Annotated in this window: 52 protein-coding genes and 1 pseudogene; 27 read left to right on the top strand and 26 right to left on the bottom strand. The window is 61.3% G+C overall.

What is annotated here, in order from left to right; translation table 11 throughout:
• Positions 1-43: 43 nt before the first annotated feature.
• Positions 44-1,915: a DUF4012 domain-containing protein gene (locus AC5RTT_RS04440; RefSeq protein WP_494144174.1), complete on the bottom strand. Its 1,872-nt coding sequence runs from the start codon at positions 1,913-1,915 to the stop codon at positions 44-46.
• A gap of 48 nt (positions 1,916-1,963) precedes the next feature.
• Positions 1,964-3,388 carry a sugar transferase gene (locus AC5RTT_RS04435; RefSeq protein WP_494144173.1) on the bottom strand — a complete coding sequence of 475 codons (1,425 nt, stop codon included), beginning with the start codon at positions 3,386-3,388 and terminating at the stop codon, positions 1,964-1,966.
• Positions 3,389-3,721: 333 nt separating this feature from the next.
• On the opposite strand from AC5RTT_RS04435, the gene AC5RTT_RS04430 reads away from it, so the two are divergent.
• The 7 genes from AC5RTT_RS04430 to AC5RTT_RS04400 all read left to right on the top strand — a co-directional run bounded on the left by AC5RTT_RS04430 (position 3,722) and on the right by AC5RTT_RS04400 (position 10,640).
• Complete coding sequence (locus tag AC5RTT_RS04430; RefSeq protein ID WP_494144172.1) at positions 3,722-4,843, top strand: glycosyltransferase; 1,122 nt, start codon at positions 3,722-3,724, stop codon at positions 4,841-4,843.
• Positions 4,840-5,505, top strand: a complete 666-nt coding sequence (locus AC5RTT_RS04425; protein ID WP_494144171.1) for an acyltransferase — start codon at positions 4,840-4,842, stop codon at positions 5,503-5,505. The genes AC5RTT_RS04430 and AC5RTT_RS04425 overlap by 4 nt, the downstream gene beginning before the upstream one ends.
• Before the next feature lie 8 nt (positions 5,506-5,513).
• Positions 5,514-6,653, top strand: a complete 1,140-nt coding sequence (locus AC5RTT_RS04420; protein WP_494144170.1) for a glycosyltransferase — start codon at positions 5,514-5,516, stop codon at positions 6,651-6,653.
• Entirely contained in the window at positions 6,646-7,710 is a 1,065-nt protein-coding gene (locus AC5RTT_RS04415; RefSeq protein WP_494144169.1) for a glycosyltransferase family 4 protein, read from the top strand. Before AC5RTT_RS04420 ends, AC5RTT_RS04415 begins: the two co-directional genes overlap by 8 nt.
• A gap of 16 nt (positions 7,711-7,726) precedes the next feature.
• Positions 7,727-8,257, top strand: coding sequence for an acyltransferase (locus tag AC5RTT_RS04410; protein ID WP_494144168.1), 531 nt, complete (start codon positions 7,727-7,729; stop codon positions 8,255-8,257).
• 36 nt (positions 8,258-8,293) lie between these two features.
• Positions 8,294-9,394: a polysaccharide pyruvyl transferase family protein gene (locus AC5RTT_RS04405; protein ID WP_494144167.1), complete on the top strand. Its 1,101-nt coding sequence runs from the start codon at positions 8,294-8,296 to the stop codon at positions 9,392-9,394.
• Between the two features lie 112 nt (positions 9,395-9,506).
• The gene (locus tag AC5RTT_RS04400) at positions 9,507-10,640 is read left to right on the top strand and encodes a Coenzyme F420 hydrogenase/dehydrogenase, beta subunit C-terminal domain (RefSeq protein WP_494144198.1); all 1,134 of its coding nucleotides are present in this window, start codon (positions 9,507-9,509) and stop codon (positions 10,638-10,640) included.
• A 1,370-nt stretch (positions 10,641-12,010) separates the two neighbouring features.
• Here the strand turns inward: AC5RTT_RS04400 and AC5RTT_RS04395 are convergent.
• The 3 genes and pseudogenes from AC5RTT_RS04395 to AC5RTT_RS04385 form a co-directional block, all read right to left on the bottom strand.
• Positions 12,011-12,238 (bottom strand): hypothetical protein, encoded by a 228-nt coding sequence (locus AC5RTT_RS04395; RefSeq protein WP_494144166.1) that lies wholly within the window; start codon positions 12,236-12,238, stop codon positions 12,011-12,013.
• Positions 12,235-13,528, bottom strand: a pseudogene (locus tag AC5RTT_RS04390) (ISL3 family transposase). The gene AC5RTT_RS04395 and the pseudogene AC5RTT_RS04390 overlap by 4 nt, the downstream one beginning before the upstream one ends.
• Before the next feature lie 285 nt (positions 13,529-13,813).
• Complete coding sequence (locus AC5RTT_RS04385; protein ID WP_494144197.1) at positions 13,814-14,260, bottom strand: transposase; 447 nt, start codon at positions 14,258-14,260, stop codon at positions 13,814-13,816.
• Positions 14,261-14,580: 320 nt separating this feature from the next.
• On the opposite strand from AC5RTT_RS04385, the gene AC5RTT_RS04380 reads away from it, so the two are divergent.
• Positions 14,581-14,766, top strand: a complete 186-nt coding sequence (locus tag AC5RTT_RS04380) for a hypothetical protein (protein WP_494144165.1) — start codon at positions 14,581-14,583, stop codon at positions 14,764-14,766.
• A 242-nt stretch (positions 14,767-15,008) separates the two neighbouring features.
• Here the strand turns inward: AC5RTT_RS04380 and AC5RTT_RS04375 are convergent, their stop codons facing one another.
• The 4 genes from AC5RTT_RS04375 to AC5RTT_RS04360 form a co-directional block, all read right to left on the bottom strand.
• Entirely contained in the window at positions 15,009-16,121 is a 1,113-nt protein-coding gene (locus tag AC5RTT_RS04375) for an O-antigen ligase family protein (RefSeq protein WP_494144164.1), read from the bottom strand.
• 294 nt (positions 16,122-16,415) lie between these two features.
• The gene (locus AC5RTT_RS04370) at positions 16,416-17,300 is read right to left on the bottom strand and encodes a glycosyltransferase family protein (RefSeq protein WP_494144163.1); all 885 of its coding nucleotides are present in this window, start codon (positions 17,298-17,300) and stop codon (positions 16,416-16,418) included.
• Positions 17,297-17,824, bottom strand: a complete 528-nt coding sequence (locus AC5RTT_RS04365; RefSeq protein ID WP_494144162.1) for a CatB-related O-acetyltransferase — start codon at positions 17,822-17,824, stop codon at positions 17,297-17,299. The genes AC5RTT_RS04370 and AC5RTT_RS04365 overlap by 4 nt, the downstream gene beginning before the upstream one ends.
• A 163-nt stretch (positions 17,825-17,987) precedes the next feature.
• A complete protein-coding gene (locus AC5RTT_RS04360) occupies positions 17,988-19,502 on the bottom strand; it encodes a tyrosine-protein kinase domain-containing protein (RefSeq protein ID WP_494144161.1) in 1,515 nt (504 codons plus the stop codon).
• Positions 19,503-20,187: 685 nt separating this feature from the next.
• Between AC5RTT_RS04360 and AC5RTT_RS04355 the strand changes: the two genes are divergently transcribed.
• A complete protein-coding gene (locus AC5RTT_RS04355; RefSeq protein WP_494144160.1) occupies positions 20,188-20,727 on the top strand; it encodes an acyltransferase in 540 nt (179 codons plus the stop codon).
• A gap of 1,118 nt (positions 20,728-21,845) precedes the next feature.
• A complete protein-coding gene (locus tag AC5RTT_RS04350; RefSeq protein WP_494144159.1) occupies positions 21,846-23,174 on the top strand; it encodes a MinD/ParA family ATP-binding protein in 1,329 nt (442 codons plus the stop codon).
• Between the two features lie 170 nt (positions 23,175-23,344).
• Here the strand turns inward: AC5RTT_RS04350 and AC5RTT_RS04345 are convergent, their stop codons facing one another.
• Positions 23,345-24,688, bottom strand: a complete 1,344-nt coding sequence (locus AC5RTT_RS04345; RefSeq protein WP_494144158.1) for a glycosyl hydrolase family 28-related protein — start codon at positions 24,686-24,688, stop codon at positions 23,345-23,347.
• A 488-nt stretch (positions 24,689-25,176) separates the two neighbouring features.
• On the opposite strand from AC5RTT_RS04345, the gene AC5RTT_RS04340 reads away from it, so the two are divergent.
• From AC5RTT_RS04340 to AC5RTT_RS04330, 3 genes are read left to right on the top strand one after another with little or no spacing between them, the layout of a single operon-like run.
• Entirely contained in the window at positions 25,177-25,713 is a 537-nt protein-coding gene (locus tag AC5RTT_RS04340; protein ID WP_494144157.1) for an acyltransferase, read from the top strand.
• Positions 25,710-26,507 (top strand): sialate O-acetylesterase, encoded by a 798-nt coding sequence (locus AC5RTT_RS04335; protein WP_494144156.1) that lies wholly within the window; start codon positions 25,710-25,712, stop codon positions 26,505-26,507. Before AC5RTT_RS04340 ends, AC5RTT_RS04335 begins: the two co-directional genes overlap by 4 nt.
• 45 nt (positions 26,508-26,552) lie before the next feature.
• Complete coding sequence (locus AC5RTT_RS04330) at positions 26,553-27,314, top strand: SGNH/GDSL hydrolase family protein (RefSeq protein ID WP_494144155.1); 762 nt, start codon at positions 26,553-26,555, stop codon at positions 27,312-27,314.
• A 310-nt stretch (positions 27,315-27,624) separates the two neighbouring features.
• On the opposite strand, the gene AC5RTT_RS04325 is transcribed toward AC5RTT_RS04330, so the two are convergent.
• The gene (locus tag AC5RTT_RS04325; protein WP_494144154.1) at positions 27,625-28,089 is read right to left on the bottom strand and encodes an Lrp/AsnC family transcriptional regulator; all 465 of its coding nucleotides are present in this window, start codon (positions 28,087-28,089) and stop codon (positions 27,625-27,627) included.
• A 161-nt stretch (positions 28,090-28,250) separates the two neighbouring features.
• Between AC5RTT_RS04325 and AC5RTT_RS04320 the strand changes: the two genes are divergently transcribed.
• The 3 genes from AC5RTT_RS04320 to AC5RTT_RS04310 are packed head-to-tail and all read left to right on the top strand — an operon-like array spanning position 28,251 to position 32,138.
• A complete protein-coding gene (locus AC5RTT_RS04320) occupies positions 28,251-29,504 on the top strand; it encodes a thiamine pyrophosphate-dependent dehydrogenase E1 component subunit alpha (protein ID WP_494144153.1) in 1,254 nt (417 codons plus the stop codon).
• Positions 29,501-30,613, top strand: coding sequence for an alpha-ketoacid dehydrogenase subunit beta (locus tag AC5RTT_RS04315; protein WP_494144152.1), 1,113 nt, complete (start codon positions 29,501-29,503; stop codon positions 30,611-30,613). The genes AC5RTT_RS04320 and AC5RTT_RS04315 overlap by 4 nt, the downstream gene beginning before the upstream one ends.
• 4 nt (positions 30,614-30,617) lie before the next feature.
• On the top strand, positions 30,618-32,138 hold the full coding sequence (locus AC5RTT_RS04310; RefSeq protein ID WP_494144151.1) for a dihydrolipoamide acetyltransferase family protein: 1,521 nt from the start codon (positions 30,618-30,620) through the stop codon (positions 32,136-32,138).
• Between the two features lie 243 nt (positions 32,139-32,381).
• On the opposite strand, the gene AC5RTT_RS04305 is transcribed toward AC5RTT_RS04310, so the two are convergent.
• Entirely contained in the window at positions 32,382-32,603 is a 222-nt protein-coding gene (locus tag AC5RTT_RS04305) for a hypothetical protein (protein ID WP_494144150.1), read from the bottom strand.
• Positions 32,604-33,142: 539 nt separating this feature from the next.
• Between AC5RTT_RS04305 and AC5RTT_RS04300 the strand changes: the two genes are divergently transcribed.
• Positions 33,143-33,685 carry a hypothetical protein gene (locus AC5RTT_RS04300; protein WP_494144149.1) on the top strand — a complete coding sequence of 181 codons (543 nt, stop codon included), beginning with the start codon at positions 33,143-33,145 and terminating at the stop codon, positions 33,683-33,685.
• Positions 33,686-33,822: 137 nt separating this feature from the next.
• Complete coding sequence (locus tag AC5RTT_RS04295) at positions 33,823-34,173, top strand: helix-turn-helix transcriptional regulator (RefSeq protein ID WP_494144148.1); 351 nt, start codon at positions 33,823-33,825, stop codon at positions 34,171-34,173.
• On the opposite strand, the gene AC5RTT_RS04290 is transcribed toward AC5RTT_RS04295, so the two are convergent.
• Positions 34,170-34,472 carry a P-II family nitrogen regulator gene (locus AC5RTT_RS04290; RefSeq protein ID WP_494144147.1) on the bottom strand — a complete coding sequence of 101 codons (303 nt, stop codon included), beginning with the start codon at positions 34,470-34,472 and terminating at the stop codon, positions 34,170-34,172. The two genes, AC5RTT_RS04295 and AC5RTT_RS04290, sit on opposite strands and share 4 nt — an antisense overlap.
• A 4-nt stretch (positions 34,473-34,476) precedes the next feature.
• On the bottom strand, positions 34,477-35,421 hold the full coding sequence (locus AC5RTT_RS04285; RefSeq protein ID WP_494144146.1) for a sodium-dependent bicarbonate transport family permease: 945 nt from the start codon (positions 35,419-35,421) through the stop codon (positions 34,477-34,479).
• Positions 35,422-35,851: 430 nt separating this feature from the next.
• Between AC5RTT_RS04285 and AC5RTT_RS04280 the strand changes: the two genes are divergently transcribed.
• Together AC5RTT_RS04280 and AC5RTT_RS04275 are read left to right on the top strand one after the other, a co-directional pair.
• Entirely contained in the window at positions 35,852-37,051 is a 1,200-nt protein-coding gene (locus AC5RTT_RS04280; protein WP_494144145.1) for a beta-propeller fold lactonase family protein, read from the top strand.
• Between the two features lie 439 nt (positions 37,052-37,490).
• Complete coding sequence (locus AC5RTT_RS04275; RefSeq protein ID WP_494144144.1) at positions 37,491-38,258, top strand: class I SAM-dependent methyltransferase; 768 nt, start codon at positions 37,491-37,493, stop codon at positions 38,256-38,258.
• Between the two features lie 21 nt (positions 38,259-38,279).
• Here the strand turns inward: AC5RTT_RS04275 and AC5RTT_RS04270 are convergent, their stop codons facing one another.
• From AC5RTT_RS04270 to AC5RTT_RS04245, 6 genes are all read right to left on the bottom strand, one after another.
• Positions 38,280-39,008 carry a hemerythrin domain-containing protein gene (locus AC5RTT_RS04270; protein ID WP_494144143.1) on the bottom strand — a complete coding sequence of 243 codons (729 nt, stop codon included), beginning with the start codon at positions 39,006-39,008 and terminating at the stop codon, positions 38,280-38,282.
• Positions 39,009-39,188: 180 nt separating this feature from the next.
• Complete coding sequence (locus AC5RTT_RS04265) at positions 39,189-39,563, bottom strand: hypothetical protein (protein ID WP_494144142.1); 375 nt, start codon at positions 39,561-39,563, stop codon at positions 39,189-39,191.
• Between the two features lie 20 nt (positions 39,564-39,583).
• Positions 39,584-41,182, bottom strand: a complete 1,599-nt coding sequence (locus AC5RTT_RS04260) for a radical SAM protein (protein WP_494144141.1) — start codon at positions 41,180-41,182, stop codon at positions 39,584-39,586.
• Positions 41,179-41,538: a hypothetical protein gene (locus AC5RTT_RS04255; RefSeq protein WP_494144140.1), complete on the bottom strand. Its 360-nt coding sequence runs from the start codon at positions 41,536-41,538 to the stop codon at positions 41,179-41,181. Before AC5RTT_RS04255 ends, AC5RTT_RS04260 begins: the two co-directional genes overlap by 4 nt.
• A gap of 34 nt (positions 41,539-41,572) precedes the next feature.
• Entirely contained in the window at positions 41,573-41,896 is a 324-nt protein-coding gene (locus AC5RTT_RS04250) for a hypothetical protein (RefSeq protein ID WP_494144139.1), read from the bottom strand.
• The gene (locus AC5RTT_RS04245; protein ID WP_494144138.1) at positions 41,893-42,651 is read right to left on the bottom strand and encodes a prolipoprotein diacylglyceryl transferase; all 759 of its coding nucleotides are present in this window, start codon (positions 42,649-42,651) and stop codon (positions 41,893-41,895) included. Before AC5RTT_RS04245 ends, AC5RTT_RS04250 begins: the two co-directional genes overlap by 4 nt.
• Positions 42,652-42,863: 212 nt before the next feature.
• On the opposite strand from AC5RTT_RS04245, the gene AC5RTT_RS04240 reads away from it, so the two are divergent.
• Positions 42,864-44,048, top strand: a complete 1,185-nt coding sequence (locus AC5RTT_RS04240; RefSeq protein WP_494144137.1) for a glycoside hydrolase family 16 protein — start codon at positions 42,864-42,866, stop codon at positions 44,046-44,048.
• Between the two features lie 358 nt (positions 44,049-44,406).
• Complete coding sequence (locus AC5RTT_RS04235) at positions 44,407-46,386, top strand: CBM96 family carbohydrate-binding protein (protein ID WP_494144136.1); 1,980 nt, start codon at positions 44,407-44,409, stop codon at positions 46,384-46,386.
• A gap of 70 nt (positions 46,387-46,456) precedes the next feature.
• Here AC5RTT_RS04235 and AC5RTT_RS04230 read toward each other — a convergent pair whose 3' ends face one another.
• The gene (locus tag AC5RTT_RS04230; RefSeq protein WP_494144135.1) at positions 46,457-46,741 is read right to left on the bottom strand and encodes a hypothetical protein; all 285 of its coding nucleotides are present in this window, start codon (positions 46,739-46,741) and stop codon (positions 46,457-46,459) included.
• A gap of 201 nt (positions 46,742-46,942) precedes the next feature.
• Here AC5RTT_RS04230 and AC5RTT_RS04225 point away from each other — a divergent pair, with 201 nt between their 5' ends.
• Positions 46,943-47,758 carry an MBL fold metallo-hydrolase gene (locus AC5RTT_RS04225; RefSeq protein ID WP_494144134.1) on the top strand — a complete coding sequence of 272 codons (816 nt, stop codon included), beginning with the start codon at positions 46,943-46,945 and terminating at the stop codon, positions 47,756-47,758.
• Here the strand turns inward: AC5RTT_RS04225 and AC5RTT_RS04220 are convergent.
• The 3 genes from AC5RTT_RS04220 to AC5RTT_RS04210 all read right to left on the bottom strand — a co-directional run bounded on the left by AC5RTT_RS04220 (position 47,724) and on the right by AC5RTT_RS04210 (position 50,614).
• Entirely contained in the window at positions 47,724-47,969 is a 246-nt protein-coding gene (locus tag AC5RTT_RS04220; RefSeq protein WP_494144133.1) for a three-helix bundle dimerization domain-containing protein, read from the bottom strand. The two genes, AC5RTT_RS04225 and AC5RTT_RS04220, sit on opposite strands and share 35 nt — an antisense overlap.
• Positions 47,970-48,210: 241 nt before the next feature.
• A complete protein-coding gene (locus tag AC5RTT_RS04215) occupies positions 48,211-50,235 on the bottom strand; it encodes a DUF8189 domain-containing protein (protein WP_494144132.1) in 2,025 nt (674 codons plus the stop codon).
• The gene (locus AC5RTT_RS04210) at positions 50,228-50,614 is read right to left on the bottom strand and encodes a hypothetical protein (protein WP_494144131.1); all 387 of its coding nucleotides are present in this window, start codon (positions 50,612-50,614) and stop codon (positions 50,228-50,230) included. The genes AC5RTT_RS04215 and AC5RTT_RS04210 overlap by 8 nt, the downstream gene beginning before the upstream one ends.
• A 135-nt stretch (positions 50,615-50,749) precedes the next feature.
• Here AC5RTT_RS04210 and AC5RTT_RS04205 point away from each other — a divergent pair, with 135 nt between their 5' ends.
• A complete protein-coding gene (locus AC5RTT_RS04205; RefSeq protein WP_494144196.1) occupies positions 50,750-51,601 on the top strand; it encodes an SGNH/GDSL hydrolase family protein in 852 nt (283 codons plus the stop codon).
• 117 nt (positions 51,602-51,718) lie between these two features.
• The gene (locus AC5RTT_RS04200; protein ID WP_494144130.1) at positions 51,719-52,930 is read left to right on the top strand and encodes an acyltransferase family protein; all 1,212 of its coding nucleotides are present in this window, start codon (positions 51,719-51,721) and stop codon (positions 52,928-52,930) included.
• Between the two features lie 8 nt (positions 52,931-52,938).
• Here AC5RTT_RS04200 and AC5RTT_RS04195 read toward each other — a convergent pair whose 3' ends face one another.
• Positions 52,939-53,733 (bottom strand): methyltransferase domain-containing protein, encoded by a 795-nt coding sequence (locus AC5RTT_RS04195; protein WP_494144129.1) that lies wholly within the window; start codon positions 53,731-53,733, stop codon positions 52,939-52,941.
• Positions 53,730-54,296 carry an OsmC family protein gene (locus AC5RTT_RS04190; protein WP_494144128.1) on the bottom strand — a complete coding sequence of 189 codons (567 nt, stop codon included), beginning with the start codon at positions 54,294-54,296 and terminating at the stop codon, positions 53,730-53,732. The genes AC5RTT_RS04195 and AC5RTT_RS04190 overlap by 4 nt, the downstream gene beginning before the upstream one ends.
• Before the next feature lie 130 nt (positions 54,297-54,426).
• Here AC5RTT_RS04190 and AC5RTT_RS04185 point away from each other — a divergent pair, with 130 nt between their 5' ends.
• Positions 54,427-55,155 (top strand): ArsR/SmtB family transcription factor, encoded by a 729-nt coding sequence (locus AC5RTT_RS04185; RefSeq protein ID WP_494144127.1) that lies wholly within the window; start codon positions 54,427-54,429, stop codon positions 55,153-55,155.
• Positions 55,124-56,482, top strand: coding sequence for an MBL fold metallo-hydrolase (locus AC5RTT_RS04180; protein ID WP_494144126.1), 1,359 nt, complete (start codon positions 55,124-55,126; stop codon positions 56,480-56,482). The genes AC5RTT_RS04185 and AC5RTT_RS04180 overlap by 32 nt, the downstream gene beginning before the upstream one ends.
• Positions 56,483-56,729 lie beyond the last annotated feature (247 nt).

Genomic DNA, 56,729 nt, shown 5'->3' with positions numbered 1-56,729 from the left:
TCAATCCAGTCGGTTTACATAGTGTTAACGGCATGTCCACATTTTAAGTGCATGTCGCTTTTGCCGTGTCGAGCTTCACGTCTTTTACAGGCTGCACGGTGGGCGTGACAAACAAGTCAGGTTCTGCGTGCTGCACTATTTTGCCGAATGTGAATTCTACGGTCTTGCTCTCTCCCGGTGCGAGTTGTACAGCCAAGATGCCCACAGGGCGATTGCTGTGCAGGTGGGGTGCAAAGCCCGTCCGCTGGCCGTTCACTGTGGCCGTTTCCACATTTGCCTGAGCGGGGCCGTACGCGATGATGTTTGTCTGAACCGAACCTGGTGGAACTCCGAAGAGACCATCACCTGTCACGTATGGGGGCAAAATGGCAGCGGCATCTGCAGGAGCGGTGTTGGTGCTGGTTATTCGAACGCTCGTCTCTTCGTATCCGTCCCTCGGGCATTCTTTCACCAACTGCACCGTGCGCTTTACGTAGTAGTCCATCTTGGCGCCTGTTCCGTCGTTGAAGTACACGCCAAATTGGGCGGAGGGAACGCTGGGGCCAGATATGGCGCCACTCAGTGGGTATTTAGCAACTGCCGTTTGCTCCTCGCTTCTGGCCGACCAAACTAGAAGCCTTCCTTCCGAGGTCGCCTTGCCCATGGCCGTGAAAAGCCCGGCTGCATCCGCTTGTCCGCTTGATAGCGATGAGAAAATTTCCTGTGCCACTCCAGCAAAATACATATCCTGCAATTCGGGTTCTTCAATCTTGGAATAAACATCCGACAGCAGTGTTGGTACAACGTTGGCGGTACTTAGCGTGGTGGGCAACCCAATGTCTGAAAACGCCTTTACATCGGGGTTGCCGAGGTTCAGCGGGCCAGTAGCCTCCAGAAGGTATGCAAGCGCTACTGGGTCTATTGAGACGACCCCGTCTACTGATTGGCCGGTCTTCCGTTCCCACATGGCCCTTGCGCTAGCCGCAGCTGTCGGGAAGTCAGGCGTAAGGTTTACGTCTTGCATGAACTTTCCCATTCGCGCGGAATAGATTTGCTGCTGAGAAGCTTCAATTGGCAGCGGTGGCGTCATCACTCCTAGCTCCCCCGCGCTACTCTGAGCTCCAAGAGTGAGCTTTCCCCCATCAAAGTTGAGAATTGCCAACGCTCCAGGAATCCCGCCGGAAGCCCGGGTTTCTGCATTGTTCTGGATCATCAGTAGGTAGTTTCGCGGTTCTTCCGAACCGAGCATGGCGGGAAGCAACGTTGAAGCATCTGCAGCCGCATCCAATGCCCCCGTCACTTCTCGCAGTTCGCCCTTTGCTTGATTCAGAGGCTCCGCGACTTGTGGCAATAGCTTGCTATCGTCGATCTGATCAAGACGGTCAGCCGAGAGTCGAACAGCCTGAGCTGAGGATGCCACCGATGGTGCTGCTGCATTGATGGGATTTAGGTCAGATCCGTCAGCGCTGGGAAGCATGGACTCCCAATCGAGTACGTTGAAAACCTGGACGAGGGGCTTGAGTCCCAGGTTGGCGACATCGTCCGCGGCGCGTGCAACCTCAGACACTGCACTGAAGTTCTGACCTGCACCCGGCAGCGATGAAGCTAAGGTCCAGATTGGACTTTCTGCTGATTGCCTGGCAGCAGTTGTGTGACTGCGGAGCTGTTCTACCACCGCGGCGGCCTCGGTGGGCCTATTTTCGGCAATTTCAGACTTGAGGGAAGGTACCAGGAGAGCGACCGCCTCCAAATCTGATTTGATCGCCGAAGCTGTTGCACCGAGCCAAGCAGCAGAGGCCAACCCCATTGTCAGCGCGCCTGCAGTTACTCCACCGACGATTACGAGGCGACGACGTCGAACGTTTCTATCCCGATCTTTTTGGCTATTCCTGCGCATGATGCCTCTGCTCTCGTCGTCCACGACCGGATGAATCACTGGTTATTCCTTCCCCAACGCGGCAGCAATTAGTGCGCCCCACGCGAATCAGTAAGCACCGGTACTCTGGAATACTGCTCTGCCCGTCTTCAGCAGTATCACTACGTCACCAGCCAGAGACCAGTTTTCGACGTAGTACAAGTCGAGCCGGACGGAGTCTTGCCATGACAGATTAGAGCGTCCGCTGACTTGCCACAGGCCCGTCAGTCCTGGCTTAACGAGAAGCCTGCGCCGAACGTCCCTTTCGTACCCTTCAACCTCTTTAGGCAGTGGAGGACGGGGCCCAACGAGGCTCATGGAGCCGGCGAGCACATTGAAGAGTTGTGGGAGTTCATCGAGGCTGAATTTCCTTAGAAGTCGGCCAACTGGCGTAATTCTGGGATCGTTTCGAATCTTGAACAAAAGGCCACTGCCTTCGTTCCGATGCGCGAGGTCCGCCAGTCTCTTCTCAGCGTCCACAACCATTGAGCGGAATTTCAGCATGTGGAACTGCCTGCCCTCAATGCCAACACGCTTTTGCTTGAAGAGTATCGGCCCCGGGCTCGTCAGCTTAATACCCAGCGAGATACAAAGCATCAAGGGAAGCGAGAGAACGATGAGAAACAGTGAAGCGCAAATGTCAAACAGTCTTTTGGCTACACGTTGACCGCCTTCCAATGTTGGTGTCGTCACATGTATAAGCGGAAGGCCCGCGACTTGCTGCGTGTGTATGCGCGGCCCGGCGATGTCCGTTAGAGCCGGTGCCATGATCAGCCCGACGTTCCGCGACGCCAATGCCCAGCCTAAGTGGCGCAGGGTCTGAGGATGTAGTTGCACGCCAGCGGAGACTGCAACAGCATCTGCCTGACATTCGTCGATGGCCTCCAGTATCGAATCTGTCTGGCTTTTATGGCCGAGAACAGGGAGGCCAGACTGCGCTTCAACCGTGATTGTCTCGTCAGTCCCTGGCATGTAGGCAGCAATAGGAAGGTATCCGGCGTGTTTTGCGTCTACGAGCGTGGAGGCTAGGTGGGCAACCGCGCCGGGCCCACCAAGCAACAGTAATCGCGACATGCTTTCGCCGCCCTGGCGGGTAACGTTCAGGTGCTGCCGGAGTAGCCAACGTGCCATGAGAAGGCCGGTCAGACCGACTGGCAGTGCGATGCCGACGTATCCGCGGGCGGTATCAATGCGGAGGACATAGGAGAAAATTGCTACAAGGCCGAAGAGCCAAAGGGAGGCGGCCGCTACACGTTTGTACTCATCCGGCCCGGAACCAAGAATCCGACTTTGTCGACTATTCCAAGCGCCTAGCATCAGCCACCAAGCCACACACAGGGCAACGGACAACCACACATACCCTGCTTCAAATGCTGGATTTGTTGCGTCTGCTTCGAAGCCAAACCGAATGACATAGGCTCCTGCAACGGCCCAAACCACAACGAAAGCATCAACAAACCGCAATGTCCGCGACGTTCGTTTACGCCAATCCACTAACGCCCCCAGAACTGTTCTTGATCGCTCTTCGCGAGATCCCCGAGGACAGATTACAGCCGGAGGGCGGCGCATCCGCAATGCAATGACGAGCCACGTGAGGGATACGACGAGGTTCGAGAGCCAGTCGCGTGCGTGGGGGACTTTCTGACACAATGCGATGTATCACCGGGCATCGTGGCACCTGGACGGAGCATGTAGTTCGGTTGCGAGGCGCTTTCTCCGATCGCTGGGCACTGACTCCTCAGCCTCAAAGAACAGCGGCATCTGAATGATAATCTCGTTTGCGGCTCGTACAGAAGCCTTTGGAAGCTTTAAAAATGGGGGTTTTCCGTGGATCGAACAGTCGCGGTTATTGGAACACGGGGCTATCCGAGTTTTTATGGCGGATTCGAAACCGCTGTTAGGAAGCTGGCGCCCTACTTGGCAGATCAGTTGTGGAACGTGACTGTATACGGCCGTTCTGCTGATCTGGAGCAGCATTCGGACAGGGATCCTCGTGTCAACGTCGTCACGACCCGAGGAGTGGAAAACAAGTCGCTTAGCACTCTGTCCTATGGTTTGACGGCCTGTTTGCATGCTGCTTGGAAGAAGCCGGATGTCGCCCTTGTTATGAACGTGGCTAATGGGTTCTGGTTGCCGCTCCTTCGCCTTCGGGGTGTCCCCACGATCGTGAACGTCGATGGAATCGAATGGGAACGGGCTAAGTGGGGCAAGCTGGCAAAGTTCACATTCAAAGTTGGCGCTCGAATGACCGCCCGCTTTGGAACTGTTTTGATCGCTGACTCAAAGGAGATTGGCCGCAGGTGGCAAGACGAGTTCGGTCGCACCTGCGTCTTTGTTCCCTACGGAGGTGAAGCGGGATCGAATCATTCCTTGGTAGATGACCTCCAGCCTGAACGATATGTTCTCGTGGTTGCCCGGTTTGTTCCGGAAAACACGATTCCGGAATTCATATCGGCGGCAAAGAACCTCGCCCGTGATTACCAAATAGTGATCGTTGGATCGTCCGGCTACGGGGGTCCTTTGGAAGAGGAGGTTCGAGCGCTAGCAGCCGAGAACGCCAATGTTCGGTGGCTCGGTCACGTCTCGGACGATCAGCGTTTGCTCGCGCTGTGGCGAAACTGCGGGGCATACTTCCACGGGCACAGCGTGGGGGGGACGAATCCAGCTTTGGTCCAGGCCATGGCCAACGGCGCCCCAGTTGTAGCCCGCGACACTGTCTATAACCGCGAGGTCCTAGGCGACGAAGCAGCGTTCTGTACCCCGGAAGCAGGCGACATAGAGACCGCCGTTCGCCGAGTTATGGATTCTCCTTCTGAACAAGAACGCCTCACCAACATCTCACTAGAACGTGTCCAGCAGGGATACACCTGGGAGGCAGTATGCGCTGCTTACGACCGAGAACTTCGCAATCAAGCACAAGCAACCAACTTTGAGGTGGCCACCAAATGAGGATGGGGCGTTTTCAGGGGCTGCCCGAGAAGGCGAACGCAGTTGCAACTGCGCAACTTCTGACAAAAGTTGCTCCGATGCTACTTCGTGGTGCAGCTATTAGGCCTTTGCTGCGCAACTCGAGCGGGCCGCTGTATATAGGACGTGGAGCGCGCCTTAGGAATCCCCAACTAATCTCGCATTCGGGACGCCTAGTAGTCGAAGACTTTGCAGAGGTACAAGGCTTGGCCCTTAACGGCCTTAACTTCGGTCATGAAGTGTCAATCGGGCGCGGGGTTCAAATTCGTCCGAGTAGCTACTACGGGGGGGAAGTCGGAGTAGGACTTTGGGTGGGTGACCGATCCAGCTTTGGTTCAGGTTGCTTCATCGGTTGTTCAGGTGAGATCAGAATTGGTGCTGATGTCATGCTTGGGCCTGGGGTAAGGCTGTTTTCTGAGAACCATGAATTCGCCAGTACCGAAAAAACCATAAAATCTCAGGGAGTCCTCCGATCCTTCCTCCACATAGAGAGTGATGCGTGGGTGGGTAGCGGCGCTACCATTACGGCTGGCGTGACAGTTGGCTCAGGCGCGGTTATCGCTGCTGGCAGCGTAGTGACACGGGATGTTCCCGCGGGCGCTGTTGTGGCCGGTGTACCAGCCAGAGTGATTCGGACAAGGTGACCAGGGGCATGGAGTCCTCCGCGCTGCGTACAATGTTTGTCCACTCATCAAACGAGATGTACGGCGCGGATAGGATTCTGCTTGAGATAATTCAATCGCTTCCGGAGAAGGACCAGGTTGGAGTACTTGTCCATCTGCCGGACGATTTGCCATCGCCTGAAGGTGCACTCGGTACTCACCTCGACGGTTTAGGCGTCCAAACTCGTGTTAGCTCACTGCCGGTGCTTCGGAGACGCTGCCTTTCTGTGCGAGGTGCCCTGCCACTCATGGGACGAATGTTGAGCACCTTTCGTCAGATTCGCCGGCACAGGCCGGACGTCGTGTATTGCACCACTTCAGCCATGATCTTTTGCGTGCCGCTTGCCCGATTAGCGGGCGTCAAGCATGTGGTTCTGCATGTACAAGAAATATGGTCCCGTCGCGAAGCCGTCGTACTGGGGATTTTCGCTCGCCTCGCGACTCAGATCTATTGCATCTCAAAAGCGTCCCTACAGGCCGTAACCAGCAAACCAGCTCGGGCTCGTGCAGTTTTACTCGTCAATGCCCACAGAGACTCAGGTCGTGACTTACGACCTGTCCCAGAAAATGGACCGGTCAGGTACGTCGTAGCCAGTCGCTGGAATTCTTGGAAGGGGCATTCCACGCTTTTGGAAGCATGGAATGGCGCAGGTTGCCCAGGTGAATTGGTGATTCTGGGAGGACCGCCTCCTGTCGGGACAGCCGTTGACGTCCCGCAGCTGGTTTCGAACTTAGAAAATCCTCAGTCCGTTCGGGTTGTTGGCGAAGTAGACGATATCGAGCCATTTATTGATGATGCCCACTTCTTAGTTTTGCCTTCTGACAGTCCTGAACCCTTCGGCCTTGTTCTTCTTGAGGCTTTCGCTCGAGGCCGCGGGGTCATCGCCAGTCGCGCGGGCGGAGTGGTCGATATTGTTGAGGAGGGACGCAACGGTTGCCTTTATAGCATTGGCAGCGTTGAAGAACTTCGTGATGTTTTCAAGTCCGTTGACAAGCGCTTGGCGATAGAAATGGGTGCGAATGCCAGACAAAGATATGAAGCAACGTATTCTATCGCTGCCTATTCCTCCCGCTTCCTAGGACTATGGCAAACCACTACAAATAATGCCGATACGAGGACTAATGGTTAAGGCAAATATTGTCTACTGGTATGGTCTGCAAGATATGCCAAGAGACGGTGGGGGACTTCGTGCCCTGGCATGGTATGAGGCGTTGACTGAACTCGGATTTGAAACTCAACTTTGCCCCCTTCGGGTTGCGCCAGTAGCAAATGAGCGAGACGGATGGCTCCGCAGCATCAAGAAGCGGTTGATACCGATGCCCCTGAAATCGGCGCTCCCAGAGGTACCGGAAGCGGACATTAACGTTGTTACGGTTCCGGCGGTGTTCGACTCTGCTGCATCAACTGTTGATACCAGTACTCTAATATTCGACTGGATGGATCTATGGAGCGTGAACTCACGTACCATGGGCAGATCCTCGTGGATGTCCCGACCTGGGGGAGTAATCCAGAGCGCATACTGGATTACTCAGGAGCGGCGCCTTGTCAGACGACCAGCGGCCAATGTCTATGCAGGTTACGCAGACAAAGTTAAGGGGACGCAAGATGGTTCTGCTCCGGGGTACTGGGTTCCGACTCCGATTACGGCGACCCGCTGCGACCATCCCAAGAATGCAGCAACAAACCTCCCAAACCTCCGTGCAGGGTTTATTGCTAATTTTGCATATCCACCAAATGTCATGTCGCTTCGCGAATTCTTCAAGAAATATGGCGCGTTGTTCGCGGATCGGGGTATAGAAATAGTTGTGGCAGGCTTCGGATCAGAAGCTGTAAAAAGTTGGGGTGTGGATGCGACGGTTCTCGGACGCATCGACTCTCTGCCAGAGTTTTATCAGAACATTGATGCCGCTATAGTTCCTATCGACCACGGAGGCGGGATCAAGGCAAAGGCAGTCGAGGCGATTGCTCACGGTGTACCAGTATTTGGCACGCCCCATGTCGCCAGCGGGTTCAGCCCGGAGTGGGGGGCCTACATCGGCGATATTCATTCACTGTTAGCGGATTCGCCCACCATCCCGCCTGTACCTAAGCCGGCAATTTTTGAGAAACAGTTCAGTCAAGCCGCGTTCAACCAAGCGGTGAAGAACGTACTTTCGGGAATCGGTCGAATAGAGCTGCCGGCTTGAGAACAAAGGAATTGTGATGCGCCTTTACTTGCAAGGGTTGAAGCTTTGGATCGGGTTTATCATCGGCCGGGTTCCGAATCATGCCTTTCGAATTGCGGTATACAAGCACTTTTTGGGTATGCAGTTAGGGTCAAAGTCGGTCGTCCATTGGCGACTAGCTTTTTTTGCGCCGAAGGGAATCCGGATCGGCCATAATTCCATAGTAGGAAATGACTGCTTTCTAGACGGCCGACTTGGTCTGGAAATCGGGAACAACGTCAATATTGGCGGTCACGTTCAGATATTCACCGTAGGTCATGATCCAAATAGTCCCACTTTCGGCACGAAGGGTGGTGTAGTTCGAATCGCAGATAAGGCGTACATCGCGAGCCGGGCCACTATCTTGCCCAACGTTGAAATCGGCGAAGGAGCAGTCGTGGCTGCAGGAGCGGTGGTTTCCAAGGACGTGGCTCCATACACGATCGTGGGGGGCGTACCGGCGAGCGTCATAGGACAGAGGTCTCGTGACCTTAGATACCAGCTCGACTTTCACATGCCCTTCCAGTAAATAACGAAGAATCAGAAGAAGAGAGAAGAATCAACTTTGGCTGTCAAACGTGCGCTGGTTTTGTGGGCTGATGAGTCCTCGAGCAATTTGGGGGTTCGGGTGCTTGCTGAAGGGGCCGAGTCTTTGGCCAAGCGAGCTTGGGGGGAGGACGTTGAAGTCGACTTCCAGAGTTTTGAGGTCGGACCACTTGGGACACAACTGTCGGGCAAAGTCGTTCTCAAAGGCCTTGTGACTGGTAGTAAGAACCTCCGCGCGGAAATGGCCCGCTATGACGCCGTAATCGACACCGGCGCAGGTGATAGTTTCACTGACATTTACGGTCCTAAACGACTGACGATTATGACGTACGCTCGCTTCGTAGCAAAGCAATCGAATCTTCCCGTTATCTTCGCTCCTCAAACTATCGGACCCTTCAAGACGGTCTGGGGGCGCCAAATGGCTCGCAATTCGCTGAAAGCGGCCCACACCGTAATGGCTAGGGACAGCACTAGCATGGATTTTTCGAATCAGCTCGGGTTCCCGGCCGATTGTCTAGCCACGGACGTGGCTTTCGCCCTGGATCAACCGGAACTGCCAAGCCCCGGCTCTGGAGCCGACATCGCTCTAAACGTCTCGGGGCTTTTGTGGAATAGCAATGTGCACCTACATAGAGACAAATATCGCTCCCTGACTCGTGACATAATCGAGCGTCTGCTCGCCAACGGGAGGCGTGTTACGCTCCTGGCTCATGTTTTGGATAACCCATCTATTGACAACGATACGTCGGTCATCAGGGAGCTAGCATCGGAGTTCAGTGGGCGGGTGGACCTATATATACCGGGTGACCTTAAGCAAGCAAGGTCGTTTATTGCTGCGTCCAACGTGGTTGTTGGGGCAAGGATGCATGCGTGCCTCAATGCGCTGTCCGTTGGTGTCCCCGCCATTCCCTTGGCTTACTCCCGGAAGTTTGCCCCGCTGCTCGATGATATCGGGTGGCCTCATACACTTGACCTTCGGAGTGAATCTGAAATCGTGGACAGGGTCATTGAACTCGCAGCGACCGACGAGTTAAGGAAGCAGGCAGCGCTGGTACGCCAGCAGGCTGAGGCTCGGCTGCAGGCCGCCGTGGAGCACCTAAGCAGTCAGGTGACCGTCTAACGTGGCAACATCGACGAACTCGAAGGAATTCGACAGTCTGGTTCGAAAGGTTGTAGACAACGGGAACTGTTCCGGGTGTGGCATTTGTTCTCTGATTGATCCCGGGGTATCGATGGAACTAGACGAAGCCGGCTTCAATCGGCCGGTCCGGCGTCTTCCGTTGACTGTTTTGAGTGACGCAGAAGCGGCTAGACACCTTGCCCTAAGTTGCCCAGGGACTCTGGTTAGTCGTCCCAACCACGCCGAGCAGACTGCCTCCGACCCAGCACTTGGTCGGTCCGTCTCAAGTTGGCAAGCATGGGCAGCCGACCCTGAAACTCGTTTCCGCGGCAGTAGCGGAGGGGTCCTCACGGCCCTTGCGCGTTGGGCTGTTGAATCGGGTCAGTCCTCTCGCGTCGTAGGGGCAGGAGGGGACTTGAACGATCCGAGGCAGAGCGTGCCGGTGGAACTGGTTCTCGGCTCAGACTTTCTTCGGCAGTCGGGATCCAGGTACGCACCAGTTTCCGTCGCAGGACAATCAATGGCCGTTGATCCATCGTCAGTGGTGGTGGGTAAACCCTGCGAGGTATCCGGCCTTCGTCAACTGCTGAACGCTCGCGCACAAGAAGACAAGCCACTGATATTCTCTTTCTTCTGCGCAGGTGTACCTAGTCAGAAAGCAACCGATCGTCTGTTGACGGAACTGGGCATTCCCGAGGGTTCCCCCCTCCGAACGATGAGGTATCGGGGACACGGTTGGCCCGGTAACTTCCATGCAGAGACTGTCGATGGTATCGAGGCTTCTACGGGCTATGACGAATCCTGGGGTAAGCAACTAGGACCATCGATGCAGTGGAGGTGCAAAGTCTGTCCAGACGGCGTGGGGGAAAGCGCCGATCTTGTTGCCGGTGATTACTGGAAAACTGACGCGAAAGGCTACCCAGTGTTTGCCGATTCAGAGGGTATAAGCGCTTTGATCGCCAGGACCAAGCGTGGCCATGAATTCATACTCTCCGCCATCGCGAACGGCATTATCGGCGCCGAACCTCTAGAGCTCCGGCATATCAGTTCTGTGCAGCCTTACCAAGTAGAGCGCCGCGCGACGCTTTGGGCTCGCTTGGCCGGCCGTCGCTTGGCTGGTTGGAAAACACCGAGTTATCAGGGGTTTGGACTTCTTCGCCAGGCTTTACGTAGCCCAATTCGGTCTCTCCGTTATGCATATGGGTCATACCGACGCTCCAATCGCCACCACAGTCCGAGTAAATGAGTCATATCGCGTTAGACGACCTCGGATGAGAGCGATCATACATTTGGCGGGCAATGTGGCCCCTGTCTTCACTGGACTCGTTACCGCCCCATTGACTGCACGTGCATTAGGGCCAGAGTCTCGTGGTGAGCTAGCTATCGTGCTCTTGGTTTCCGTTTTGATCGGACTAGTTGGAGCTTTCGGTCTAGGACCTTTGGCTCGGCAGGCTGTCTCGGAAGAAATTGGTCAGGCTCATGGCTGGAGTCGCCGAGGCCAGAGAATTACGGTGTTAAGCGCCGGCGTGGCAGCAGGCTTGGGGCTGATTGTTGGCTTGGGACTAAGACTTGCCCTGCTGGAAACGGTTGCAACCGCGATTTTTTTTGCTTTAGCTGGCATGAGTGCGAGCAAGTCAATTGACGCTAATATATTGATTGTCGGGGGACGAACAAAGCATTTCGGAATAGCTAATTTGACGGCGTCTGGAGTCATTTGCGCTGGAATCGCTAGCACGTTCTTGATAGGCTGGCTCAGCTTGTCGGTCGTTATCGCGCTGAATGCAACTGCTCTAATCATTCAAATGCTTTATATATCCATTCAGCGTCAACGCTTCTTGAGTCTTATTGGGCCTTCTGAGTTGAAGAAGGAGTCCTTTCGGATGCTTGCGAAGCGCGCGTGGCGGGCTTGGCGGTCTCAACTAGTGGAAGCTACTCTTCTACGTTCGGACAGCCTTTTATTCATTACTCAAGCCTCTGTCAGTGTAGTGGGCTATTATACGGTGGTGGCCCTCATCCCTCAAATGTTGTATCAAGTCTTCTTGACCTTGATTCAGCACTCGTATGCAACAGCGCCACGTCTTCGTATTCGTCAGAGAACTACTGTCTTATGGCAGTTCTGCACTTTGGTCAGTCTGCCCTTAACCGCGCTGAGTGCCGGAGCCGGAATGCTCCTCATACCCGTGCTTTTTGGTGCGGAGTTCATACCGTCATTGGGGCTTCTCGGACCTGCGTGCTGTATGGCCGTGTGCGTAGCAGGCCTGGCGCCTGTTTTGCAGCACTTCGCAGTGTCACCAACGGGCGACGCATGGTTTCCCCTGGTATGTATTACAGTCGTGGCTTCGGGGTGGGCTATTGGAGCGAGTCTAGGTTCATCTTCGGGAGTCGTTGCAATGGCAGCTGGCTTTGCGGCAGTGAGCTGTGTTTACGTGTACCTACTCAGCGGAATGCGAGCATTTCGAGTTACGTTTGGTGCCTTTTCACGCCTTTACGGCGGGGACCGTCAAAGCTGAAGACAGGTCGCCCCGATGGAGGCTTATCGTCAACTGCCTCGCGATAAGTTCCTCCTTCTATCCAACTAGCTGCTAAAGAGGTACCACTAAGAGCGGCTCTTCGCATTTAGGCATGGTTGAGAGTGTTCTTTCGGTAGGGTCGGTGGCCACCGGCGGCGAGTAGGCATCTGTCTGTAATTGGTGAAGTTGCGGATGCCGCGGGCGATGCGGCAGGTGGTTCGATGACGTTGATCGCTTCGGCGGGGTGGTTGGAGACGCCGGAGGTGTAGAAGTAGGCCAGGGTTGGTGGCTCTTCACGGTTCGTGGTGAACGTTCTGCCGTGAGGGATGTTCATGCCGCTGTTCTGGCGGCACTGCGCAACAGGATACGCGTTTTGTAGTTGTGCGCGTTTGTGAATCCCCGGCCAGTCCTCTTTATGTGCTTGATCGCGGTGTTGTTGGCTTCCACTTTCGCGGTTGTCGCACCGGTGACGATGAGGACTTCGATCTCTTTCCACCACCGACAGACCGTGCGCCAGAGCCGGTTGGTGTCGGGCTGCGCGGCCCGCTCGACCAGGACCTGCAGCCGGTTTTTCGCGGCGGCAGCGTCCGCAAGAGAACCGGTGGCCAGCAGGGTCCGGAGCTGTTCTTTGACCAGCCACGCGGCCTGCAGTTTCTCGGTGGCATCGTCGGTCGCGAACACGGTGCTGAGCCTGTCTCGTGCCCGGTCCGAGAGCGTGTCACCGGCGCGCAGGAGCAGCCTCCGGTTGGCCCAGACCGGGTCGATGGACCGGCCTCGCCGGCCATGCACCTGCTGGGTGAGGCGCTGCCGGACTTCGGTGAGCATGTCGTTGCCGAGCTTGAGCAGGTGGAACGCGTCGACTGAAACAGCGGTGCGCGGCAGCCACATCCGCAGGGCCTTGCGGAACGCCGCTGACGGGTCGATGGCAACGACCTGCACCCCCAGGCGCCACTGAAGCGGACGGGCGAACAGCCACTCCCCGACACCCTCATTGTCACGGCCGTCCACAATGCCAAGGACTTGTCCGGTGTCCAGATCGACGATGGTGGTCATCCAGGGTTCGTAGCGTTTCCAGGCCTTGGTGGCCGGGTCGCGGAAGAACCGCACGGACCGGTAGCGGTGTTCATCGATGCCGAGCATCCGCGGTGCTAGGGCGTCGACGTCGGGCAGGGTCAGCGCCGCGGAATTCCAGGGCAGGCTGCACGAGCCACCACGAGACCCCAAATGAAGAGGCGGCGTCGGCGGCGGCGGCCCTGCCGGATCCGATCACGGCGGCCACCAGTGCCTCACGGAGTCGGCGGGTGGACCGTGCCCGGAGCGGGACCTGGGTTGTTTCCTCGGCGAAGGTCTGGCGCGGGCACAGGTACTCGTCGCAGAAGAATCTCCGCTTTGCCCAGACAACTTCGACCGGACCGGCGACAGGGGTGTCACGCAGGCGTTGTGGCCGGCGGGAATGCACTCGACTGCTGATCACGCCGCACAATGGACAGCCGGCCTCGGCGGTGGCCACGACGCAGATCCGCCGCTGACCGAAGGCAAGGACCTCAGTATCGGTGACGCGGTAGTCGGGCAGGTTGAAAATGGCGGTGGCAGCATCGGGGCGCGGGGAAGTAGGCTCGATCAAGGCTTGTAGCCCCTGACTTGATGAATGCGTAGAGAACATCCATCACAGCAGGGCTACGAGCCCTTCAGCTTTCAAGACACGGGACCTGTTTCACCATCAACCACGAAGAGCCGGGTTGGGGCCTTCCATTGCTTGAGTGTCCGACCAAGGCAGGCGACTTTCGGGATTGGGCAGGTCGGGAACGAGGAAATCACTTCGGTCACGAGGTCCCGTCCACGGGCCGGAGGGCCGTGGTAGATGTTGCGGAGCTTTTGATAGCACTGCCAGGCGAGGATGACTTCCTGGTCAGGCTCCCTCACGGCGAGTTTCGTGTCGAGCCTGGCAGTCTGTACGTTGGTGAGGTGTTTGGCTCCGATCTGCAGTGGCGTGGATCCCGTAGAGCGGGTCGCCCTTACAGCCGCGGTGTCCGAGGGTGTCCTGCTGGACCCAGCGCCGGACCTCGTTCACCATGGCCGATCCGAGTTTGACGACGTGAAAAGCGTCCAGGACGGTGATGGCTTCGGGCAGCTCATAACGAATCGCGTGGTCGTAGCCTCGGAACGGGTCCGGCGCGGCGGTCTGGATCCCCGCGGTGGGCGCAGGGCCGCGTGTTTTGAGCCAGTCTGTGTAGGCCTTACCGGACCGGCCCGGAACGAGGGCCAGCAACCGTGCGTGCACCACGTGTTTCTCGGCACGGGTATGGTCTTCTAGCCCGGTGACGTCCCGGTGCCGGGCGGACCGGTGTGGGACCAGACACGCTCATCCACGCCGAGCGCGTCCACACTTTCCAGCCTGCCGGCCGCTGAGATCCGCCCGGGGGCCTCAACTCTTCACCGCGTCCCAGACCGCGTGCCAGGAGATGTCAAGCTGGTGGGCCAAAGCTGAGACCGAGGTATGGAAAATATTGCAGCGCATCCGCTGCCCAGACCGCAGCGCGGGCAGTGAGTTACGCTTTCGACCCGGCCAACGCATCATCCTCGGTGAACGTCGTTCCCGGGCAGTCACGGTCCGGGCAGCGCCAGACACGCTTGGCCCACAACAGCATCACGCGCTTGCCCAAACAAGGAATGTCATTGAATCTGGACCCGCGGGCGCCCATGGCCAACGGCAACGACTCCGCCGCCTGGACAACCGGTGAGGTCCTCGCCGGTCTCGACGGCCAGGATCAGACCCCTTCCGGTCGCCGTGACCGAACTGACGTGAATGCCCTCGACACCGAGCAGCGCGCCGGGCGTGTGCACCAGCGGCCATCGGAATAGGACATAGAGATATTCATGTCAGAGTCTCTTTGTTATTGGTTTGCTTGGTCGCTACCAATTCAAAGAGGTCCTGGCCTCATTCCCCCCGCACCACGCCACACAGCAAACAGCCACAACTGGCGTCAGCCCAGCCGGCCCTAACCACACTCATCTTCGAAAGGACCTCGGAGCTCAACGCAAGACCTATGGGATTCCACGGGCAGCAGATCCGAGCAGCACTTCAGGGCATATTACGGCCGATACTACCCTTGCGGGTGAAAACGTTCGGGGGAGACTAATGGAGCGCGGTCGTTTTGTGTGTCAGCGTTTCGTGCTGTTCCAATCGTGAGACCGATGACCAGCATCCATATGGTCCCAAGCCCGACCCAAGAGTGCAACGCTAAATAGAAACCCGATATCGTTATGATAAGCCCGGACTGTCCTATAGAAGAGGTCAGATTCTTTTGTCCCAACTGGCTGATGAGCAGTCCCATTATGGCAAGCAGGCCGATCCATCCAAAATCGAATACCGCAAGAGCTAGCTCCGAGTCGACGGTTTTTGCAATGTCCAACGTTCCAAAGTAGCTCGACAGCAAATAGACTCCCTGGGGCAAGCCCTCGATTCCCCAACCCCATGGCTTTTCCATCAATGACTGCGCCGCAAAGGCATATAGCGCAGTTCGATACTCAGCGCTGGCATCTATTGCACTCGAACTAGATAGTTGGTCAGAACCACTAGCGAAAAGCATTCCCAAGAATGCGGAAGTCAGGATAGATATAACCGTAAACCGAGCAAAACGTGAAGCGCCGACTCCAAGAATCCCGAGCCTACTGAAAGCGATAAGGAGTAACCAGGCCACTAAGATGATGAGCGCACCGCGGCTGTTTGTTGAGATGACGCCAGCTACCAGCACCAAATAGGTCAGGTATCTCAAAGCTGGTCGCCTCAGCGCGGATCCGACAAAAGGAATTGCCGCGAGTAGCAAGACGGATAAGACCAATGGATGTTCGGCAAACACAATGCTACGGATGCTACCGTCGCGGACAAGACGATCGGAATTTTCATATGAGCCCGCAACCAAGAATGCGCCACGTACCCGCTCGGCTACAGCCAGTACAGCCATAGCGAAACTGATCAATACGTATATACGGGCATACTTCACAAGCTCATGGGATTTGGCAAGGAAAAATCCTAAGACGCCGACGATCGGAAATAGCAAGATATAGCGGAACAGGGGATCTGTTGATTGGGGCGTTACGAATGCCTGGCTAATGAAGAATGCGACAATACATATAAGGAGCATAGAACAGACCAAGGCCTTTTCTCGACCCGCTAAGGAACTATGCTTCTTTGCCATCAAGACGAAGAGCAGCACGACTGCGCATGCCAAGATCATTACTCTGACGGGCGCTGTCGTTTGTATGTATCCGGCACAGTAGGCCAGGAGGACAATGGCCGCGACGCACGAACTAAGTAGCCAGCCGGGCAGCCATATGAGGACGACCCATGCGCAAATAAAAAGAGCAGCTACTGCATATAACCCAAGTGACATTAGGCGCCGGGTTCCTTCGAGTTCAGTGGAATGAAACTACTAAGCATCCGGTGTTCTAGGCCATACATCTCTTGTGTGGAACTGGTCCCGGCTGCTGATAGAGGAAATCTCTGGCCATCAGGGTAACTGGGGCCGCAAGGATTCCTTTTCCAAGGCGCTGATGATCCTCTCAGCATCCAAACAAGCTGAGCGACTCTCCACTGCCTTTTGCCGGACTGCCCGCCGGGGGTGTAGTGACATGATCAGCTGCCGAAGGTAGACGTCGAGGAGCACTACGGCGTTTCTTGGGAATGGCATGTAGCGTCTGGCCAGCAAGACGCGGTTCCTTATTGCGAGATGACGGCTAGGCCCGTTGGCAGTTTGTTCCACAGTTGCGTTTCGGTCCACAATGACCGGGATTCTATATCTGCGGCATAATTCACCGAGAGCTACGTCTTCCATATACATAAAGAATTCTTCGGGGATGCCGCGAAGCTTTTTCCACGTGTCGAGTTGCATAAGAAGTGCGGCGCCGTCGACCCATTTCGCCGGGCGGCGTCCATGCGTTTTCTGACTGATGTCATGCTTTGGATACAGGAATGGAAATGAATAGGAACCGCCATTAGACCAAGTGATCTCGTTGCCCTTTTCATCCATCGTTACCAGTCGGGGCGCAACAATGTAGCCGTTAGGGTAGTCACCAGCAGTGGTCAGTAAAGATGCCAGAGCTTTCTGGCGAAATATGGTTTCATGAGTGCAAATCAGAACTTCTTTGGCTGAAGGTATGGCATCCGCCACATAGCGAACACCATGGTTGACGCCTCCAGCGTAGCCTCGGTTTTGTCCGTCACTTAGCACCGTAACCTCATCGAACTGATCAGGATCTAGTGATGCAGAGTTGTCAACGATAACGATCTGCCCAGCAGCCAGGTGCTCTCGCAAGTTCTGGACGGTTCTGCGTAGAGTCTCAGGACTTTTGTAGTGCACGATTACAGCGACCACGGAAGAATAGTTTGTACTCACTTGGTGGGCATCCTCGTGTTTAGGTTGGCAATCGCTTCGAGAGCTTGCTTGGGTTCGAGCCCCCAGAACTTGATTCCAGTGACATCATTCTGACGAGCGTCCGGGAACCGGGTCTTAATTATCTTGGCAGGATTTCCGCCAACAACGACGAATGCTGGAACGTCCTTGGTGACGACACTCCCTGCGCCAATTACTGCTCCTGTCCCAATGCTGGTACAGCCTGGGAGGATCGTGACATTAGCACCAATCCAAACGTCATGGCCGATCTCACACGAGCTCCGTTCGACGTCATCGCCTGCGTGCACTAGTCCGAGAGCCGGATTGTAGAACAGGGGGTGAAGTGCCGTGTCGTGCAACGGATGCGCCGCACCAAACCGACGCACATTGGGTCCTATTGATACGTAGTTGCCAATATTCGTATATTGATCGGCATGACCGATGGTGAGCAGGGACCCGTAACTGTATTTACCAACTTTTACACCGTGGTAGTTCTCAAGGATTTCCCGGAGCGTCATGGAGTACATATCTCCGCCCTCTGCTCTTGTCACCCACCCTAGTAGGCGATTTTTGAACGGTACCTGAGGATAGAAACGAGAAAAAAATTTGCCCAAGGTCGAACGGTGCATTGAGTGCGGTTGCCTCACGGTTCTCCAAGGCAGGGAAATTTTCGGTGGACTCTTAGCTGCTTCACTTGCCACGGGTACTAGCCCCGACTTGCCCGGAAGGGTAGACAGCCGGCATGCGGCCGGAAGACTGCTCATCTACGTGACCGCCGTCACCCGCTGATGAGAGACTGGGTGAAACATGTGTCTGCCTACTGGATGAGTTCACTACTTCGCTTTTTTCATGGCCTTCTTTGTAGCTGTAGTAGGTGTACGAGTACGCATCAGGGCCCTTGACTGGCAACCTGTTCAGAACCACGCCAAGAATGTTTGAACCCACCATCTCCAACGCCGCGAGTGACTTGACGAGATCTGGCTGACGGATCTTTTGGGAACCGATTACTAGGACAACTCCACCCACGTGTTGCGACAGTACGGCTGCGTCCGTAACCGGCAGTAGCGGCGGCGCATCAATTATGACGGTGTCGAAAGCCTCTTCCAATGTACCGATGAGGACTTTCATCTCCCTGGAGCCCAGAAGCTCACTTGGGTTAGGCGGTATCGCGCCTGAGGTTAGAACGTACAAATTATCTTCGCCCCACTGCTGGAGTAGATCCTCAACTTCAGCTGCACCTATGAGTGCTGTCGTGAGACCTGCGTTGCGGTCCATTCCTAGGTATTCATTCACCATCGGGCGTCTGAGGTCTGCATCAACAAGGCAGACTGTTTGGCCTGCCTGGGCGACAGCGATCGCCAAGTTAGTCGCAGTGGTGCTCTTTCCTTCGCCCGGCAATGAGGACGTGACGAGAATCGTCTTGGCATGGCTGGCGATATTGGCAAACTGCAAATTCGTGCGCAACTGCCTAAAGGACTCCGCGCGGGGACTTTGCGGAGCAGTTTGGGTGAGCAGGGGATGTTTTGATGCATCTTGGTCGAATGCGATGCCTCCAAGAAGCGGAGACTCTGTGACGCGGCGCAGGTCTGCTTCCCCGCGAATCCGATTGTCCAGGCTAGTTCTCAAAATTGTGGCTGCGACCCCGATCGCGAGCCCGGCGACGAGCCCTATAAGGAGGTTCATCCTGGTATTTGGGGCTGATGGAACGGTCGGTGCCGTTGCTGGTTTTATAATCGACAGCCCAACGGGAGAGGTCCCGCCGTTCTTGGGGCGTTCCAGTGAGTCGATCGAACTAATAAGGCTATTGGACACCGCCTGAGCTATAGCCGCCGCCTGTACCGCTGACGCATCGGACACAGAGATATTAATGAGGACGGTGTTTACCTCGGTACTGGCCCTTACCCGAGGGGCGAGTTGCTCTGGGGTAATGGATAATCCGAGTGCATCGATTGCTGGCTGCAAAACCAGCGGCGAGCCCACTGTCTTCACATAGGACTGCACTCGGGCTTGACTGAAGGTGTTTCCTTGCTGGAGTTCAAGAACAGAACCCGAACTCTGGATTGCAACGAATAGCTGAGTTTCGGCTGTATAGACAGGGGCGGCAAGTACGGACGCTCCGCCTCCCAAAAGAAGACCCGCCAGCGTCGACGCTGTGATCGTAACCCAGTGGCGCCTCAAAAGGCGCAGGTATTCGCGTAAATCCAAACCGGGATCCCCCTGTGTCGAAATCCGAGGACAGCTTGCTGGCCTACCATCGGAACGGCAATTTTGTACGGTTACACCAATCGTACCCGTCGTTTGTTTCGAGTCCGGACTCGCCTTAACAACCCCTTCATCGGGCGGAAGTAGTTGCCCCGCTAGCTCAACACCTGCTTTCGGGATCAGCCAACGCACAATGTTCAGTCCCCTGAGAGCGGTATCTATAAGCAGCGGTAGTAGAAAGATGACGAGCAGTTTGAGGATGGGCAGGGTAGCACCCTGTCCCCAGTCCAATATCTGGCTGGGGCCCTCGCGTAACCGAGGGACTAAGCGTTCGCACGATCGGAATGCCGAATCCGATGCCTTCCTGGCCTCCGTGAGGCCCGCGAGTGGCGGCTGCACTTCGCCAAACAGTGTGACTGACTTGGCAGCCCCTTCATGGCTTCATCTAATTTGGGTGGAGGGTCTATTCGCCGGGGACTGTTGTGGCCCTCGTTGCCGAAGTCTCTGAACTCATCAAGTCGTCGGACACGACCGCAGAACGTCCGGCTGTGTCGCTTTCCCACTTCATGTCTGCATCGTCCAATGCACCTCGCCTAAGTGCAGGCCGAGCGAATTAGCATTGAGTGAACAGCGACTTCGCCAGTAGGCTCTACCGTGGCTGTAGCCAGAGGAGCCATACCATTGGGGCATGAACCTACTTAGGCGGCTATGGCCCGGGGCTTTCCGAGACGTCGTACTCAACTCCCTATTTGCTTCCACGTTGTTTCCAGCGCCTTTACGTTGGCGGGCCCTTCGGAGTTACGGCATGAAAGTCGGGCGGTGCTACGTGTCTCCTGGCGTTTGGTTTGGAAGCAGCCGGATAGCGATAGGCGAGGGAACCTTTATCAATTATGGTTGTTTTTTCAACACTTCTGCTTCCATCTCCGTAGGCGCCCGCTGTGACATCGGGATGCAAGTGACTTTCGCAACCAGCTCTCACCGGATAGGAACTGAAGCTAGGAGGGCTGGTCCCGCAACCGCGGCCCCAATCGTTGTTGGCGATGGCGCCTGGATTGGTGCCCGAGTAGTTATTCTTGGGGGAGTAAAAATCGGAACGGGGGCTGTGATAGCGGCCGGCGCTGTGGTCACGAACGATTGCGAGGCAAATAGCCTTTACGCGGGAGTGCCCGCTAGAAAAATCAAAAGCTTGGGTTCCTCGCGGCCAGACGAGGTGACTAGCAGGCTATAGTCGTTCGGTAAAGGAATGCGCGGGAGCCCCGGGCAGCAATCGTCGGATGGCTTGTCTCGCGGCCAGGAATCATGTGAAGCCTGGCGTAATCTGTTTCTCGATGCCACGTCTTGGTGATTGTTCTTCCTCATAGTCGGTTGAGAACGCCTACCCAAAGGATCGGACGGATGTCCATCGCATATGTCCGCATTCCGATGCCGACAGAAAGCCCGTCCTCCTGGTTACGGCACGCCCTGCAGCTGCCAATTCGTCTGAACTGCCTCTGACATCACGACCGAGCCGTCCGCCACGCGTAAGAGGACGAGGTAGTTTGAATCGACGCCAGGCAATCCCAATGATGCCGAACGGACCTGGTGGCCGCACTGGGTAATCAGGCGCCTTCGGGAAACCCTCACAATCACTAAGGCTGCTGGCCTTCAGTATGGGCAGCCGTTAACCGGAGTACGCAATGGAGTTTTCCATATAGCGCTCTCGCTATTCATCAGGTTCTGGACTGCTAAGTGTGATTTGTCTTTTGAGGAACCCGGCCGCAAAAGTTTGGTTCTCGCGTAATGTGCGGTGTGACTTGAATAGCGCCGTGAGCTGTGCAAGCAACTGGGAAGTATCCTTATTGCCTAGTGCTGGCGCAGAAGTGATCGGAAGATAGCGAAAAGGCGGCAAGCGTTTCCTGCGGGCAGGCTACGCACGCTTGTCAAACCCCTTCCGTGACGGGTAGCGTCCCAAGAGATCTGACATAGGGGATCACTGCTCGCCAACGGAGGTTTGTTGTGGCTTTGTCCGAGTTTGCTCTGGCGCTAGGTGCGCTGCTGGGCACACTGCTGGTTCCTTTTGCCGTCCTTCACCACATTTTACGGCTGAAGCGCCGCGCTATCCGGGCCACCGCTCCGGTCACACCACGAGATAACGGCCGTTAACCATGCCCTACGTAGATATCAACCCAAACAAAGGCCGTCCCAAATGGCAAGGCTACGCTGTTCTGGCAGTCCTACTCGTCCTCACAGCAGCAGTGGTCGGCGCTGCCCTTACCCGGATTTGAGCAGACCGCTTCCGTCGAACCCCTAGACTTACTGTTTGAACCAGTGCTGCAAAGTTTCTTGCCGACTGTCCTGGGGGGACTAATGCCCGATCCGGCGAATCAGAACGCACGCGCCAATGCACAGGATGCAGGGCAGCGGCAACAGCGTCGTCGCCGCGACCTTCGTCGCGCCGACGGCGAGTTGTCGAATGCCCGGATAGGAACCATGCCAGCCGCGACAGAGAACCCTTCGCAGTCCGAGGGCAGGCCGCTGACCCGCCGCGCCTCCTGGGCTGAGGCCGCCGCCGCACCGGATGCCCCAAAGCCATCCGCTCCAAAACAACCACCGGTTTCGGGGCCGCCGACCGCTCCAGACGCGATGCCTTTCAACCCGGACGTGCCCAACTTGGCAGCCGAGCCCGCCCCGCCGACCGCTCCGGCTGAAACCCCCGCCTTCCGCCGTACCCGGGCGACAGTTGCGGACACCATTGCTGAAATCCCACTGCCTGACTTCATCAGCTCACCCGGGCTATTCGTTAAGGAACAGAAACCTCGCCCTGTAGGTGGGTTCCGTGGGGCCCTGTACAAGGTGAGCGGGGGCGCCTGGAATTTGGGTCCCGGTGCAAAGCAGCGTCAGGAAGACGAGTTGGCTCGTCGCATCTCGCGTCAGCTTCAGGGCAGCTACAATACGGCTATCCTGAGTCTAAAAGGGGGCATCGGTAAAACGTCTACCACTGTGGGTGTTGGTCTGACACTTGCCGAGCATCGCGGAGATGCTCCCTGCGCCATTGACGCCAATCCCGATTCGGGTGACCTCGTAGAGCGTGCCTTGGGCGAAGGCATTTACCAGCAGTCTAGTCCGCGGACTATCACGGACCTTTTGAAGAATATTGAGTCGATCGACTCGCTCACTGCCCTTGCACGGTACATGCACCATGCTGGCCGATTGCATCTAATAGCGGGGGAACAGGACCCGGAGGTTTCGGATTCTCTTACAGCTGAGGAGTACTTGCGTATCCGTAAATTGATATCAAGCTACTACTCGGTAGCTCTGACGGACTGTGGTACTGGCGTAACGCACAACGCTATGCGTGGAATCCTGCAGTCTGCCGACAACCTGGTCATTGCTGCCGGCTACGCAGTAAGCGGTGCGAAGCGAGCCCGCAGTACTCTGCACTGGCTGGCAAGCCACGGGTACGAGAACCTCGCACGGAACGCGATCGTGGTAATCACCGACAAAGACGAAGTTTCATCCCGGGTGGACAAGGACGCTATTGAGGATCACCTCTCGGGTATCTGCCGTGAGCTCATTGCCGTCCCACATGATCGCGGGGTGGCGGACGGTGATCTAGTGACCCTCGACGTGCTCAAGCCTGAAACTCGCCGTGCATACAAGGAGATTGCTGCAGCTATAGTCGACGGGTACCGGTAGAGACACTCTGCTTTGTGGCCCGTCTTCCGGCACTTGCCGGCTGAACCGATCTCCGCCACGCACTTGGCGGACATCAGCGTTGGCCGCTTACGGATGTGATCCGCTCGATGAACAGGTCCGGGCAATTATCGGCGCGTGGCCAGCCGCAGGTAGACTCACCTCTGCTGGCGCTATTGGACCAACCCTAGGGCGATGAGCTTGGCGCGCAGTTCGTTCACGAGAGCCATTGTCGTGCCAAGGTCGATTGCAGCTTGGTTCGCTAGCGTCGGTCGCACGATGGGCGTGGCGCCCCACCAAGCCTGCTTCTCCGTCGGACTGCCGCCCCACTTAATGCCTGCCCCTGCGCCTCCTAACCCCGCATGGATGGTGGTGCCGTCCGCGATGCCCTGACTGCGCATGGCAAGAACCAGAAGGGCGGGGTTCCCGGCGAGGCCGGAAACCCAGGGCACATCGGCTGGATTGTAGGCAACGCCGGAAAGGCTAACCGGCACATTCGGTTGAACGCCATACTTCGCCTTGTTCGCTGATACCGTGCTGTCGTGTCGTATAGCAACCGCGCTGATTACACATCCAATTGCGGTTTGCCTCGGGAATCCGAGGTCGATATGCGAATAGGTGTCGTTGGCCTCGATGCCGTTCGTCTGGAATGTGCACCCCGCGATGACTGTACGCGGTGCTTCCGTAGTTATTCCGTGGCGGCGGTTGATGTCGATGCCGCAGTTCATGATCATGGCGCACTGAGCAAGCGGACCCAATGAAATTCCGTTTGTGTTTCCCCATATGTCATTACTAATACAGTGCTGCAGGCCTCCGGTGTAGCGGATACCGTCGCCAGCATTTTGCCCAATTGCGCAGTTTTGGACCGTGCAGTCCGTCGCATCGACGTAGACACCGTGGCCGTCGTTGTTGATGAGTTCACAGTCGATGACTCTTGTGCCTCGTCTGTAGATTCCTACATGAATGCCGTCGCCTTTGAAGTCATGGATGAAGACCTTATTGATTCTCCAAAGAGGATCTTGGCCGGAAGATGCGGGGTGCTGCTGGATTCCGTGAAGGGCCACTCTCTGATTGGCCTTGTTGCCATCCAGTTGGATATCCCTGATGACGACGCCTGATGACAGCCTGGATTCCTCGTAGTCCGAAATCAAGGGGCGGGTTGCATTACTCTTCAGCTTTAGAACTGTCGTGCGGGAACCGTTGAATGAGTTGAGGCCGAATGTTCCCCCACCGACGCCTTCGATGACGGTGTGGCTCTTGACTCTCAGTCCGTCCGTTACCCAGGTGCCTTCCGGGAAGTAGAACGTAGTGGCCTGCCCCAGGTTTCCGACCTTGTCCAACTCCGCCTGAAGCACTGCGGTGTTATCCGTAACGCCGTCACCAGCAGCACCCGGCAGTCTGCCAACGTTCACGACGCGTCGGGATTCTGCCTTGTCCTGCTTAGCCGTGCCAAACGTGGCTGAGAGGTCGGGAAGTAGGGAAGCTGGAATCTTTGCTTCCGGATCCAGGTTTGCCACTCCCAGAGGTTTGCCCTTTTCGGACGTAGGAATATAAGCGGTAGATGGTGTCTTATCACCCGGGCCGGCCTGCGCACTTCTAGCACCAACCTCGGTGATTGTGAGTGCGCCGGTAACGGCGGCCACGAGTGTGCCCGCTCGAAAAAGCATCCGCCGCCTCAATTCGGCACCCGCTAGCGGTGGGGGCTTCATGCCCGACTTATCAGCCATGACCGCACCGAAGCCAAGAAGGTATTGCGCTCCCGCGATTCAACACTTTTGCGACCTCCAACATTCCAGAAACTATCGTCCCCTGAAGCTAATTCCCTGCAATAGATGCATGCCACCGTGGTGACTACTCATTTTTCTTCCTCGTAACCCCGGCGATGGAGGAGCGCGGTACTTAGTAATTGAGGCAGCGGAAACTTTAGCTACTCGGCTCGACGATCGCGGATAAGTTCACTGGATCCAGATAGGGCCGTTCCCCGTACTCCTCTATGATTAGTGCCATGGACATTTGGGGGAAGCTTCGTGGTGTAGAAAATCGGGCACGGGCACTCGCCGCCGGCGTACCTCAGTGCCGGATTGACCGCGAGACAAAGATTGTCGTTAAGCACGGTGCCATAGATGCAGGAGTTCGATCCTATGTCGGCAAGGGAACACATATAGCTGTCGTCGGCAGCGCTCAAGAGGCGGCCAGCCTCGCTATTGGCTCAGGGTCAAGAATCGGCGCGAGATCCAGGATCAATGTGAGGAATAGTCTCACCATAGGAGAAGATTGCGAGTTCTCCTGGTTGGTGCAGATCCTCGACTCCGACTTTCACGAATTGACTTACGCGGACGGCCGTAAGAGCACCATGACCAAGCCCATCAAAATCGGCAACCGTGTGCTTATAGGCACAGGGGCGATCATCCTGAAAGGGGTGACGATTGGTGACGGTGCAGTAATTGGGGCGGGTGCCGTTGTGAGCCGTGACGTGCCCGCCAACGCCGTCGTCACTGGGAACCCCGCCGAAGTCCGAGGTGAGGTGGTCTCTTGGGTATGAGCCGTTGGGCAAGAATAGCTGGCGGACGGCGTGTCAAGTCGCCGAAAGCGGGATACGACATCTTCCTCGTCGCTGGCCAGTCGAACGCGTTGGGTGCTGGTCTCGGGTATAACCGGGATTTGGATTCCGCTGATGCGCGCGTGCACCAGTTCGCCGGAAGCGGACCCAAGGCAGGGAGGATCGTGGCGGGCGAACACCCACTCTGGCACCACACTCGCGCCTCGGGAGTTGGCTTCGCCCTCACCTTCGCCAACCTTCATGTGGAGGCTACGGGTAAACATGTACTGCTGGTGCCAGCAGCCCGCGGAGAATCAGGTTTCTTTCCATATCTCGGCTACTCATGGGATGTACAGGACCATCCCGGAGTGTTTAATCTGTTCAAGTTCGCCTCCCATCAACTCGCCGCCGCGCTTGCAGCCCATCCGGACAGTGAGCTGCGCGGCGTTCTGTGGCACCAGGGTGAAGCTGACGTGTGGCAGCTTAGCCAAGACGAATACGCCGCGAAGCTTGATGCGCTCATCGGCGCGTTAAGGGATGAGTTTGGAGCAGTTCCATTCATACTTGGTCAGATGAATCCCGACCGTATGGCAGAGGCCGCTAACACCCTACCCGGGTACCCGCTCATCGACGCGGCTCACAGGGATACGCCGGCCAGAGTCCCCCTCGCTCGGTTTGTTGAGGGGCCATCCGGTATGTACAACTCTGCGGAGGAGAAAATGCACTACAACGCCGCGGGGCAGCGCGAGCTGGGCCGTCGATACTACGAGGAGTATCGACGGCTCGCACCCGCCTAGGTAAGGAACAGGGACCCCAGCGCATGACCGCATATCATTAGGCTCATGACCTTTTGGGGGAAGCGCTCCGCGATATTTGTTGTTCTTGTACTGGCAATGGCTGGCTGTGCTCCGCAAGCGCTGCCAAGTGACCCCGACATGGCAGCAAAAGCGCAGGCCTACGAGTCCCATGTAGCGGAGGAATTGAAGGCTCGCGACGCTGCCGCCGCTGAAGCAAGGCTTATCGACCTTGCGTTCCCACCCGATCGGCCGCTGTCGGTTTTTTATGCAGGCGACTCGCTAAGCTATAGCCTCTATAGCACCACCGAAGCCAACGGTTATCGCCCCATCGTAAACGCCGAACTAAGCAGGCACGGCCCAATCCTTGAGCAGCGTGCCACCAAGGCAGACCCGCAGGCTCTGTTCAAGGCAGGCAACGTGTTAGAAGTCCCGGTATCGGGTGTTGACCTAGCCATCCTTGAACTCGGAACCAACGACACTCAGCGGACTCCTCCGGATCAGTTTCGGAAGGACTACGAGACGCTGGTGCGCAACGTCCAGCGCTCCGAAAACGTGCAGATCATTTGCGTCGGAGCTTGGGGCGGGGGTGGACAAACGATCACGGACCCATATGACTTCGAAATCGAGAGTGTATGTGAGGCAAACGGCGGCCAGTACGTAGACCTGACCGCCGCGTACGAGGAGGAGGATACTTTCGGCCCGGAGGGTGCCCCTTCGTGGCTTGGGCCGTCCGACAATTTCCATCCGAATGACAAAGGCCACCGCCTCATAGCTGACCTGATCCTTGAGAGGATCAGGTTTTCCTAGAGCACGTGCCTTGTGTTCCGTCGTGGACGAGTTGCGGCAGCGCTGGCTGCAATTGAGATGCTGCGGCATGCGCCGCGTTGTAGAGCAGGTCCGTGCCCCTGCGTTGCAGGGCGGTCGCGCCGCTGCAGTGTAGCCACCGGATTTCCTCCAAACGACGTCGGCAGACTTGGCAGCTGGGCCTGTGAGGTCACGGTGAGGGCCACGAGCTTGCCCTCAAACGGGGTTCCTCGCTGGCCCGGAACCCTGTTTGTAAGTGTGAGTAAGATTCACCTGGTTGCCTCCTACATCCCGGCGGGACTACTCCTGACCGCTACCGCGTATCCACGTCCTCAAACACCAGGAACGTCTGGGTATCCAGGACTCCCGGCATGGACTGCAGTTGGTCGAAGATGACCCGGCGCAGGTCGATGTTGTCCACGGCGCGGACCAGCAGGATCACGTCGAAGTCGCCGCCCACCAGGGCGATGTGGTGCACCTCGGGGATGGCGCCCAGCTGGTCGCGGAGCTCCCGCCAGGCGTCCTGCTTCAGCTTCAGCGTCACGTAGGCGGAGGACTTCAGGCCCGCCTTGATCGGGTCCACCACGGCCGTGAACCGGGACAAGACCCCCTCACCCGTCAGCCGGGCGATTCGGGTGTACGCGTGCGCCCGCGAGATGTGCACGTTCTCCGCCACCTGGGTAACGGACATCCGGCCGTCCCTGGTCAGCTCGGCAATGATGCTCCGGTCGATGTCGTCCAGCGGTACCGGCTCCGTCCGGGTTTCCTGTGCCGGCATTTCGTCCACAACTCCCACTCGTAATCTGGCTCACATTTGCAAATCGTCTCCCAGTGTAGGCAAAACCGCGCAGCTTCTCCACGATTTCCGCAGGTGCTGGATACGAAACCTCCCGCAGGTCAATACTGGGAAGGAATAGTGGCAACAGAAGGAACGGACCAATGACGATCTCCGCAGACCACACCGCACCGGACACCACCGGGGCGGACCAAGCAGGCACGGCTCCGCATGAGGACGCCCTCGCCGAAGCCGCCAAGAAGTTCGGGATCACCGCCGAGGACTACATGCTGCCGGCCCGGCACCAGATCCAGATGGTGGACCCGGACGGCCGGCTCCTGCCCCACAACGAGCAGGGCACCGAACCCGGCCACGAATACCCCCTGCCCGGCGATGACGAACTGCTGGCAGCGTACGAACAGCTCGTCGTCGGACGCCGCGTCAACGACCAGAACTCCGCCCTGGTCCGGCAGGGCCGCATGGCCGTGTACCCCTCCAGCCACGGCCAGGAGGCCTGCCAGGTGGCCGCCGCCCTGTGCCTCTCCGACGGCGACTGGATGTTCCCCACCTACCGCGACGCCGTCGCCGTCATGACCCGCGGCGTCGACCCCGTGCAGGTGATGACCATCTTCCGCGGCGACTGGCACGGCGGGTTCGACCCCCTCAAGAACAAGGTGGGCATCCAGTGCACCCCGCTGACCACCCAGCTGCTGCACGCCGTCGGCGTCGCGCACGCCGCCAAGCTCCGCGGCGAGGACACCGTGGTGCTGGCAATGTGCGGCGACGGCGCCACCAGCGAAGGCGACTTCCACGAGGCCCTCAACTTCGCCGCCGTCTTCCACCTGCCCGTCATCTTCTTCGTCCAGAACAACAAGTACGCCATCTCGGTGCCGCTGGCACACCAGTCCGTGGCGCCGTCGCTCGCGCACAAGGCCGTGGGCTACGGCATGGCGGGCGAACGCGTGGACGGGAACGACGTCGTCGCGCTCCTCGCCGTCCTGGACCGCGCCGTGAAACTCGCCCGGGAAGGCTCCGGCCCCCTGCTGGTGGAAGCCAACACCTACCGCATGCAGGCCCACACCAACGCCGACGACGACACCCGCTACCGGGAAAGCGCCGAGGTTGCCGAGTGGCGGGCCAAGGACCCCGTGAACCGGATGCGGACCTACCTGACGGACCGCGGCCTGCTGCACGACGACGGCGAGGCCCGGATCGCCGAGCACGCCGAGGCCGTGGCCGCGCAGCTCCGCGAGGGCCTCAGCGAGGACGTCACCGTGGACCCGCAGGAGCTCTTCCGCCACGTGTTCGCCATGCAGACGCCGCAGCTGAAAGAACAGTCCGCCCTGCTCGCCGACGAACTCGCCCGCGACGCCGCAGCCCAAAACACCAATCCTTCATCCCAGGAGGCCGCCAAGTGAGCCCCACCGTCACCACCTCCTCCGAGGCCAACGGCAACGTCAGCGCCGCCACCGCCCGGGCCGCCGCCTCCGCCGCGGCCACCGCCGAAGCCGCCGGCCCGCAGCCGGTCACCATGGCCAAGGCCCTCAACACCGCCCTGGTGGACGCCATGTCCGCCGACTCCTCTGTCCTGGTCTTCGGCGAGGACGTGGGCACCCTGGGCGGAGTCTTCCGCATCACCGACGGGCTCACCAAAACGTTCGGCGAGCAGCGCTGCTTCGATACGCCCCTGGCCGAGTCCGGGATCGTGGGCATGGCGGTGGGCATGGCCATCAACGGGATGCGCCCGGTGGTGGAGATGCAGTTCGACGCGTTCGCCTACCCGGCGTTCGAGCAGATCGTCAGCCACGTTGCCAAGATGCACAACCGCACCCGCGGGGCCGTGAAGCTGCCCATGGTGATCCGGGTTCCCTACGGCGGCGGCATCGGGGGAGTGGAGCACCACTGCGACTCCTCCGAGTCCTACTATGCCCACACCGCCGGCCTGAAGGTCTACACCCCGGCTACGGTGGCGGACGGGTACCGGATGCTGCGCGAGGCCATCGACTCGGACGATCCCGTCATGTTCATGGAGCCCAAGAAGCTGTACTGGTCCAAGGACTCCGTTGACTTGGCTTCGTTGCGCGCCTCCTATGAGGAAGGTACGACGGCGGGACGCACCACCGAGGGGAGGGCCGCCGTCGCGCGTCCCGGCACGGACGCCACGCTGATCGCGTACGGGCCGTCCGTCCCCACCGCGCTGGCCGCCGCCGAGGCTGCCGCGCTGGAGGGGCGCTCGCTGGAGGTGATCGACGTGCGGACCCTTGTGCCGTTCGACGACTTCACTGTCTGTGAGTCTGTGCGGAAGACCGGCCGGGCCGTGGTGATCGCCGAGGCGCACGGCTTCGCGTCCGTGTCCTCCGAGATCGTGGCCCGGGTGCAGGAGCGCTGCTTCCACCACCTGGCCGCCCCCATCCGCCGCGTCACCGGGTTCGACATCCCGTACCCGGCACCCAAACTCGAGAAGTACTACCTGCCCGGCGTGGACCGCATCCTCGACGCCGTCGACGACCTTCAGTGGGAGGACTGATTTCATGAGCGAGACTCGCGTGTTTTTGTTGCCGGACCTGGGGGAGGGCCTGACCGAGGCCGAGCTGGTGTCCTGGCACGTTTCTGTTGGGGACACCATCTCCGTGGACCAGCCGATCGCCGAGGTGGAGACTGCCAAGTCCACCGTTGAGGTGCCCTCTCCCTATGCCGGTGTTGTGGCCGAGCTGCACGGGCAGCCGGGGGAGACCATCGACGTGGGAAAGCCGCTGATCTCGGTGATGCCTGCTTCTTCCGGGGCCGCCGCTTCTGATGCCGCCCCCGCCCCGGAACCTGCGGAGCCCGTGACTGAACCTGCGGAAACCGAGCTGGGGGAGCCGGTGGTTGACTCCGCACCGGTTGAGCCCGGCGAAACCCACGTGGCCCAGTCCTACCGCGAAGAGGAGAAGGCTGGGTCCGGAAACGTCCTGATCGGCTACGGAACTCCCGGCGGCCACGGCACCGCCCGCCGCACCCGGGCACGGAAGTCGTCTCTTGCCCTGGTTGAGCCTGCCGAAAGCAAACCTGCAGAAGCCACCCCCGAACACGACCTGACCCTGGTGCGGACCCGGGTTCCCGGGAAGCTCGGTGCGGTGATCTCCCCGCTGGTCCGGCGCATGGCAAAGGAACACGGGGTGGATCTGGGCGAGCTCCATGGCTCCGGCGAGAGCGGGCTGATCATGCGCCGCGACGTGGAGGCAGCGATCCATCCCGTCGAAACCAAGCCGGCTGAAGCCACTCCGCGTCCGGCGGTTGAGCCTGCCGAAACTCAGCCTGCCGAATCCAGGCCAGTTCAGGCTGAGGGCGTGGACGCCCGCACCGGCCTGGCCGTCTCCTCCCGGACTCCTGTCCGCGGTGTGCGCAAGGCCGTGGCCGCGAACATGGCCCGCAGCCGCTCCGAGATTCCCGAGGCAACGGTGTGGGTGGACGCGGATGCCACCGCGCTGTTGGAGCTCCGTGAGGGAATGAAGACCAACGGCGCAGAGGTCCCGGGCCTGCTCGCGTTCATCGCCCGTTTTGTCACAGCTGGGCTGAAAAAGTACCCGGAGCTGAACACCCGCATCGAAACGGCCGACGACGGGTCCCAGGAGATCGTCGCGTTCAGCGGGATCAACCTCGGCATCGCCGCCCAGACCGACCGGGGCCTGGTGGTCCCGTCCGTCCGCGGCGCCGAAAAACTGAGCGCCCGGGAACTGGACGCCGAGATCCGCCGGCTGACCGACGTCGCACGCCAAGGCAAGGCAACCCCCACCGAACTGGGCAGTGGCACCTTCACGCTGAACAACTACGGTGTGTTCGGGGTGGACGGGTCCGCGGCGATCATCAACCACCCGGAGGTGGGCATCCTCGGCGTCGGCCGGATCATCGACAAGCCGTGGGTGGTCAACGGCGAACTGGCGGTCCGCAAAGTCACCGAACTGACGCTGACCTTCGACCACCGGGTCTGCGACGGCGGAACGGCGGCCGGCTTCCTCCGCTTCGTGGCGGACGCGATGGAGAACCCCACCACCCTCCTGGCCGACCTCTAGCCGGAGTCCCGACGCTCTCTCACTTATGGCGGTGTTTCCTGAAACGCTCGCTCACTTATGGCGGTGTTTTCTGCAACGCCCGCTCACCGCGGCGTGCGATGAGGGCCGCCAGCCCAGGCTCTTGGTGGCCCTCGCCCCACATCTACGGTCGGCCAAGCTCGACTACGACTACTCCTGCCGCTAGTCAGCCTACGCGTTAGGCGGGGGATACGACGGCGGCGCTTGCCGCCGTCGTAGGTGGACTCAGTGCCGTCGGGCGTCGTGGAGTTCCGCTGCCCTGCGAATGAAGTCGCAGTCGCTGGCGGAGAGGATACTTTCACCGTGCCGGTCCTGTTCAAACTCGGCTCCGGTAGCCACCTTGATCTCTGCCGCAATGGTTCTGGGAAGGATGCGGCACCCCGGATTATCCACCAGCCAATGCCGCGTTTCTGGTTCGAGCCGATCCCACAGCTGCTCAATGTCCATTACATACCCCACCCTTTGTAATTTTCTTATGCATGAATGATGTGAGACGGAGGTAGTCGCGGTGTCCCCTCCGCGTCTGCGGCCGCACCAGGAGACCCGATCATGGGAAATTTCTCCCACCTGGTGCGGAATCTTTTCCCCGTGATGAGTGAAAAGATTCTTCCGACATTGACCGATAGACGTTGTGGTCAATCGCGCCCATAAAAAGTGTGATCCCCTCTGGACGGGACGGTCAAGACCTCTTCTAAAACGGTCATACCAATTCCCCAGGACCGCCGCATTTCCACATGCACTTCACTCCAACTATTTATTCTGGCTGAACAAGGTGGAGCGGTTCTTCGGCTTCGTCCCCGAGGACCCCTGCGCAAGTAGTGGTACAGGTACGCCGTCGCGGGAAGTGAGTACCACTGGCCCTTGCAGACGCGTCTGCCCCAAAAAGTCGGGTAACCACCTCTGGTTACTCGCGCGGACATCCTCCCTAGGCTCCGGTTACCGGGCGCACGCCCGGCCAGAGCCGATAGAGAAGGGGCTTCAAGCTCATGAAAACCACGTCCAGGAAAATCACCGCCATCTCGGCGGCTATTGCAGGTCTGATGCTGGCGGCGGTGCCCGCTACCGCAGCGGTAACGTTCGATCCCGCCACGGGCACCGGCTTCGTTGGGAAGGGCGATGTGCAGACAGTCTTCAGCTGGTCGAACAAAGCGCTCCAGGACAACGCGGCCAAGGTGGACTTCCGCGTCAACTCCGTCACGGAAACCTCGTGGACCTGCAGCAAAGAGGTGGTGCAGGGCAATGATGTGGTCCGCGAAATCATCCTGGAGCGGAGCACATCTGTGACGACGCAGGGCCTTGTCACCACCGTGGCCCGGGATAACTCCAAGGGCAAGGACGGGGCTGTTACGGGCTTCTTCCTGACAGGGTATGAGGGCGGCGCCTCCGTCTCGGTAACGGACGGTCCTGCGGTGCGCTCCTGCCCGGCCAACCCCAGCGGCTTCGTTTACGACGGGAACGCGCAGACAACCGAAACAGGCGGCGGCCTTGAGGTGACGGCCGACGGGAGCACCTGGCACCCCCTCGGCTAGCGAACTGAGGGCAGCAGCTACTTGCGCCGCAGCCGGGCGCCGGACGTTTCCAGCCATTCCTGGAAACGTTTGGCGTCCGACGGCGGCGCCCGGCACCGGGATCAGCGCGCCGCTGATGGGCTATTGTCCAAGGGGTGGTGACTAAAGATTCTGAAGCAAAGGAAACCGAAACGGCCGGTAGCGGCTCCGGGTGGACGTTCCTCACCAACCATGCCCATGTGCTGCTGACCATCGCCCGTGATCCGCAGATACGGCTCCGCGACCTGGCTGCCACGGTGGGGATCACGGAGCGTGCCGCCCAGAAGATTGCTGCGGACCTTGCGGAGGCCGGCTACATCACCAGGACACGGGCAGGCCGACGGAACATCTATTCGGTGGTGTCCGGCCGCCCGTTCCGGCACCCTGTCGATGCCGGACACCAGCTGGATGAACTCCTGGCCGTGCTCGTGCCTGAAAAGGGGCAGCCCGCCGAGGGCACGAACGCCTAGAACTTGGCTGGCCGCAGGACCTCGACGTCACTGAGAAACAGGATCATGGCGTAGTCCTGGTAGTAGTGCTCGCGAAGGTGCGCGGCAAGGCCTTCCGCCGTCACCGCATCGCACACCACCTCAATCCGGATGTTGCTGTTCGCTTCCCAGCCCGCTCCCCGGACACCCCGGCTGCCTTTTCCGCGCGCGTCGGTGATGGTGTATCCGTGGGCGTTGTGCTGCTCGATGTCGCGGACGAGCGTTGATTCGAGGACGGCCTCGGTGACGATGGTCAGGAGCTTGCGTTGGTGTTTTTCCATGGCTTTATCCCCTCGTGAAGGTATGGATCCAGATGGACAGGGCGTGGTAAAGGGGGATCCCCACCACCACGTTGAACGGGAAGGTGATCCCCAAGGATGCTGCCAGCGACAACGTGGGGTTGGCCTCCGGTACGGAGATGCGCATGGCCGCTGGCGCCGCGATGTAGGAGGCACTTGCCGCCAGTGTTGCCAGAATCGCTGTTCCGCCCACTGACAGCCCCAGGGCCCAGCCCAGCCCTGCACCTATGACTGCTGAGAACAGCGGCATGATGATGGCAAAACCCACCAGGAACATGCCGTATTTGCGCAGGCCTCCGAGCTGGGTAGCCGTCAGCAGCCCCATTTCCAGCAGGAACAGGGCCAGGATGCCTTTGAACATGTCCACAAACAGGGGTTCGATGGAGGACAGGCCGTCCGGTCCGGCGATCCAGCCGATGAACAGGCCGCCCAGGAGCAGCACGATACCTTTCCCGAGGAAGACCTCATGGGCCACCGATTTCCACCGTGTCTCCTTCGAAACTCCCCGGGCCAAAACGATGCCCACGATGATGGCCGGCACTTCCAGCATCACCAGAAGCAGCGGCATGTGCTCCTCGAAGACTACTTGGCGTGTGCCCAGGTAGGCGATGGCCACAGCGAAGGTGCCTACGCTGACGGAGCCGTAGTGGGCGGCGATGGAGGCTGCGTCGGCGCGTTTGAACCGGCCGAGGTAGCGCAGCACCGGGAAGGCCAGGAGGGAGAGGAAGAATCCCATCGCCACAACAGCCAGCATCTGCGGCAGCAGGTCTCCAAAGGGCTGCTTAGCCAGCTCCACGCCGCCCTTGAGGCCGATGGCCAACAGCAGCACGATGGTGACGAACTCGTAGATTGCCGCCGGGAGGCGCAGTTCGGACCGGAGCAGCCCGGCCAGCGCACCAAGAATGAAGAAAAGGATGATGGGGTCTACCACTTTAGGACTCTCTGGTTGTTTCCCGGCGGATGGACAGGAGCGGTAATGAACCCGGCCCGGGTCCACGGGCTGGGTTGGCCGCGCATGCGGCGTCGACCCACAGCATGGCACAAATTGCACAGATATGCGCAGCACAATTCATGAAACGTAATTCGTATATAAAAGGAGGGCTCTGCCCGGGGGTCGGATGCAAGGCAACAGGTAGCTCCAGCGCAAAAGACAGGTATCAGCCAACGGTGACCGCAGGTTCGCCTGGTCTATAAACTCCGGCCTAAGCCGTTGTTTCGGCCAGCCCGTTACGAGGGGAAACCTGATGCAGCTAACAAATACACGGTGCCGGCGATACCCGGTCCGCCCTGCGGCTCAACACAAGCAAGCCCGACTTCGCAGGCGGCGTGCGGCCATCGTCGGTACGGTCATTGCGGCGCTCATGCTGGTCGGCAATATCACTGCAACCGCTGCAGCCACGGTGACCTCCACGATCCCGGTCGGGTCGAGCCCGAGAGACGTTGCATTCAGCCCGGACGGGTCGAAGGCCTACGTCACCAACGCCGAATCCAACACTGTATCCGTCATCGACGTCGCCTCGGGCACGGTGACCTCCACGATCCCGGTCGCCACTTTTCCGATCGGTGTTGCGTTCGCCCCGGACGGATCGAAGGCCTATGTGACCAGCACCGGTACCGACACGGTGTCGGTCATCAATGTGGCGTCTGGCACGGTGACCTCCTCGATTTCGGTCGGAGAGACCCCGACCGCCGTTGCATTCACGCCCGACGGGTCGAAGGCATATGTCACCAGCGCTGGTACCTATACGCTGTCGGTCATTGATGTGGGCACGCATAGGATGACCTCCTCGATCCCGGCCGGGCCGCTTCCGAACTCCATTGCTTTCACCCCGGACGGGTCGACGGCCTACGTCACCAACGGGCAGGATTCCAACATGGTGTCGGTCATTGATGTGGCCACGAGCACGATGACCTCCACCATCCCGGTCGGGTCGTCTCCGACCGGCGTTGCGTTCACGCCGGACGGGTCCACAGCCTACGTCGCCAACAACGAAAGTGACACGGTGTCGGTCATCGATGTGGCAACCGAAGATGAGGTTGCGACCATCACGGTGGGGTGGGCCCCGGACAGTGTGGCGATCGCCCCTGACGGGTTCACGGCCTACGTCACCAACTCCGGTTCCAATACGGTGTCGGTCATGGACGTGGAGTCGCGCGTTGTAACCTCTGAGATCCCGGTTGGGGCGTCTCCCACTGGTATCGCGGTCGCCCCCGACGGGTCGACAGTCTACCTCGTAAACACGTCCTCCAATACGGTGTCGGCCATTACTGTGAATGCCGCAGCGCCGGTGTTCACCGCGGCCACACCGCCTTCAAAGGCGACCACGCGTGCCGCCTACAGCTACACGTTTGCCGCAACAGGTGTCCCTGCCCCGACCTTCCAGGTTTCCTCCGGTGCACTGCCGGCAGGCCTAACGCTGGACGCCGCCACGGGAGTCCTGGCCGGAACACCGACCAAGGCCGGCAGGTACACGTTTAGTGTCACTGCCACCAACGGTGTCAGCCCCGGTGCGGTCACGGACCCCATCACGATCACCGTGACCAAGGCAAAGGTCCGCTGAACCGAAGCACGAACACGCAGCACCGCCAGCATCAGGGCAGAACATGCGCGCAAGATGACGCGCAGTTCGTGAAGCACAAGGACATGTCACGTGTGGACCAAACAGCACCAAACCTTCTGCAGTATCTGCGGAAAGACAACCAACCACTTCACGCACTACCTCAAGGATGAGGAAGGCGGCGGGATAATTCCCGACGAGCACTGCGCCGAGCACCGTGAAGACCTAGTAGGTGAACAGCCTCAGACTTAGCCGCGTGGCCGTCGAAATCAGCTCAACGAAGTTCCGGTTGATCCGGCGTTACTGCTGCGTTATCGGTCGGGGAGGGGCGCCCTCCCGTGCGGGAGCATGGCTGGTACGACGGCGGGTGCGCGCCGCCCTCGTACGCCTTGACTTGGCGGGTCGGTACGGTTGCGTAGGCTCAGGACGGGAGGTGCCCCAGATGGCTACTACACCGGAACAGTTCTATGACCGCCTGGCATCCGAATACCACCTGCTGTTCGGCGACTGGTGGACTGCCGCCAAATGGCACGGGCGCATGATCGCGGATGTCCTCGCACGCCGGGGGATCACCGAGGGGCGCCTCCTGGACTGCACATGCGGCATCGGAACCCAGGCCCTGCCGCTTGCGAAACTTGGGTACCGCGTGACGGCGACCGACGTGAGCCGCGCCGCCGTCGACCGGGCCAGGGCGGAGTCAACTGCTAGGGAAACCGACGTCGACTTTGCCTGCTGCGACGTCCGGAACGTGCGGAATTGCGTCTCCGGGGAGTTCGACGTCGCCATCTCCTGCGACAACGCCCTGCCGCACCTGCTGACCGACGGGGACCTGCGCAGTGCCTTGGGCAGTGTCCGGGCGTGCCTGCGGCCGGGCGGGCTGCTGCTCGCCTCCCTTCGGGACTATGACGCGTTGCGGGCCACCCGGCCGGGCGGGGTGCCGATCGCGGTTTATGGGGACGTCGGGTCCCGGCATGGGGCCGGCCAGGTGTGGCAATGGTCCGAGGACGGGGAGTATGTGGACATCGAGCTGTTCACCTTCACAGAGGAGGCCACCGGATCGTGGCGGGCCCGCTCCGGCACCACCCGCTACCGGGCGCTGCGGCGCGCGACACTTTGGGGTCTGCTGGCATCGGCCGGGTTTACCGCCGTCGAATGGCTCATGCCCGACGTCAGCGGTTACTACCAGCCGATGGTGCTGGCGACAGCCTGATGCTCGTTGGTGCTCCTCCGGCTAGAACGTCTCTGGGACGGGGCGGCCGGGGAAGAGCGCCGCGTACTGCTTGCGGTACATCCTGCGTCCGATCAGCCGGTAGGCAAGGCGCACCGGTGCGGGCATCTCGTCGAAGAAGATTCTCCTCCGGTCTTCCGGCGGATTCGCGGCCAGGACCAGGCCGAGGAAGGAGACCAGGAACTTTTTGTCGTACTGCCGCACCCCATGCTTGGGTAATGCCATCAGTTCCTCCTCGGTCATCACCCGGTCCACGACGGGCATCACTTCGGTGACCTCGCGGCGCAGGTGCTCCTTGAGGACGGGCTGAAGGTCTTCGTAGCGCTGTGCGAGTTCCGCCCTGCTTTCTGCGTCCGCCGTCTGCATCCAGCCTTCAAGGACGGGTTCGGTTGCCTTCACGTGGTCCCGGATCTGTCTGTGGTGGCGGAGCATCTCCTCTATGTGCGGTGTGCTCGCCGGTGCCCGCTCGGCCAACTGCGGGTACATCAGCAGGTCCTGGCCCTCCTGGTGGACAAGGAGCACTTTGTGGAAGTTACCCAGCATCTTTCCCACATAGGCGGCGCGGGCAGTGTCGCCGGGGCTGGCGGAACGCACCAGGCCGGGCGCCTCGTCATAGGCCCAGAGCAGGAAGCGGTGGACCCGCTGGATACCGGTTGACCCGGTAGACAGGACCGGCCCCGGCGGCAGGGGTGCCGCGGTTTCGCCGGGACGCATGGTGAAGAAATCAGTCATGGCTGGCTCCATTGGAAAATCTGGCGATACCCGCCCGGACGCCGGCACGGCGGTTTCCGGGCCGGGCCGGGATTAGGCTGTGGCCACGGAGCCAGATTACTACTTTTGTAGTGAGATGTCACTACTTTTATAGTGGTGCCGAGGGCACCCTTGGAAGCGACGAAACAGACACCGGAGGCGCTAGGAGCCGAACAGTTGGGCCGCCAGCGAGTAGATCCCCCATAGCCCAGCTGCCAAAAGGGCGCCCAGGTAGGCGAGGACCAGCCTCGTATCGCGGAGGTAGCACTTCGACTTCGTCAGGCCCCGCCGTCGGGCTTTCCAATAGCCTGCGAATCCGACGGCGGCGAACACGGCCAGTGCCAGCGGGCCTGCGGCCCAGCCCAGCAGGGCAATCGTCGCGAAGATGCAAAGCCGCAGCGGATCGAAGGGCGGCGGTGACTGCGGATCGGCGTCGGGGTGAGGGCGGTGTCCATGCCGGGCTGCATGCTTGGAACGCACAAGATGCGACGGCGGCAACCCGGCGGCAATGCGCCGGGCGTCGGAAGCGGAACTCATCATTCCTCCTTGTCCCTGGCTCAGACCTGGCGGACCGGGAGGAGCCGGGTGCCCGTGGCTGTGCTCATCCGCTGCCTGGCCAGGGCGGGCCAGGCCTGGACAGCGCAGAACGGAGCGCACTGGTGATCGCCGGCGTCGCTCTTCGTCCCCACGTGGACGCAGCATTGGGTGAGCCGTTCCTCAATCATGGTGGAGATGTCCATGAAGGGCTTCACCATGATCCGGGTGATCCGTTCGCCGAGGAGCCGGCGCAGGCGCTGCTGCTGCCCTGGAAGCTTGCCGGCGGCCAGCGTGGTCAGGGTGCCGATGCCGAGGTCGCACTGGGTGCAGATGTTCTTCCAAAGGTCCATGGTCCGCGGGTGGGACAAGGAGGACTGTTCGCTGAGAAGGTCCAGCAGTGAGGTCTTCATGAGGTTTCGCAGCTCGAGCGGGATGGCGCTGTCGGCGATCCGGTTGGCGATGGTGTCGGGGTTAAGTTCCAGCCAGGCGAGCAGCTGGTCGTGCCCGATGAGGGCTGTCAGTGAACGCCAGACGCCGGCGTCGTCCTTCAGCATGTAACCCACCGAGGCGCAGTGCGGATGGGAGCAGGGGAGTGCTGTCAGGTCGTGCCATGAGACTACCCCTCCGGTTTGCTCCGCGAGCCTGTCCAGGACGCCTGTGTGGGTGAGCCGGTTCAAAGGGTCGATGCCGTGGCCGCGCCCTGAACCGAACACCGGCTGCAGCGCAACCCCGCCTATGAACGGCGTTTCCAGAGCCCGCATGACGACTGCGCCCACCTCGCCGTCGTTGACGCCGAGCGCCGCCGTCATGGTCAGGGTGGTGAACACTCCGGCCTCGGACAGGCGCGCGATGGCCATGTCTTTGAAGCGGGTCAGGTCTCCGCCACGGTGGTGGATGGATGCTTCTTTGGACGGGCCGTCGTATTGGAGGTACACCTCCACCCGGTCCCGGTGCCTGGCCAGCAGGGCGAGCAGGTCGTCGTCGGTGGCAATGAGCATGCCGTTGCTGTTCACCATGATCCGGACGATCGGCCGGGCGACGAGCTCATCCAGAAGTTCAGCCAGATGCGGGTAGAGCGTGGGCTCACCGCCGGAGAGCATCAGGACGTCCAGCCGCCCGTTTTCCCGGGCAAGCCGGGTGTCGATATTGGCCAGCACTTCGCTGAGCGGCGCCACTCCCTGCAGCTGGGGGCCGGAAGCCGTGAAGCAGGTGGGGCAGCGCAGGTTGCAGTGCTCAATGATGTCCTGCAGGAGGATGCACGTGTGCTGCGTCTGCATGGCGGGCAGCCCGTATGAGTACGCCTCGGGTATCTGGCGGTAGTTGCCGGCCTGGTCCGGGACGTGTTGCTTGGTTGGCGCCTGCCACCTCTCCAGGTATCGCAGAATTTCGGGGGACTCGTCGTACAACGTGCTGATGAGTCCGTGGTCCGGGCAGCCGCGTTCAAGCCAGACCCGCCCGCCGCGGATCAGCAGCGCGCCGGAGAGGCGCCGGACCTGCGCGAGCGGGGGGTTTGTCTCATGGCAGCGGGGACAGAAGGCTGTGACATAGCGGTGAATGCGGTCCCCGCGAAGAGGCTGGCCGGGACCCGGCAACGGCTGCCGGGAAGTAAACGGGTTCATATCCGGCTACTCATCTGCGAGAGGGCCATGACGCAGATCCCGCCACCGACCAGTATGAAGACCCCTAGGCCAATCAACAGCCCCGCGCCCAACCGGGACGTGCGAGTCCAGATTGCCAGACCACCGGCTACCGCCAGATACACCCCGATTGGTATCAGCGCTGCCGGCCCGGCGAGAGGGGTTTTATAGCCTTCGTCCGGAGCGATACCAGCTGTTGTCCCGAAATAGAGGACATAGAGACCAGCAGCTCCGAGCAGGATTCCAAGCATCATGGAGCCGCGTCTTGGTTCAGGGGGCTCCTCTTCCGCCCGTGGTGGCAGGGGGCTCCAGGGTTCTTTGGAATTGTCATCGGTCATGCTGCTCGCTCCTCAACTTTCGGGCGGAGTGGTTTCATCTCAGGGGCCTCATCTGCGCGAGGAGTCCGACGCAGATCCCACCGCCGAGCAGGGTGAAGATCCCCAGGCCAATCAGCAGCCCCGCACCCAGCCGGGACGTGCGCGGCCGGACCGCGAGAACAGCCGCTACCAACAGATAGACGCCGATTGGAATCAATGCTGCGGGCCCGGCGAGGAAATGCATGGAGGAGAGCGCAAAGAAATAGAAGAGATAAAGGGCAGTAGCGCCCAACAGGATTCCCAACCCCAGGGGGCCGAGACCTGGTTCGGGGGGATCCTCCTCCTGCTCTTCTTGGCGCGGTGGGTAGTCCTCGCTCATGCTGCCCTTTCCTCCAACCTAGGCCGGAGGGGTTTGCCGAAGACCCGCAGCATCCGCCAGAGCAGCAGGGGGAGAACCACCAGGAGGAACCACTGCGGACGGCTCATCCCCAGCCAGAGCACCTCGTTGCCGCGGACAAACTCGACGCCGAAGCGGAACAGGGCGTACGCGGTTACGTAGCAGATGAAGAGGTCGCCGGACCGGGGCAGGCGGTCCCGGTAACGCCACATCAGGGCGAACGCTGCCGCATGGAACACGATTTCGTAGGCAAAGGAAGGGTGGAGCCCCACCCCGGGAACTCCACCCAACATCGCAGCCTGCGTGGGCGTGAGCATCAGCCCCCACGTCCCCCCGGTCGGGGTGCCGGGCAATTCAGTGAGGAGGCACCCGACGCGCCCGATGATCAAGGCCAATGCGACTGCTGGCGCAAGCAGATCCCCGGTGGAGTCGCGGTAACCTGTCATCCGCTTGGCCAGATGGACGCCGAACCACGCGCCCACCAGTCCCGCCAGGATGCTGCGGTCGCCGTTGCCCCACCAGTCAACGAGGGACATCTGCCGGGAAAAATCCCAGGTCAGCAATCTGGAACCGATGGCACCGAAGGCGATGGCGAAGCCTGCAATGGGCCACAGCCGGGGATCGGTAAGGCCTCTGCGGCGCTTTTCATAGGCGTAGAACAGCAGGGCTGCAAGGATTCCCAGCCCCAATAAGGCGGCGTGCACCAGCCCGTCTCCCGCGAAGGGAAGCCCGATCATGAGCAGAGTGTAACAGCGGCCATTCCTGCCTGCCCTGCGCCCTCAACGGGTGACGAAAAAGCAAGTACCCGCGCGAGAGTTGAATCCTAAATATGAGTACTCGGTACTCGTGACCTGCCACGGCGCCCCACTTACCCTGAAGCGAAAGGGGATGAGGCCGGGGCGCTCCGTTCTTGCCCGAAGCCCCGGCCGGACCACGCTGGGAGGACACCATGGGAGACAGCCCGCGCAACTCCCGCTTTGCCTGGATGGGCGGGCGCCGGACGCCCCGGCACCTTGTCCCTGAGGACGGAGTGGCGCATTCAGAGACGGTCAAGCAGCGTGCGCACACCGGCGGCGCCGTCTTGATGGTCGTTTCCCTGGCGCTCACCATTGGCACGCTCAGCGTCGCAGCAAACAACCCGCGGAGCCAGACTGCCGAAGGGCAAAGTAGCGAGCCCGCGACCCAGGTGACTGAGTCTGCGCAGCCCACCACGGATGCTCCTTCCTCGGAGCAGCCTTCCGAGCCAAGTTCCTCGCAACCAAGTGCCGAGCCAAGTGCCGAGCCAACTGCCGAGGCAAGCACCCCGGCGGCTACGGCCGAAACCGACTCCCCGGCACCAGCCAAGGACGGCGGCTCCGAGCCGGCTCCCAAACCCGAGTTTCCGTCCTTCTACCAGGCCGTCCCGGTGGGTGACCTGCCCGGCTGGCGGCAGGTCTTCGTGGAGGATTTCACGGACGGGGACGTGCCCCTGGGCGGTTTTCCCGGCATCTATGGCTCGCGATGGCACGAAACCTACAAGGACGGCACGCCGGACACCCATGCCAAGACGCAGGAAAAGAACGCGCGGACGTCCGGGTACTACCCGTCAAAGGTCCTGAGCGTCCACGACGGCGTCCTGGACATGTTCCTGCATTCGGAAAACGGTGTTTCCATGGGCGCGGCCCCCTCGCCAGTAGTTGGCGGAGCCACCCAGCCGCCCTACAACAGCCAGCTGTACGGGCGCTACTCGGTGCGTTTCAAGGCCGATTCCCTGCCGGGTTTCAAGGTGGCCTGGCTGCTCTGGCCCGTCAGCAAGCAGTGGCCGCTGCACGGTGAAGTCGACTTCCCGGAAGGGGACTTGTCCAAAGTCATCTACGCCGCCCTGCATGGCATCGGCCCGGACGGGAACCATAGGTTCGACGTCTTCCGTCCCAGCGTTCCATTTACGGACTGGCATGTGGCAACCACCGAGTGGAGTCCCGGCCGCATTGAATTCTTCCTGGACGGCAAATCCATCGGCGTTGCAACATCCATGGTCCCGGATACGCCGATGCGCTACATCCTGCAGACGGAGTCCTGCCTGACCGGCTGCCCGGCACCCGAGACCGCCGGCCACGTTTACGTTGACTGGGTAGCCATCTGGGCCAGGAACTAAGTGCGGCCGCCTGAATCCGGGTATGGACTCCGCTCCGCAGGTACCGGCCGGCCGCGAAGCGAGTAGACGCTACTGGTGATCGGCTGAAAGGCCAATTGGTACGGTGAGGAACCGCGGTTGCCGGGGGCGCTCTATGTGAAGAGGGTGGATTGTGTTTGAGGTTGACCGAGCATCAGCAGGAACGGAAAGCACCAGCCACTGTCTGCCGCTTAACCCGGGCCGGCGGCGCTATCTAAGGCTCCAAGCTCTGCTGGCAGTGTTGCTGATTGCTGTCGGGGGCGTGATCATGATGCCGGCCGGGGCCTCCGCCGCTGAGGGTGATGTTGGCGTTGAGGGTCCCTCGCATGCGGGGACGTCAGTGCCAACTGGTACCAAGCGGGCCACGAGCGGGCTGTGGTTCAACGACGGCATCTGGTGGGGGAACCTCTGGGACACCGCAAGTTCGAAGTTCCATATCTTCCGGTTCGACGCCGCGACGGGCTCGTGGGCCAGCACGGGGGTGGTGACGGACGCGCGGGGTAACACCCATCATGACGTGCTGTGGGACGGGACCACGTTGTTTGTGGCGAGCTACCGGTTCGTCAACGACGGACTGCCGGCCGAGCCGAACTTCCCGACGACGATGCGGCGCTACAGCTACGACTCAAGCGCCAAGAAGTATTCACCGCTGGGTTCTTCACAGATCAACAATTCCAAGGTCGAGGTCCTGACCATCGACAAGGACTCGACCGGCCGGATGTGGGCCACCTGGCAGCAGGGGAACCAGATCTATCTCAATGTCACTGCCACGGATGGCAAGACGTGGGGGACGCCATTCCCGCATCCCGCGTCCCTGGGCAACGTCTCCGTTGACGACACCTCGGCCCTGATCGCGTTCGACGGGAACAAGATGGGTGTGATGTGGAGCCGGCAGGCCGGTGACTCCACCGACGGCATGTACTGGAGCTACCACGTTGATGGAGCTCCTAGCACGGAGTGGACCGCTCCTGTGGCGGCCGTGTCCGGACTGCATACCGCTGACGACCATATGAACCTGAAATGGCTGGACTCCTCGGGTGGCCGGGTCTTCGCCGCTATCAAGACCTCATTCATCTCCAATCCGGATCCGCTGATCCAGCTGTTGGCCTTGAACGGCACCAGCTGGTCCGTGCATACGATAGCGGCTGTATCCGAGTGCCCGAACCGGGTGATCGTCCAGATTGACGAGGGCACGCAAACGCTGAGGACCTTCGCTACCTACCCGAAGCCCGGGGGCACATCGAACGCAGGTGCCTGCACCAGCACCGGGGGCGCGATCTACGAAAAATCGACGCCTCTGGACAACATCAGCTTCACGACCGAAAAGACGGTCCGCATCCTCGACGCCGACCAGTATGTCCACAACGCGACGTCGACAAAGCAAAACCTCAACAGCGCCGCACGGGGCACGGCCAACAGCGGACTGCTGGTGCTCGCGGCTGTGAACGCCACCAGCCGGTACTGGCACTACTACGACCCGCCCGCGCTTCGTGGCGACACGACCGCCCCGACAGTGACGGAAACGTCCCCTGCCGCCGGTGCCACCGGTGTGGCGGCGACCGCGAACGTGACGGCACAGTTCTCGGAAACGTTGGATGCGTCCACGGTCACCGCGGACACGTTCAAGCTGACGTCAGGGACGACGGCGGTACCGGCCGCTGTGACCTACAACGGCACGGACCATGTTGCGACGCTGGACCCTGCAACGGACCTGGCGCCGGATACGGCGTACACGGCTACCATCAGGGGCGGCTCCGGCGGGGTGAAGGACGCCGCGGGTAACGCGCTGGCCTCGGACCGGACCTGGAGTTTCAGAACGGCACCCGCGCCCCCCGCAACACCGGTGACCGTCACGCTCACGGCCACCGCTGACAGCTACGTCTCGAGCCTGGCGGCGGGGACGAACTATGGCACGAAAACCACGTTGTGGGTGGACAACAGCCCCGTGGAGGTCACGTACCTGAAGTTCGACCTGTCAGCCTACGCGGGCAGGACGCTGGAGAGCGCCGCGCTGCAGCTGAGCATTGCCGACAATGCCTCGACGGGCAAGCAGAACGTCAAGCTGGTGGCGGACGACAGCTGGACCGAGGGCGGGATCACATACAACAACCGCCCCGCGCTCGGCACCACCCTCGGCACGCTCGGCCCCACGGCGGTCAGCACCGGCTACAGCATTCCGCTGACGGCCGCAGACCTGGCCGGTGAACTCGGCCAGCAGCTCACCCTGGGCGTGGACACCGGCAGCACTGACGGCCTGGCAGTGAGCTCGAAGGAGGCAGGCAACACAGCCGCACCCAAGCTGATCCTCACCTTCAGGTAGGGGAGCGCGGTAGCTGAGCCTCCGGAACGGAAGGGTACGACGGCGGCCGCGTGCCGCCGCCGCACCCTCGTCACGTGTGGGCGGTTGCGCCGTCGGCGGCCAGGAAAGCGTCCAGTTGGGCTGCCTGGTGTGCCGCTAAAGCCCTATCCGCGTTGGCATTGGTGCTGGCAAGCACGGGGATCTCGAGGCTGGCACTGCATCCGCGGCAACGGATCTCGTCCGTCCACACCCAGCTGTACGCTGCGTGGAGTTCCCGGACCCGTTGCATAGCTGAGGTGATTGCTTTCGTCTTGGCTGCAAAGTGCGCTGCGTCCTCGTTGCTGAGGCTGCTACCAATCTCGATGTCGATGCTCATCGTCGCCTCTTTTCCGTTTGTGCCGGATGGTGCTGTCGACAATAACGGGTGTGGCATTGGGGAAGGAACCGCCCGCAGGTCACGGTTTGGCTAACTCTTCAAATCGATGGAGTTTACTGCCTCCCGGCAACTCCAAGCAGTGCTGGGTACAATCGGGAGCCAGACGAACGAACACTGCTTTGCCGGAGGTACGGAGAAACAATGTCGGAATGGCTCGAAGTCGGCGCGGACAACTATGTGCTGGTCACCGAAGGATCGCTGCTGAACACCGGACTGATCGTCGGATCCGAGCGGGCCATGGTGATCGATACCGGCTGCGGCCCCCGGCAGGGCAGGGAAATCCTGGACGCGGTGCGGGAAAAGACCCAGCTGCCGCTCGTCGTCGTCAACACCCACGCCCACTACGACCACTTCTTCGGCAACGCGGTGTTCGCCGGAGCCGGCGTCACCGAATTCTGGGCGCACCAGAACTGCGCCACCGAAATCGACGAACACGGGGACCTGCAGCGCCGCTTCGTAGGAACCCTGGAACCGGAGATGTCCGCCGGTGAGGGCGAGAACGTGGAACTGGTGGTCCCCAACGCCATCGTGAAGGACCAGCCGGTGCTGGTGGACCTGGGCGGCCTCACCGCCACGCTCTTCTACCTGGGCCGCGGCCACACCGACGGCGACCTCCTGGTGGGCACCCCCACCACCTTGTTTGTGGGCGACCTCGTGGAGCAGGGCGCGCACCCTTCCTTCGAGGATTCCTACCCGGAGGAGTGGGCGGACGCGCTGCGCCACATCTCAGCGCTGCGCCACCGCTACGAGTTCCTGATTCCCGGGCACGGGAAGCCGTGCAGCGACCAGTTCGTCAAGACCATGGCGGACACCATGACCACCGCCGTCCGCCAGGCGCGCCAGTCCATCCGCGACACCCCCAGCGACGCCACCAAGGCGATCCCCGTCCTGCCCTACGGGCCGGAGCAGTCGCGCTGGTTCATCAAGCGGCTCCAGGAGACCCGCCGGGAGCACTAGCGAAGTCGACGGCGAGCTGCCGGCGGACAAGCCGGCGCCTGGCGCCGCGTTCCACCAGGATCGCAACGTAGTCCCGCACCCGGCAGCCTTCCAACAGGCTGTACTCCTCGCCCACCACGTCCTCGACGACGGAGCGGGGCTCTTCGGGGAACCGCTCGGCGAGCCGCTCCACCACGGCCGCGATGGCCTGGGCTTCGGTCCTTTTGAGCATTACCGGTCCTCCCGTCGGGGGAGGGCCAACGACAACCTGTGCGATTCTGAGCCGGGCTGCATCCTTGAATGATACGGACGGGCGGTGCTGGGAAAAGGGCCTGCGGCCGAAGTCTGCGGAAACCCGCAACACGCCCTTCGGGACAGGCAGTTAGCGGCCGGCTTCCTGCCCGGCACGTCCGGAACGAAAGCGTACGACGGCGGCCGCGCGCCGTCGTCGTACGTCCCGCCTTTGTGCCTGGTCAGACGGCTGCCGGCATGCCTCCCGCGGGCATCTTGCCGGACGAGGCTTCCTTCTCCGCACCGTCCATCGCCCCCGTGGGCATGTCCTGTCCTTCGCGGCTCTTCTGGCCGTTGGTTGTCACGCTCTCGGCCATGGCGCCAAGCGGCATCTCCACCGTTTGGGGAGCGCCGGCGTCGGAAGAGACGTCCGTGCCCCCGGCCATCGCCGCAGCCCCGGTGGACTCTTCCGTGAGGAAGGGCATGTTCTGCCACCTGTGCCACATGGCGTTGTCCGTGCCGCGGACAAAGACTTCCAGGCGGCCGTCGGCGTTGCTGCCCACCGTGATGTTGGAGGTGAGGATGCCGCCCAGGGTGTGCCAGCCGGACCAGCCGCTGTTCGGCGCGGTCTGCCACATGTGCCAGAGCGCGTTGTCGGTGCCGCGGACGAAGGCCTCCAGCCGGCCGCTCGCATTCCTGCCCACGGCGATATCAGAGGTAAGGATGCCACCCAGGGACCGCCAGCCCGACCAGCCGCTGTTCGCCGCGGTCTGCCACATGTGCCAGAGCGCGTTGTCGGTGCCGCGGACGAAGGCCTCCAGCCGGCCGTCCTTGTTGCTGCCGACGGCGATGTTGGACGTGAGGATGCCGCCGAGCGAGTGCCAGCCGGACCAGTTGCCGTTGGGTGCCGTTTGCCAGCGGTGCCACAGCGCGTTGTCCGTGCCCCTGGCGAAGACCTCGAGCCGGCCGTCCTTGTTCTTGCCTACGGTGATCTCGGAGGTGATGACGCCGCCCAGGGAGTTCCAGCCGGCCCAGTTGCCGTTGGGCGCAGTCTGCCAGCGGTGCCATACGGCGCCGTCGGTTCCACGGGCGAAAACCTCCAGCCTCCCGTCGGCGTTGCGGCCGGTGGCAGGCGGCCCGGTGATGACGCCGCCCAGCGAGTTCCAGCCGGCCCAGTTCCCGTTGGGGGTTGTCTGCCATCGGTGCCACAGGGCGTTGTCCGTGCCGCGGGCAAAGATTTCCAGCCGGCCGTCCTGGTTGTTGGCCACGGCGATCTCGGTGGTGATGACCCCGCCCAGGGAGTTCCAGCCGGACCAGTTCCCGTTGGGCGCGGTCTGCCACCGGTGCCACACGGCGCCGTCGGTCCCGCGGGCAAATGCCTCCAACCGGCCGTCCTTGTTGTTGCCCACCGAGACGTCCGAGGTGATGACGCCGCCCAGGGAGTTCCAGCCGGACCAGGCCTGCGGGGCCGCCGGGTAGAGGGCCCGGAACCCGTCGATGTCGTCCTGGGTGAGGGCCCGCTTGGTGAAGTTGGAGGACACGGTGGGGGCCATCACGGCGTTCGCCACGCTGGAGTGCGCCAGCCCCACGATGTGGCCGAACTCGTGCAGGGCCACCGTCTCGATATCGAAGGCGCTCGCCGCGGCACCCACGCTCCAGACATGCTCGCTGTCATCGAAGTGGACCGGCTTGGGCAGGGTGTTGGTGACCACGCTGCAGCCGGGCGGGAAGTCGGCGTGCGCCAGGACCCCGCCCACCATCGAGTGGTCCGGGTCCGCTGCCGGCCGCCAGCCGATGCGGATGTCCGGGCTGGCGCCGAGGGCCACCTCGGTGAAGGTCAGTCCGCCCACGTTCTGCCAGGTCTGGATGGCGCGGCGGATGGCGTCGAAGTCAGCGGTGCCCGCAACGTCGTCGGTCCCGGTATCGAACGCGTAGGTCAGGGTCCGGTCCGTCCATGCGCACTGGGTGGCGAAGGCGATTGCGCCGCCGCGCATGTCCGGAAGGCCGCAGCGTGCCTGCATCATGGCGTCGCGGGTGGCGTCGTCGAAGACGCCGGTGACGGGCAGGTGGAAGAACTCCTGGAAGTTCTTCAGGGCCCCTTCGGTGGGGTCGTCCAGGACGCCGAGCTCCCGGGGCGTTGCTTCGCCCAGGTAGCCGAACCGCTCAAGGTAGCTTTGCACCTTGCTGAACCCCGGACTCCGTTCCCCCGCGGCGGTGTTTTCGACGGCGGCCAGGTACGGGGCCGCGCGGTACTGCTCTTCAGTCATTGGACTCTCCTTGATCTGTTCGGATACTTCGCAGGATCTGCAGTGCGGTGTCCCGTTCCGCGCCGGGGGACAGATGGACGACGGCGGTGGCGCGGCCGGGGAAGGTGGCGGCAAGGGTGCGGATTCCCTCCTCCTCGAACGAGACAAAGTCCGCGGTGCCGCTGCCCACGTTTTCCTGCCAGTGCTCGTAGCCGGGCTTGGCCGCGTAACGGGTGAGGGGGTCGGCGAAGGGGCTAGCGTCCACGGTCAGCCTGATGCCGGCGCCTTCCAGGACGGCTGCGCCGCCCTCAATGGTGTGTTCCTGGGAGGGGGCCAGCTGTTCCGGGACGTCCAGCGCCAAACCGGCCACCCGGAGGGAACTCCACGGCTGCCCCATCATCACCCGTCCTCACGCGAGGGAACCACAGGAACCAGTCGATCAGACGGGCGTTACTCCACCGTTACTGCTCCATTACTGCCCCGGCGGTGGCCCTTCCGTGGGCGGCGGCGCGGGACCGGTAGGATTTGCCGCGTGATGAGAAACGGCGGGCGCATGCAGGACTGGATGAAGTACGCTGCACTCGCGGTGCTGGCGGTCCTCGCCTTTGGGGTGGCAGCGCTCGCGCTGATGAATCCGGGCGGCCTGGGCGCGGCCGTGGAACCTCTTCCAGCCAGCACCCAGGTGTCCACGCCCGCAGCCTCTGTGGCCTCGAGTTCTCCTTCGGTTCCCACCGCCACCCCCACCCCCACTCCCACTTCCACGGCAACTGCAACCGCACCGCCGGCGGGAATCGAGTTGCCGGCCGAGCCGGTGGTCCTGATCCTGGGCGATTCCTACACGGCCGGGGATGGTGCTGATGCGCCGAACCAGGGTTGGGCCTACCTGGTTGCCAACGCGCTGGGATACCCCACCAACATCGACGGCGTGGGCGGAACCGGGTTTGCCTGGGGCGGGGGAGCGCAGGACGAACTGGACGGCGAGTACGAACTCCGGCTCCAGGAGATTGCCGCCACCCCGTCCTTTGTGCCGAACGTCCTCATCCTGCAGGGCGGCCAGAACGACGCCCAGATCCCCAACGCCGAGGAGGTCAAGGCCGCCACCACGCAGACCATCCTGGCGGCGCGCCGGTTCTGGCCGGGAATCCAGGTGGTGGTGCTGGGACCGTCGGCACCCCAGCCGCTGGCGGAGGAGCTCCGCGCCACGAACAGCGCGGTCCGTGCCGGTGCCGAGGCCGCCGGTGCCCCGTTCGTTGACGCCATCGACGCCGGCTGGTTCACTTCTGCCAACAGCCCGGGGTTCGACGCGGACGGTGCCCACCCGAACTCCGCCGGCCACGCCTACATCGCGGAAAAGTTCCTGGAGTCCTGGACCGCCCTCACCCAATAACTCTCAGGGCGGGCAGGTGAAGGCGCCGCTTCGGATCGCAGTCCGGCGGGGCTGATTCACAGCCTGCGTCCAGACTTCACCCAGCCCAGTTACCGAAACGTTATATATGCTTGCTTAGTGCTTTTTAGGTCTAGCAGTGGAAATTCGTCAGTTCTGGAACGCCCCTCAAGCCCGGAAGGCGGGCTGATTTCAGGGCGCAAGCATGCCCTGGACGGGCTTCGCACCATCGCGGTGGCGGGCGTCTTCTTCTTTCACACCGCAACCGAACAGATGCCCGGCGGATTCATCGGGGTGGACGTGTTCTTCACCCTGAGCGGCTTCGTAATCACCCTGCTGATCATGAAGGAGTGGCAGGCAACCGGCAGGCTGCGGCTGGGGGTCTTCTACGCCAAGCGGCTGGCCAGGCTCTGGCCGGCGCTGCTGGCCCTGTGCGCGGTCATCCTCGCGGTGGGTTTTGTCTTTCCCGCATCGGGCTGGGGAGGGCAGGCGGAGTTCGTCCTGCCGGCGGCGGGCTACGTCATGAACCTGGCGCACTTCGGGATGTTCGGCAACTCCATCACCGGTGAAACCCTCGGCCCTACCTGGACCCTCGCCGTGGAGGAGCAGTTCTACCTGGTGTGGCCGCTGCTCCTGCTGGTGATGCTGCGGTTCTGGCGGGTCCGCACCGTGGCATGGGCTAAGGCCGGCCTGGCCGCGGCCTTCCTGCTGGAGCGGTTCGTGCTGGTGATGGCTGGCGCGCCGCTGGGCCGGCTGTACAACGGGCCGGACACCCGGGCCGATGAACTGCTGATCGGGTGTGCCCTGGCCCTGCTGCTGGTGTGCATCAGGCCGGGTTCCCGGGCCGACGTTTCCCTGCAGGCCGTGTCCCGCCGGGCCGCGCTGCCGGCCGCCCTCATCCTGCTGGCGGCACTGTTCCTGCTGGAGGAACCGCATACGCCCGGCCCTTGGTTCAGCGCCTTCTGGACCCTCGGTCCCACGGTGCTCTCCCTGCTGACAGCTGTGCTGCTCGGCTCCCTTGTCCTGCAGCCCGCCGGGTCCATGGCACGGTTCCTCAGCCACCCCTGGCTTGCCGGGCCCGGCCGGGACCTTTCCTACGGAATGTACCTCTGGCACATCCCCGTGTACCTGCTGCTGATGCCCCTGGTCCCGGAGCTGCCGCTCCGGATCGCGCTCTCGGCGGCCCTCACCGTGCTGCTCGCCTGGGCGTCCTTCCGCCTGGTGGAGCGGCCGCTCCGGCGCTGGGCAAACGAAAGGCTGGAGCCCGCCGTCGCACGTTCCTCTCCCGCACCCCGCACAGAACGCGTGCTTGCGGCGGACTTCAGCAGGTGACCCGGAAGCTACTCCGCCAGCCGGGCCAGGAATGACAGGGACATGACCCCGTAGGTTGTTGTGGCGGCTCGCGCCCTGCCGGAAAGGAACCCGTAATTGTTCCGTTCCTGCCGTTCAAGTGTGAAGCCCGCGTCGGCCAGCGCACTCCGGTAGGAACCGGCCTGCGCCGCACCGCCGACACATGCCGCCCACAGGTCGGCGTTGCAGACAATCTCGGGAGTCAACGGCCGCTCGGTGACGATGTCGGCCAGTGCCAGGCGCCCGCGGGGACGCAGCACGCGGGCCGCCTCCCGGAAGACCGCAGGCTTATTCGCCGACAGGTTGATCACGCCGTTGGAGATAATGCAGTCGAACGAGTTATCCGGGAACGGGAGGTCCTCGATGTAGCCGCGCGTGAAAGTGACCTGATCCAGCCCGGCTTCCCGGCGCAGCCGCTCGGCCTTCTCCAGTTGCTCTTCCGTCATGTCCAGGCCCACCACTTTTCCGCCGGTGCCCACGGCCGAGGCGGCGGCGAACACGTCGGTCCCGGCGCCTGAACCCAGGTCCAGCACCCTCTCCCCGGGTGCCAGGGCCGCCAGCCCGAAGAAATACCCGACGCCGGCAAAGGATTCGAGGGCCCCGGCAGGCACCTTGTCCAGCAGTTCGTCCGGATACCCCAGTTCCCGGGCCAGCTCGCGTCCCGTCCTGAAGTGGTATCTGCCCTCCGGATGCAGTGCCACCGCCCGGTAGACGTCTTTGACCTTTGCCTCAAGCTCGGCACGGTTTACTGTTGCTGCCGTGGCGAGTGCCGCATCCGTGGTCATCGGATTTCCAGAGCGGTCTCGACGGGGACGGGGTTGGCCAGGCAGTCCCTAACCGGCGAGGTCTTCTGGACGTACCGGCACAGGGCCTGCAGCTGTTCAGGTGTGGCGTTGGGGCTGGAAACCCGTGCCGTGGCGCGGATTGCGGTGAATCCGGGACGAGGACCGTCGACGCCCAGGAAAGGCCGCACGTCCAGGTCGCCTTCCACATCGAATTCCAGCGCGGTCAGCTCGATGCCCTGCGCGGCGGCGTTCGCGGCGTAGCCCACGGCGTAGCAGAAGCCAAGGGCCTGGAGGAGGAGTTCGACGGCGTTCGGCCCGGCGTTGTTGCCCAGGAGAACCGGAGGTTCGTCCCCCTCCAGCACGAATGCCTCACTCCTGCTTTCGTCTGGATGCCCGGCCTGGGTGAATCGGTGAATGCGCCCGCTGTTGCGTGTCCCCCCGTGCCACGCGCTGGTGGCCTTGAAGGTGAAACTGGCCAGGGCGGGGTCCTGTTTCACGGCGTTGATGGTGGCGAGGAGTCCGTCCACGTCTATGCCGTTGCGCTCGGTTGCTGTGTCAGTCATCGCTGGTGATTCCTTCCTGCTCGCCACTCCGGGCTTGATAGTATTCAAGTGATAGCTTGAATACTTGAATTTGACACCCGGTGCGTATAGGTTGTCAAGCATCCACTTGAACTTGGAGGCAGTGCCGTTTATGGGCAGCAGGAAAGCAAAAGATGCGCTCTTTGACGCTTTCGCATCGGTTGCCAAGGTCCTGGGAAGCGGGCGTCGGGCGGAAATCGTGGATGTCTTGGCACAGGGCGAGCGTTCCGTTGACGAAATCGCCGGTGAGATCGGCCAGAGCGTCGCCAATACTTCCCAGCATCTGCAGAGTCTCCTCCGCTCGGGCCTCGTTGCCAGCCGCCGGGAAGGAACCAGAATCCACTACCGGCTCAGCAGTCCCGCCGTGGTAGACCTTTGGGCCGCCGTTCGCCGGGTTGCAGCCGACCACGTGAGCGAACTCGACCACCTTGCCGCCTCCTACCTGGGGGACCGTTCGGCCCTGGACACCCTCACCCAAGACGAATTAAGCGAAAGGATGGCCTCCGGGGACGTTGTGGTGCTCGACGTGCGGCCGGAACCGGAGTTTCGTGCCGGCCATATTGCCGGTGCCGTCTCCATTCCTGTGAAGAAGCTGGCGGCCCGGCTGGATGAGATCCCTGCTGGCCAGACTGTGGTGGCGTACTGCCGCGGCCCCTATTGCGTGTTCGCTGACGAGGCGGTGCGCATGCTTCAGGGACACGGAATCCCGGCCGCCCGGTTGGAAGCCGGATATCCTGAATGGGCCGCGGCCGATTTGCCCGTAGCCACGGGAACGGGGCCGGAAACGCTTGGCCATGGAGAAAAAAGTCATGGGCAAACTGGACATCGTTCCGGTCGTTGATAAGGGCCTGGGCAACTCCGCCTACATCCTCGATCTCGGTGACGGCCGTGCCCTGGTGCTGGACCCTGAGCGCGACGTCCGGGAAGTGCGCGCCCGCGCCCGGCTACTGGGACTTGAGATCGCCTACGCGGTGGAAACGCACCTACATGCCGACTTCATCTCCGGAGTGGGGGAACTGGCGGCAGAGGACGGAGCGGAGGTCCTGGCCCCTGACGTCGGGCCGCGCGGTTTCCCGGTCTGCATTATGCACGACGGCGAGACGGTCAGCGTGGGCGGCCTGGCGCTGAAGGCGCTAGCCACTCCCGGGCACTCCTCGGAGCACTTGTCCTACCTGGTCCTGGACGACGGCGCTTTGGCCGGTGTCTTCACGGGCGGATCCCTGATGGTGGGCACTGCCGGGCGGACCGACCTTGTCAGCCCTGATCAGACAATTCCCCTGGCCCGCGCCCAGTACCACTCGCTGCAGCGGCTCATGGTCCTGCCGGATGAGACACCGGTCTGGCCCACGCACGGAGCCGGCTCATTCTGCTCGGCAGCCGGGGGACGCGAGCGCGTCACCACGATAGGGAAGGAGCGCGCCACCAACCCGCTTCTGCAGGTGTCCGGTGTAGACGAGTTTGCGGAGCTGCTGCTTGGGACGCTTGGTACTTTTCCCGATTACTTCCTCCGTCTCGCCGCCGTCAACCGGGAAGGCCCTGTTGTCCTCCGGTCGGCGCCGCCCCTGAAGCGTCTCACAGCCGGCAGGGTCCGGGAGATGCAGGATCAGGGTGCACAGGTGGTGGACGTCCGTCCCGCCGCCGAGTTCGCGGCCGGCCACATCCCCGGTGCGGTTTCCAGCCACCTGCGGCCGGCCTTCGCCACATGGCTGGGCTGGCTTACCGACCCAAACAAGCCCGTCATCATCGTCAGGGATGCCGGGCAGGACCCGGCCGATATCGCGTGGGCAGCGGCCAAGGTTGGCTTCGACAGTCTCGCCGGGGAACTCTCCGGCGGTATGGCGGCATGGGAAGCCGCCGGGCTGGCTCCGGCGGCAGGGGATCTCAGCCTTGTTCCTGCCAGGCTCGCACCCGCGAATGTGCCGATAGTGGACGTGCGGCAGATATCCGAGTTCGCCGCCTGGCATGCTCCCGGTGCCTGGAACATCGAACTGGGCAGCCTGCCCCAGCGCCTCGACGAGGTGCCGGACGGGCCCGTCGTTGTCATGTGCAGCCACGGTGAAAGGGCCATGACCGCCGCCAGCATCCTTGCGGCCGGGGGCCGGCGCAACATCAGCGTCCTGGACGGCGGGCCGCGCGACTGGCAGCTGGCTGCAGAGGACTCTAACTGAAGGTTCTCGGCTGTGGTTCCTAATAGAGGATTCAACAGGGCGCTTGAAGATGAGGGGACCGGTGACTTTTTGCGGATCTTCGCTGATCCGCCGCCTCCGTCACCGGCCCCGAGTCTGTTTCTCAAGTAATCGAAAGGACTGATGGTCCCGTGAACTGCTCCCCGGAAGTTGGACTGAGAAATTCAGTTCTAACTCCCGGGGAGCAGTTTTTGCGTGTAGATAGTTCGTTGTCCGAGGATCAGCGTGA

The sequence above is a fragment of the Arthrobacter sp. Y3221157 genome (genome assembly GCF_059089865.1).
Note: the sequence above shows the minus strand (reverse complement) of the source record. Positions and strands in the feature narration are given on the sequence as shown.

What these genes read in the sequence shown, in the direction of transcription:
- AC5RTT_RS04205 (WP_494144196.1), top strand. Translation starts at nt 50,750, where the DNA reads ATGAGAAACGGCGGGCGCATGCAGGACTGGATGAAGTACGCTGCACTC.
- AC5RTT_RS04260 (WP_494144141.1), bottom strand. Translation starts at nt 41,182, where the DNA reads ATGAACCCGTTTACTTCCCGGCAGCCGTTGCCGGGTCCCGGCCAGCCT.
- AC5RTT_RS04240 (WP_494144137.1), top strand. Translation starts at nt 42,864, where the DNA reads ATGGGAGACAGCCCGCGCAACTCCCGCTTTGCCTGGATGGGCGGGCGC.
- AC5RTT_RS04320 (WP_494144153.1), top strand. Translation starts at nt 28,251, where the DNA reads ATGACGATCTCCGCAGACCACACCGCACCGGACACCACCGGGGCGGAC.
- AC5RTT_RS04420 (WP_494144170.1), top strand. Translation starts at nt 5,514, where the DNA reads ATGGAGTCCTCCGCGCTGCGTACAATGTTTGTCCACTCATCAAACGAG.
- AC5RTT_RS04190 (WP_494144128.1), bottom strand. Translation starts at nt 54,296, where the DNA reads ATGACTGACACAGCAACCGAGCGCAACGGCATAGACGTGGACGGACTC.
- AC5RTT_RS04290 (WP_494144147.1), bottom strand. Translation starts at nt 34,472, where the DNA reads ATGGAAAAACACCAACGCAAGCTCCTGACCATCGTCACCGAGGCCGTC.
- AC5RTT_RS04300 (WP_494144149.1), top strand. Translation starts at nt 33,143, where the DNA reads ATGAAAACCACGTCCAGGAAAATCACCGCCATCTCGGCGGCTATTGCA.
- AC5RTT_RS04365 (WP_494144162.1), bottom strand. Translation starts at nt 17,824, where the DNA reads ATGTACTCCATGACGCTCCGGGAAATCCTTGAGAACTACCACGGTGTA.
- AC5RTT_RS04410 (WP_494144168.1), top strand. Translation starts at nt 7,727, where the DNA reads ATGCGCCTTTACTTGCAAGGGTTGAAGCTTTGGATCGGGTTTATCATC.
- AC5RTT_RS04215 (WP_494144132.1), bottom strand. Translation starts at nt 50,235, where the DNA reads ATGACTGAAGAGCAGTACCGCGCGGCCCCGTACCTGGCCGCCGTCGAA.
- AC5RTT_RS04185 (WP_494144127.1), top strand. Translation starts at nt 54,427, where the DNA reads ATGGGCAGCAGGAAAGCAAAAGATGCGCTCTTTGACGCTTTCGCATCG.
- AC5RTT_RS04210 (WP_494144131.1), bottom strand. Translation starts at nt 50,614, where the DNA reads ATGATGGGGCAGCCGTGGAGTTCCCTCCGGGTGGCCGGTTTGGCGCTG.
- AC5RTT_RS04270 (WP_494144143.1), bottom strand. Translation starts at nt 39,008, where the DNA reads ATGACTGATTTCTTCACCATGCGTCCCGGCGAAACCGCGGCACCCCTG.
- AC5RTT_RS04255 (WP_494144140.1), bottom strand. Translation starts at nt 41,538, where the DNA reads ATGACCGATGACAATTCCAAAGAACCCTGGAGCCCCCTGCCACCACGG.
- AC5RTT_RS04225 (WP_494144134.1), top strand. Translation starts at nt 46,943, where the DNA reads ATGTCGGAATGGCTCGAAGTCGGCGCGGACAACTATGTGCTGGTCACC.
- AC5RTT_RS04340 (WP_494144157.1), top strand. Translation starts at nt 25,177, where the DNA reads ATGGACATTTGGGGGAAGCTTCGTGGTGTAGAAAATCGGGCACGGGCA.
- AC5RTT_RS04280 (WP_494144145.1), top strand. Translation starts at nt 35,852, where the DNA reads ATGCTGGTCGGCAATATCACTGCAACCGCTGCAGCCACGGTGACCTCC.
- AC5RTT_RS04230 (WP_494144135.1), bottom strand. Translation starts at nt 46,741, where the DNA reads ATGAGCATCGACATCGAGATTGGTAGCAGCCTCAGCAACGAGGACGCA.
- AC5RTT_RS04350 (WP_494144159.1), top strand. Translation starts at nt 21,846, where the DNA reads ATGCCCGATCCGGCGAATCAGAACGCACGCGCCAATGCACAGGATGCA.
- AC5RTT_RS04325 (WP_494144154.1), bottom strand. Translation starts at nt 28,089, where the DNA reads ATGCCGGCACAGGAAACCCGGACGGAGCCGGTACCGCTGGACGACATC.
- AC5RTT_RS04195 (WP_494144129.1), bottom strand. Translation starts at nt 53,733, where the DNA reads ATGACCACGGATGCGGCACTCGCCACGGCAGCAACAGTAAACCGTGCC.
- AC5RTT_RS04400 (WP_494144198.1), top strand. Translation starts at nt 9,507, where the DNA reads ATGGAACTAGACGAAGCCGGCTTCAATCGGCCGGTCCGGCGTCTTCCG.
- AC5RTT_RS04395 (WP_494144166.1), bottom strand. Translation starts at nt 12,238, where the DNA reads ATGAACATCCCTCACGGCAGAACGTTCACCACGAACCGTGAAGAGCCA.
- AC5RTT_RS04250 (WP_494144139.1), bottom strand. Translation starts at nt 41,896, where the DNA reads ATGAGCGAGGACTACCCACCGCGCCAAGAAGAGCAGGAGGAGGATCCC.
- AC5RTT_RS04310 (WP_494144151.1), top strand. Translation starts at nt 30,618, where the DNA reads ATGAGCGAGACTCGCGTGTTTTTGTTGCCGGACCTGGGGGAGGGCCTG.
- AC5RTT_RS04180 (WP_494144126.1), top strand. Translation starts at nt 55,124, where the DNA reads ATGGGCAAACTGGACATCGTTCCGGTCGTTGATAAGGGCCTGGGCAAC.
- AC5RTT_RS04330 (WP_494144155.1), top strand. Translation starts at nt 26,553, where the DNA reads ATGACCTTTTGGGGGAAGCGCTCCGCGATATTTGTTGTTCTTGTACTG.
- AC5RTT_RS04425 (WP_494144171.1), top strand. Translation starts at nt 4,840, where the DNA reads ATGAGGATGGGGCGTTTTCAGGGGCTGCCCGAGAAGGCGAACGCAGTT.
- AC5RTT_RS04355 (WP_494144160.1), top strand. Translation starts at nt 20,188, where the DNA reads ATGAACCTACTTAGGCGGCTATGGCCCGGGGCTTTCCGAGACGTCGTA.
- AC5RTT_RS04275 (WP_494144144.1), top strand. Translation starts at nt 37,491, where the DNA reads ATGGCTACTACACCGGAACAGTTCTATGACCGCCTGGCATCCGAATAC.
- AC5RTT_RS04245 (WP_494144138.1), bottom strand. Translation starts at nt 42,651, where the DNA reads ATGATCGGGCTTCCCTTCGCGGGAGACGGGCTGGTGCACGCCGCCTTA.
- AC5RTT_RS04265 (WP_494144142.1), bottom strand. Translation starts at nt 39,563, where the DNA reads ATGAGTTCCGCTTCCGACGCCCGGCGCATTGCCGCCGGGTTGCCGCCG.
- AC5RTT_RS04220 (WP_494144133.1), bottom strand. Translation starts at nt 47,969, where the DNA reads ATGCTCAAAAGGACCGAAGCCCAGGCCATCGCGGCCGTGGTGGAGCGG.
- AC5RTT_RS04415 (WP_494144169.1), top strand. Translation starts at nt 6,646, where the DNA reads ATGGTTAAGGCAAATATTGTCTACTGGTATGGTCTGCAAGATATGCCA.
- AC5RTT_RS04305 (WP_494144150.1), bottom strand. Translation starts at nt 32,603, where the DNA reads ATGGACATTGAGCAGCTGTGGGATCGGCTCGAACCAGAAACGCGGCAT.
- AC5RTT_RS04335 (WP_494144156.1), top strand. Translation starts at nt 25,710, where the DNA reads ATGAGCCGTTGGGCAAGAATAGCTGGCGGACGGCGTGTCAAGTCGCCG.